Annotated in this window: 54 protein-coding genes (1 of these 54 only partly in view); 23 read left to right on the top strand and 31 right to left on the bottom strand. The window is 67.5% G+C overall.

All coding sequences use genetic code 11. The annotated features are described in order from the left end of the window. Nucleotides 1-402, bottom strand: partial view of a 30S ribosomal protein S2 gene (gene rpsB, locus ETC07_RS04550; protein ID WP_136247328.1) — the 5' portion only. 339 nt of this gene lie to the left of the window's left edge; only the first 402 of its 741 coding nucleotides appear in the window; it begins with the start codon at nt 400-402; the stop codon falls past the left edge of the window. A 283-nt stretch (nt 403-685) separates the two neighbouring features. Here rpsB and map point away from each other — a divergent pair, with 283 nt between their 5' ends. The 7 genes from map to ETC07_RS04515 all read left to right on the top strand — a co-directional run bounded on the left by map (nt 686) and on the right by ETC07_RS04515 (nt 8509). Next, on the top strand, nt 686-1480 hold the full coding sequence (gene map / locus ETC07_RS04545; protein ID WP_136247327.1) for a type I methionyl aminopeptidase: 795 nt from the start codon (nt 686-688) through the stop codon (nt 1478-1480). Between the two features lie 10 nt (nt 1481-1490). Then, nucleotides 1491-4169 (top strand): [protein-PII] uridylyltransferase, encoded by a 2679-nt coding sequence (locus ETC07_RS04540; protein ID WP_136247326.1) that lies wholly within the window; start codon nt 1491-1493, stop codon nt 4167-4169. A gap of 95 nt (nt 4170-4264) precedes the next feature. Further along, nucleotides 4265-5464: a succinyldiaminopimelate transaminase gene (gene dapC / locus ETC07_RS04535; protein ID WP_136247325.1), complete on the top strand. Its 1200-nt coding sequence runs from the start codon at nt 4265-4267 to the stop codon at nt 5462-5464. Nucleotides 5465-5479: 15 nt separating this feature from the next. Continuing rightward, complete coding sequence (locus ETC07_RS04530; protein ID WP_136247324.1) at nt 5480-5818, top strand: arsenate reductase; 339 nt, start codon at nt 5480-5482, stop codon at nt 5816-5818. A gap of 44 nt (nt 5819-5862) precedes the next feature. Continuing rightward, nucleotides 5863-6888, top strand: a complete 1026-nt coding sequence (dapD, locus tag ETC07_RS04525; RefSeq protein ID WP_136247323.1) for a 2,3,4,5-tetrahydropyridine-2,6-dicarboxylate N-succinyltransferase — start codon at nt 5863-5865, stop codon at nt 6886-6888. A gap of 51 nt (nt 6889-6939) precedes the next feature. Then, nucleotides 6940-8115, top strand: a complete 1176-nt coding sequence (gene dapE, locus ETC07_RS04520; protein WP_136247322.1) for a succinyl-diaminopimelate desuccinylase — start codon at nt 6940-6942, stop codon at nt 8113-8115. 7 nt (nt 8116-8122) lie between these two features. Beyond that, on the top strand, nt 8123-8509 hold the full coding sequence (locus ETC07_RS04515) for a hypothetical protein (protein ID WP_136247321.1): 387 nt from the start codon (nt 8123-8125) through the stop codon (nt 8507-8509). Nucleotides 8510-8727: 218 nt separating this feature from the next. Here the strand turns inward: ETC07_RS04515 and ETC07_RS15975 are convergent, their stop codons facing one another. Next, nucleotides 8728-9186, bottom strand: a complete 459-nt coding sequence (locus ETC07_RS15975; RefSeq protein WP_276605498.1) for a cold-shock protein — start codon at nt 9184-9186, stop codon at nt 8728-8730. A 184-nt stretch (nt 9187-9370) separates the two neighbouring features. On the opposite strand from ETC07_RS15975, the gene ETC07_RS04505 reads away from it, so the two are divergent. Continuing rightward, nucleotides 9371-9616 carry a SlyX family protein gene (locus ETC07_RS04505; RefSeq protein WP_136247320.1) on the top strand — a complete coding sequence of 82 codons (246 nt, stop codon included), beginning with the start codon at nt 9371-9373 and terminating at the stop codon, nt 9614-9616. 115 nt (nt 9617-9731) lie between these two features. Here the strand turns inward: ETC07_RS04505 and trxB are convergent, their stop codons facing one another. From trxB to ETC07_RS04490, 3 genes are all read right to left on the bottom strand, one after another. Continuing rightward, nucleotides 9732-10682, bottom strand: coding sequence for a thioredoxin-disulfide reductase (trxB, locus tag ETC07_RS04500; RefSeq protein ID WP_136247319.1), 951 nt, complete (start codon nt 10680-10682; stop codon nt 9732-9734). Between the two features lie 126 nt (nt 10683-10808). Then, complete coding sequence (locus ETC07_RS04495; protein ID WP_136247318.1) at nt 10809-11411, bottom strand: peroxiredoxin; 603 nt, start codon at nt 11409-11411, stop codon at nt 10809-10811. A gap of 145 nt (nt 11412-11556) precedes the next feature. Then, nucleotides 11557-11766, bottom strand: a complete 210-nt coding sequence (locus ETC07_RS04490; RefSeq protein ID WP_136247317.1) for a zinc ribbon domain-containing protein — start codon at nt 11764-11766, stop codon at nt 11557-11559. A gap of 178 nt (nt 11767-11944) precedes the next feature. Between ETC07_RS04490 and acnA the strand changes: the two genes are divergently transcribed. Beyond that, the gene (gene acnA / locus ETC07_RS04485) at nt 11945-14692 is read left to right on the top strand and encodes an aconitate hydratase AcnA (RefSeq protein ID WP_136247316.1); all 2748 of its coding nucleotides are present in this window, start codon (nt 11945-11947) and stop codon (nt 14690-14692) included. Nucleotides 14693-14816: 124 nt separating this feature from the next. Here the strand turns inward: acnA and ETC07_RS04480 are convergent, their stop codons facing one another. The 14 genes from ETC07_RS04480 to radC form a co-directional block, all read right to left on the bottom strand. After that, nucleotides 14817-16496: an NAD-dependent malic enzyme gene (locus ETC07_RS04480; RefSeq protein WP_136247315.1), complete on the bottom strand. Its 1680-nt coding sequence runs from the start codon at nt 16494-16496 to the stop codon at nt 14817-14819. A gap of 130 nt (nt 16497-16626) precedes the next feature. Beyond that, a complete protein-coding gene (trpS, locus tag ETC07_RS04475; RefSeq protein ID WP_136247314.1) occupies nt 16627-17652 on the bottom strand; it encodes a tryptophan--tRNA ligase in 1026 nt (341 codons plus the stop codon). A 218-nt stretch (nt 17653-17870) separates the two neighbouring features. Further along, nucleotides 17871-18986 (bottom strand): alanine dehydrogenase, encoded by a 1116-nt coding sequence (ald, locus tag ETC07_RS04470; RefSeq protein WP_136247313.1) that lies wholly within the window; start codon nt 18984-18986, stop codon nt 17871-17873. Nucleotides 18987-19196: 210 nt separating this feature from the next. Further along, nucleotides 19197-19877 carry a response regulator transcription factor gene (locus tag ETC07_RS04465; RefSeq protein WP_136247312.1) on the bottom strand — a complete coding sequence of 227 codons (681 nt, stop codon included), beginning with the start codon at nt 19875-19877 and terminating at the stop codon, nt 19197-19199. Then, nucleotides 19874-21433 (bottom strand): sensor histidine kinase, encoded by a 1560-nt coding sequence (locus tag ETC07_RS04460; protein WP_136247311.1) that lies wholly within the window; start codon nt 21431-21433, stop codon nt 19874-19876. The genes ETC07_RS04465 and ETC07_RS04460 overlap by 4 nt, the downstream gene beginning before the upstream one ends. After that, nucleotides 21430-23040 carry a hypothetical protein gene (locus tag ETC07_RS04455; RefSeq protein WP_136247310.1) on the bottom strand — a complete coding sequence of 537 codons (1611 nt, stop codon included), beginning with the start codon at nt 23038-23040 and terminating at the stop codon, nt 21430-21432. Before ETC07_RS04455 ends, ETC07_RS04460 begins: the two co-directional genes overlap by 4 nt. Then, nucleotides 23037-24146 carry a P-loop NTPase family protein gene (locus tag ETC07_RS04450; protein ID WP_136247309.1) on the bottom strand — a complete coding sequence of 370 codons (1110 nt, stop codon included), beginning with the start codon at nt 24144-24146 and terminating at the stop codon, nt 23037-23039. Before ETC07_RS04450 ends, ETC07_RS04455 begins: the two co-directional genes overlap by 4 nt. Nucleotides 24147-24375: 229 nt before the next feature. Further along, complete coding sequence (locus ETC07_RS04445; RefSeq protein WP_136247308.1) at nt 24376-24834, bottom strand: acyl-CoA thioesterase; 459 nt, start codon at nt 24832-24834, stop codon at nt 24376-24378. Continuing rightward, on the bottom strand, nt 24824-25159 hold the full coding sequence (locus ETC07_RS04440) for a putative signal transducing protein (protein ID WP_136247307.1): 336 nt from the start codon (nt 25157-25159) through the stop codon (nt 24824-24826). Before ETC07_RS04440 ends, ETC07_RS04445 begins: the two co-directional genes overlap by 11 nt. Nucleotides 25160-25242: 83 nt before the next feature. Continuing rightward, nucleotides 25243-26439, bottom strand: a complete 1197-nt coding sequence (locus tag ETC07_RS04435; protein ID WP_136247306.1) for a class I SAM-dependent rRNA methyltransferase — start codon at nt 26437-26439, stop codon at nt 25243-25245. An 87-nt stretch (nt 26440-26526) separates the two neighbouring features. Continuing rightward, entirely contained in the window at nt 26527-27348 is an 822-nt protein-coding gene (mutM, locus tag ETC07_RS04430; RefSeq protein WP_136247305.1) for a bifunctional DNA-formamidopyrimidine glycosylase/DNA-(apurinic or apyrimidinic site) lyase, read from the bottom strand. Between the two features lie 124 nt (nt 27349-27472). Then, nucleotides 27473-27628 (bottom strand): 50S ribosomal protein L33, encoded by a 156-nt coding sequence (rpmG, locus tag ETC07_RS04425; RefSeq protein ID WP_016856547.1) that lies wholly within the window; start codon nt 27626-27628, stop codon nt 27473-27475. A 24-nt stretch (nt 27629-27652) separates the two neighbouring features. Continuing rightward, nucleotides 27653-27889, bottom strand: coding sequence for a 50S ribosomal protein L28 (gene rpmB, locus ETC07_RS04420; protein WP_136247304.1), 237 nt, complete (start codon nt 27887-27889; stop codon nt 27653-27655). Between the two features lie 242 nt (nt 27890-28131). Next, nucleotides 28132-28806, bottom strand: coding sequence for a RadC family protein (radC, locus tag ETC07_RS04415; RefSeq protein WP_136247303.1), 675 nt, complete (start codon nt 28804-28806; stop codon nt 28132-28134). 116 nt (nt 28807-28922) lie between these two features. Between radC and coaBC the strand changes: the two genes are divergently transcribed. Genes coaBC through slmA form a run of 5 tightly spaced genes read left to right on the top strand, consistent with a single transcriptional unit; the run spans nt 28923 to nt 33681 of the window. Continuing rightward, a complete protein-coding gene (gene coaBC, locus ETC07_RS04410) occupies nt 28923-30134 on the top strand; it encodes a bifunctional phosphopantothenoylcysteine decarboxylase/phosphopantothenate--cysteine ligase CoaBC (protein WP_136247302.1) in 1212 nt (403 codons plus the stop codon). A 37-nt stretch (nt 30135-30171) separates the two neighbouring features. Then, nucleotides 30172-30639: a dUTP diphosphatase gene (gene dut, locus ETC07_RS04405; protein WP_136247301.1), complete on the top strand. Its 468-nt coding sequence runs from the start codon at nt 30172-30174 to the stop codon at nt 30637-30639. A gap of 31 nt (nt 30640-30670) precedes the next feature. Then, complete coding sequence (locus ETC07_RS04400; protein ID WP_136247300.1) at nt 30671-32074, top strand: phosphomannomutase/phosphoglucomutase; 1404 nt, start codon at nt 30671-30673, stop codon at nt 32072-32074. 31 nt (nt 32075-32105) lie between these two features. Further along, a complete protein-coding gene (gene argB / locus ETC07_RS04395; RefSeq protein ID WP_136247299.1) occupies nt 32106-33011 on the top strand; it encodes an acetylglutamate kinase in 906 nt (301 codons plus the stop codon). 58 nt (nt 33012-33069) lie between these two features. Beyond that, nucleotides 33070-33681: a nucleoid occlusion factor SlmA gene (gene slmA, locus ETC07_RS04390; RefSeq protein WP_136247298.1), complete on the top strand. Its 612-nt coding sequence runs from the start codon at nt 33070-33072 to the stop codon at nt 33679-33681. An 89-nt stretch (nt 33682-33770) separates the two neighbouring features. Here slmA and rpoH read toward each other — a convergent pair whose 3' ends face one another. From rpoH to ftsY, 4 genes are all read right to left on the bottom strand, one after another. Beyond that, a complete protein-coding gene (gene rpoH, locus ETC07_RS04385) occupies nt 33771-34637 on the bottom strand; it encodes an RNA polymerase sigma factor RpoH (protein WP_136247297.1) in 867 nt (288 codons plus the stop codon). 121 nt (nt 34638-34758) lie between these two features. Next, complete coding sequence (gene ftsX, locus ETC07_RS04380) at nt 34759-35730, bottom strand: permease-like cell division protein FtsX (RefSeq protein WP_136247296.1); 972 nt, start codon at nt 35728-35730, stop codon at nt 34759-34761. Further along, a complete protein-coding gene (ftsE, locus tag ETC07_RS04375) occupies nt 35727-36395 on the bottom strand; it encodes a cell division ATP-binding protein FtsE (protein ID WP_136247295.1) in 669 nt (222 codons plus the stop codon). The genes ftsX and ftsE overlap by 4 nt, the downstream gene beginning before the upstream one ends. Further along, nucleotides 36392-37903, bottom strand: coding sequence for a signal recognition particle-docking protein FtsY (gene ftsY, locus ETC07_RS04370; protein WP_136247294.1), 1512 nt, complete (start codon nt 37901-37903; stop codon nt 36392-36394). The genes ftsE and ftsY overlap by 4 nt, the downstream gene beginning before the upstream one ends. A gap of 90 nt (nt 37904-37993) precedes the next feature. On the opposite strand from ftsY, the gene rsmD reads away from it, so the two are divergent. Together rsmD and ETC07_RS04360 are read left to right on the top strand one after the other, a co-directional pair. After that, nucleotides 37994-38659, top strand: a complete 666-nt coding sequence (gene rsmD / locus ETC07_RS04365) for a 16S rRNA (guanine(966)-N(2))-methyltransferase RsmD (protein WP_136247293.1) — start codon at nt 37994-37996, stop codon at nt 38657-38659. A gap of 78 nt (nt 38660-38737) precedes the next feature. Continuing rightward, nucleotides 38738-38947, top strand: coding sequence for a cell division protein ZapB (locus ETC07_RS04360; protein WP_136247292.1), 210 nt, complete (start codon nt 38738-38740; stop codon nt 38945-38947). Between the two features lie 24 nt (nt 38948-38971). Here the strand turns inward: ETC07_RS04360 and ETC07_RS04355 are convergent, their stop codons facing one another. From ETC07_RS04355 to prfB, 7 genes are all read right to left on the bottom strand, one after another. Next, on the bottom strand, nt 38972-39430 hold the full coding sequence (locus tag ETC07_RS04355; RefSeq protein ID WP_136247291.1) for a GNAT family N-acetyltransferase: 459 nt from the start codon (nt 39428-39430) through the stop codon (nt 38972-38974). Further along, nucleotides 39423-40250 (bottom strand): hypothetical protein, encoded by an 828-nt coding sequence (locus ETC07_RS04350; protein WP_136247290.1) that lies wholly within the window; start codon nt 40248-40250, stop codon nt 39423-39425. Before ETC07_RS04350 ends, ETC07_RS04355 begins: the two co-directional genes overlap by 8 nt. Further along, complete coding sequence (locus tag ETC07_RS04345) at nt 40247-40558, bottom strand: BolA family protein (RefSeq protein ID WP_136247289.1); 312 nt, start codon at nt 40556-40558, stop codon at nt 40247-40249. Before ETC07_RS04345 ends, ETC07_RS04350 begins: the two co-directional genes overlap by 4 nt. A gap of 28 nt (nt 40559-40586) precedes the next feature. Beyond that, nucleotides 40587-41996, bottom strand: coding sequence for an MFS transporter (locus ETC07_RS04340; protein WP_136247288.1), 1410 nt, complete (start codon nt 41994-41996; stop codon nt 40587-40589). A 73-nt stretch (nt 41997-42069) separates the two neighbouring features. Continuing rightward, entirely contained in the window at nt 42070-42456 is a 387-nt protein-coding gene (locus ETC07_RS04335) for a hypothetical protein (protein WP_136247287.1), read from the bottom strand. A 231-nt stretch (nt 42457-42687) separates the two neighbouring features. Further along, complete coding sequence (gene lysS / locus ETC07_RS04330; RefSeq protein WP_136247286.1) at nt 42688-44223, bottom strand: lysine--tRNA ligase; 1536 nt, start codon at nt 44221-44223, stop codon at nt 42688-42690. A 162-nt stretch (nt 44224-44385) separates the two neighbouring features. Beyond that, nucleotides 44386-45484 (bottom strand): peptide chain release factor 2 gene (prfB, locus tag ETC07_RS04325; protein WP_136247285.1). Its coding sequence is split into 2 segments (ribosomal slippage): nt 44386-45408 and nt 45410-45484, totalling 1098 coding nucleotides; the frame shifts between segments, so codons are not numbered across the junction. A gap of 241 nt (nt 45485-45725) precedes the next feature. Between prfB and ETC07_RS04320 the strand changes: the two genes are divergently transcribed. The 4 genes from ETC07_RS04320 (at nt 45726) to ETC07_RS04305 (ending at nt 50847) form a co-directional block, all read left to right on the top strand. Continuing rightward, nucleotides 45726-47303 (top strand): peptide ABC transporter substrate-binding protein, encoded by a 1578-nt coding sequence (locus tag ETC07_RS04320; protein ID WP_136247284.1) that lies wholly within the window; start codon nt 45726-45728, stop codon nt 47301-47303. Nucleotides 47304-47362: 59 nt separating this feature from the next. Further along, nucleotides 47363-48289: an oligopeptide ABC transporter permease OppB gene (gene oppB, locus ETC07_RS04315; RefSeq protein ID WP_136247283.1), complete on the top strand. Its 927-nt coding sequence runs from the start codon at nt 47363-47365 to the stop codon at nt 48287-48289. Beyond that, on the top strand, nt 48279-49163 hold the full coding sequence (locus ETC07_RS04310; RefSeq protein ID WP_136247282.1) for an ABC transporter permease: 885 nt from the start codon (nt 48279-48281) through the stop codon (nt 49161-49163). The genes oppB and ETC07_RS04310 overlap by 11 nt, the downstream gene beginning before the upstream one ends. Nucleotides 49164-49245: 82 nt before the next feature. Next, on the top strand, nt 49246-50847 hold the full coding sequence (locus ETC07_RS04305; protein ID WP_136247281.1) for an ABC transporter ATP-binding protein: 1602 nt from the start codon (nt 49246-49248) through the stop codon (nt 50845-50847). Between the two features lie 83 nt (nt 50848-50930). On the opposite strand, the gene ETC07_RS04300 is transcribed toward ETC07_RS04305, so the two are convergent. Further along, entirely contained in the window at nt 50931-52283 is a 1353-nt protein-coding gene (locus tag ETC07_RS04300) for an OmpP1/FadL family transporter (RefSeq protein ID WP_136247280.1), read from the bottom strand. Nucleotides 52284-52555: 272 nt separating this feature from the next. On the opposite strand from ETC07_RS04300, the gene ETC07_RS04295 reads away from it, so the two are divergent. The 3 genes from ETC07_RS04295 to ETC07_RS04285 all read left to right on the top strand — a co-directional run bounded on the left by ETC07_RS04295 (nt 52556) and on the right by ETC07_RS04285 (nt 56085). Further along, nucleotides 52556-52993, top strand: coding sequence for a MerR family transcriptional regulator (locus tag ETC07_RS04295; protein WP_136247279.1), 438 nt, complete (start codon nt 52556-52558; stop codon nt 52991-52993). After that, nucleotides 52990-55527, top strand: a complete 2538-nt coding sequence (locus ETC07_RS04290; RefSeq protein WP_136247278.1) for a heavy metal translocating P-type ATPase — start codon at nt 52990-52992, stop codon at nt 55525-55527. The genes ETC07_RS04295 and ETC07_RS04290 overlap by 4 nt, the downstream gene beginning before the upstream one ends. 138 nt (nt 55528-55665) lie before the next feature. Beyond that, nucleotides 55666-56085, top strand: coding sequence for a VOC family protein (locus tag ETC07_RS04285; protein ID WP_136247277.1), 420 nt, complete (start codon nt 55666-55668; stop codon nt 56083-56085). Nucleotides 56086-56343 lie beyond the last annotated feature (258 nt).

The raw sequence follows: 56343 nt of genomic DNA, 5'->3' as shown, positions 1-56343 counted from the left end.
GACTTCCTTCTTGGTCAGCTTCTCGAAGGTACCATCTTCGTGCATGGTTTCGAGTTCGCGCAGACGCTTGATGGAGACGCGGATGGTCTTGAAGTTGGTCAGCATGCCGCCGAGCCAGCGGTGGTTGACGTAGGACTGACCGGCGCGCTTGGCCTCTTCCTTGACGATCTTGCTGGCGCTGCGCTTGGTGCCCACGAACAGGATCTTGTTGTTCGCGGCGGCCATCTTCTCGACCACGCCGATGGCCTCGTTCAGGGCCGGGAGGGTATGCTCGAGGTTGATGATGTGGATCTTGTTACGAGCACCGAAGATGAACTTGCTCATCTTCGGGTTCCAGTAACGGGTCTGGTGACCGAAGTGGGCGCCTGCTTTCAGCAGATCACGCATGTTGACGTGTGCCATGGATGACTCCTGGTAAATCGGGTTAGGCCTCCACGCACCCCATGGATCCGACCGACGGACGCGCCGACGGCACCCGGGACCATGTGCCGGTGCGTGTGTGTTTTCAAGGCATTGCATTGATATATTCGCGCCCTGCTCACACCGAAGGGCCGCGAGCGGCACCGAAGGATCGGCGATTGCAGGAAAGCGCGCAGCTTTATACCATGGATCACTCTCAAGATGAAGTCGCCCGAGGCCCTCGCGCCTCCACCCCCGGCGACACCACCCCTGATTTCGAGATTCCATGAACGTACCCATCAAGACGCCCGACGAGATCGAGAAGATGCGCGAAGCGGGTCGCCAGGCCGCCAGCGTGCTCGAGATGATCGCCCCCTACGTCGAGGCCGGCGTCAGCACCGGCGAGATCGATCGGCGCTGCCACGACTACATCGTCGACCAGCTCGGCTCCACGCCTGCCCCGCTCAACTATCACGGCTTCCCCAAGTCCGTGTGTACCTCGATCAATCACGTGGTCTGCCATGGCATCCCCGACGACGGCAAGAAGCTGAAGAAGGGCGACATCATGAATCTGGATATCACGGTCAAGACCACCGACGGTTATCACGGCGACTCCAGCGTGATGTTCATCGTCGGCGAAAGCATCCAGGGCGGCCGCCTGTGTCGCGTCACTCAGGAATGCCTCTACAAGAGCATCGCCCTGGTCCGCCCCGGCGCGCGTCTCTCCGAGCTGGCACGCGTCATCCAGCAGCACGCCGAGGCCAACGGCTACTCCGTGGTGCGCGACTTCTGCGGCCACGGCATCGGCGCCGGCTTCCACGAGGAGCCGCAGGTGCTGCACTACGACGGCTATGCCCCGGAGGCGGATATCGCCCTCGAGGAAGGCATGTGCTTCACCATCGAGCCGATGATCAACATCGGCGACCGCCGCACCCGAGTGCTGCGCGATGGCTGGACCGCGGTCACCAAGGACAAGGGCCTCACCGCCCAGTGGGAGCACACCCTGCTGGTCACCGCGACCGGCGTGGAAGTGATGACCGCGCGCAGCGACGAAGACCTCTCCTTCCTCGCCGCCCACTGAGTCGGCCGCCATGCTGCTGCACCACTACGCCTTCGCGCCCGACGAGAGCCTGTTCGACGTCGAGGCGTTCCAGACCGAGCTGACCGGCAGCCGGTCACCGATCGCTCCCTTCAAGGCCGCGCTGGCCGAGATCCAGGCTCGCCTGGACACACGCTTCCATGCCGGCGACGACATCCGCGACCTGGTGTATAGCCGCGCCTGGTGCCTGGACCGCCTGCTGGAGCTCGCCTGGCAGCAGCATGACTGGCCCGCGGGCATCGCCCTGCTCGCCGTGGGCGGCTACGGCCGTGGCGAGCTTCACCCCCGCTCGGACATCGACCTGCTGCTGCTGCTCGAGCACGACGACGACGAACCCTTCCGCGAACCGCTGACCGACTTCATCACCCTGCTGTGGGACATCGGCCTGGAGATCGGCCACAGCGTGCGCTCGCTCGGCGACTGCGAGCGCGAGGCCGCCGCCGACGTCACGGTGATCACCAACCTGCTCGAATCACGCACCCTGGCCGGCCCCGAGCGGCTGCGCGAGGCGATGCAGGCGCGCCTGGCCACCGACCGACTGTGGCCGGCGGACCGCTTCTTCGAGGCCAAGTGGCAGGAACAGATCGCCCGCCACTACCGCTTCAACAACTCCGAGTACCACCTGGAGCCCAACATCAAGAGCTCGCCCGGCGGGCTGCGCGACATCCAGATGATCGGCTGGGTCGCCAAGCGACACTTCGCCACCGAGCGCTACGAGGACATGGTCGCCATCGGCTTCATGAACGACGCCGAGCTGCGCATCCTCAGCCAGGGCCAGGCCTTCCTGTGGCAGGTACGCTACGCCCTGCACATGCTCACCGGGCGCGCCGAGGATCGCCTGCTGTTCGACCACCAGGCCACCATCGCCGAGCTGTTCGGTTACCGCGACACCCCCGAGCGCCTCGCCGTCGAACAGTTCATGAAGCGCTATTATCGCCACGTCACCACCCTGGCCGGGCTCAACGACATGCTGCTGCAGCACTTCGACGAGGCCATCCTGCGCGACGACGAGACGCTCGAGACGGTGCCGCTCAACGCCCGCTTCGAGATCACCGGCGGCTACATCCAGGCGCGTACGCGAACGGTGTTCCGCGAGGCGCCCTCGGCGTTGCTCGAACTGTTCCTGCTGATGGCCGAACACCCCGAGATCGAGGGCGTGCGCGCCGACACCATCCGACTGATCCGCGATCACCGCCACCTGATCGACGACCGCTACCGCGAGGACCCGCGCCATCAGCGGCTGTTCATGGCCCTGCTGCGCTCCAGCGGCAACGTCGCCCGCCAGCTGCGACGCATGAACCGCTACGGCGTGCTCGGCAAGTACCTGCCGGTCTTCGGCCAGGCCGTGGGGTTGATGCAGCACGACCTCTTCCACATCTACACCGTGGACGCCCACACCCTGCGCCTGCTCAAGTGCATCCACGGCTTCCGCAAGGCGGATGCCCGCGAGGCCTATCCGGTGGCGGCCACCCTGGTCCCGCAGCTGCCCAAGCTGGAGCTGTTGTGGATCGCCGGGCTGTTCCATGACATCGGCAAGGGCCGCGGCGGTGACCACTCGCTGATCGGCGCCCGGGACGTGGAGGCCTTCGCCGCCCTGCACCGGCTGTCCGGCCGCGACACCCGGCTGGTGGCCTGGCTGGTGGAGCACCACCTGCTGATGTCGATGGTCGCCCAGAAACGCGACATCAGCGATCCCGAGGTGATCAGCGAATTCGCCCGCACGGTGGGCGACGAGACCCGCCTCGATTACCTCTATGTGCTGACCGTCGCCGACATCACCGCCACCAACCCCACGCTGTGGAACGGCTGGCGGGCCTCGCTGCTGCACCAGCTGCATGCCGAGACCAAGCGCGCCCTGCGCCGTGGCCTCGAGAACCCGCTGGAACGCGATGACTCGGTCCGCGAGACCCGCGACGAGGCGCACTCTCTGCTGGCCACGGTGGGCGCCGACATGCCCCGCGTCGACCGGCTGTGGGAATCGCTGGGCGAGGACTATTTCCTGCAGTATGCCCCCAGCGAGATCGCCTGGCAGACCCAGGGCATCCTCGCCCACCACGCCAGCGAGCTGCCGCTGGTGATGCTCAGCGCGCCCACCGACGACATGGCCGAGGGCGGCACCAAGGTGTTCATCCATACCCGCTCGGTGGACGACCTGTTCGCCGCCACCTCGGCGGCCATGGAACAGCTCGGGCTATCGATTCACGACGCCCGCATCGCCACCTCCAGCAACGACTGGACACTCAACACCTTCATCGTCCTCGACGACCTTAACCGCGCGATCCGCGAGCCGGCGCGTCTGCACGAGATCCACCATCATCTGGTCGAGGAGCTCGATGACCCGGACGATTACCCGCAGATCGTCACCCGTCACACGCCGCGCCAGCTCAAGCACTTCCGGGTGCCCACCAAGGTCACCATCGAACAGGACACGGCGGGCGGGCGCACCCTGCTGGAACTCACCGCACCGGACCGCCCTGGCTTGCTGGCACGAGTCGGGCGCATCTTCATGGAGCAAGGCATCGCCCTCTCGGCGGCCAAGATCGCCACCCTCGGCGAACGCGTCGAGGACGTGTTCTTCATCACCGACAAGAGCGGCAATCCCATCACCGACCCCGAGCGCCAGCAATGCCTGCGCGAACGACTGATCGAGATGCTCGACGTCAGTGGCTGAGCGCCTCGTTTGAGCCCCCTGCGGGGGTTCCCTATAATCGGCGTCTTGCCATGTGACATCATAACGACGCCGACCACGGCTGCGACTGGACACTCATGAACCCTGACCTCGATGCCCTCCAGCCCTACCCCTTCGAGAGGCTCGCCGCCCTCAAGGCCGGCGTGACGCCTCCCGAAGGGTTGGTCCATATCCCGCTGACCATCGGCGAGCCGCGCCACCCGCCGTATGCCGGCGCCCTGGAGGCGATCGCGACCCACCTCGACGGCCTGGCCCACTACCCGACCACCATCGGGGCCGCCGAGCTACGCGGCGCCATCGCCGACTGGGCCCGGCGGCGCTTCGCCCTGGCGGGGCTCGACGCCGAGCACCAGGTGCTGCCGGTCAACGGTACCCGGGAGGCGCTCTTCGCCTTCGTCCAGACCGCACTGGACCGCACCCGGCCGGCGCGGGTGGCGGTGCCCAACCCCTTCTACCAGATCTATGAAGGCGCCGCCCTGCTGGCCGGCGGCACGCCGCTGTATCTCGACTGTCGCGCCGAACACGGCTTTCGTCCCGACCTCGACGCGGTGCCGGCCGACACCTGGCGCGACGTGCAGATCGTCTTCACCTGCTCGCCGGGCAATCCCACCGGGGCGGTGACGCCGCTCGCCGAGCTCAAGAAGCTGATCGCACTGGCCGACGAGTTCGACTTCATCGTCGCCGCCGACGAATGCTACTCGGAGCTCTACCTCGACGAGGCCGCCCCGCCCGCGGGGCTGCTGCAGGCCTGCGCCGAGCTCGGCCGTCACGACTATCGGCGCTGCCTGGTGTTCCACTCGCTGTCCAAGCGCTCCAATCTGCCGGGGCTGCGCTCGGGCTTCGTGGCCGGCGACGCCACGCTGATCACGGCCTTCCGTCGCTACCGCACCTATCACGGCTGCACCATGCCACCGCCGCTGCAGCATGCCTCGATCGCCGCCTGGCGGGACGAGGCCCACGTGCGCGCCAACCGCGATGCCTATCGGGAGAAATTCGCCGCGGTGACCGAGATCCTCGCCCCGGTGATGGATTTTCCCGCCCCCGAGGCCAGCTTCTACCTGTGGCCGGCGGTGCCCGGCGGCGACGACGCGGCCTTCGCCCGCTCACTGTTCGCCGAGCAGCACGTCGGCGTGCTACCCGGCAGCTACATGGGTCGGCCCGGCGTCGACGGCACGAACCCCGGCACCGGCCGCATCCGCCTGGCGCTGGTCGACGAGCGAGAGGCCACCACCGAGGCCGCCCGTCGCCTGCGGCGCCATGTCGAACGCCACGCCTGATCAGGAGAGAACACCATGATGACGCTGTTCGGCATCAAGAACTGCGACACCTGCCGCCGCGCGCGCAAGTCCCTGGAAACCCAGGGGCAGCCCTTCCAGTTCCACGACCTGCGCGAAGACGGCCTGTCTGCCGTACTGCTCGAGCACCTTCTCGAACGGGTGCCGGTGCTGACCCTGCTCAACAAGCGCAGCACCACCTGGCGTCAACTGCCCGACGACGACAAGACGGACATCGACGCCAACCAGGCCCGCGCCCTGATGCTGGCCCACCCCACCCTGCTCAAGCGCCCGCTGCTCGACACCGGCGATGACATCCTCGTCGGATACCGCGACGGCGACTACGACGACCTCTAGGCGGGCCACGGCCCGATCCTTCCCCTGATGCGAGATGACACCTCATGCAAAGCTTTGCACTCGGAATCGGCACCCAGAACACCCAGGGCAACTGGCTGGAAATCTACTATCCGGCGCCGCTGCTGAACCCCGACGACGCCCTGATCGAGGCCGCCGCCAGGGTGCTCGACGCCCCCGCCGGCAATGCCGCGATCAGCTTCTTGCCCGAACAATGCAACGAACTCGCCGAGGCCCTGAAGGCCGCCGGTCACGCCGATCAGGCCGAGCTCGCCGAGGCCCTGGCGACCAGCCGGCGCCCGCTGGTGGCGACCTTCATCCGCGAGGACGCCCCGCCGCAGAGCGCCCCCGAGGTCTATCTCAAGCTGCACCTGCTGTCGCATCGTCTAGTCAAGCCCCACGGCACCGACCTGACCGGCATGTTCGGCCTGCTGCGGAACATCGCCTGGTCCAGCGAGGGCCCGATCGACATCGAGGAACTGCCGAGCCGCCGCCTCAAGGCCCGCCTCGAAGGCCGGACCCTGTCGGTGGACTGCGTCGACAAGTTCCCCAAGATGACCGATTACGTGGTGCCGGCCGGCGTGCGCATCGGCGACACCGCCCGGGTGCGCCTGGGCGCCTACCTCGGCGAAGGCGCCACCGTGATGCACGAGGGCTTCGTCAACTTCAACGCCGGCGCCGAGGGCCCGGGCATGATCGAGGGCCGCATCTCCGCCGGCGTGATGGTCGGCAAGGGCTCCGACCTGGGCGGCGGCTGCTCCACCATGGGCACCCTGTCCGGCGGAGGCAACATCGTGATCAAGGTCGGCGAAGGTTGCCTGATCGGCGCCAACGCCGGCATCGGCATCCCGCTCGGCGACCGCTGCACCGTGGAGGCCGGCCTCTACCTCACCGCCGGCGCCAAGGTTGCCGTGCTCGACGATCAGGGCCAGCAAGCCCAGGTCGTGGCGGCCCGCGAACTGGCCGGCCAGGACGACCTGCTACTGCGCCGTAATTCCCAGAACGGCCGCATCGAGTGCTTGACCAACAAGAGCGCCATCGCGCTCAACGACGCCCTGCACGCCCACAACTGAGCCCTGCCCCGGCGCCTTCGGGCGCCGGGGTTCGGCCCGCCGGAATCCCGCATGACCTCGACCCTCTCCGATGCCTCGCTATCCCCGACCCTCGACCTCGCCATGGCGCTGATGCGCCGCCCTTCCGTGACCCCCGACGACCTGGGCTGCCAGGACCTGATGATCGACCGCCTGGAGGCCCTCGGCTTCACCGTCGAGCGCCTGCCGTTCGGCGACGTCGAGAACTTCTGGGCGGTGCGCGGCCACCATGGCCCGGTGCTGGCCTTCGCCGGCCACACCGATGTGGTGCCCAGCGGCCCCGACATACACTGGCAGTATCCGCCCTTCGAGCCGCGCATCGATGATGACGGCATGCTGTGCGGTCGCGGTGCCGCCGACATGAAGGGTAGCCTGGCCGCCATGCTCACCGCCGTGGAGCGCTTCGTGACGGCCCATCCCGATCATTCGGGGCGCCTGGCCTTCCTGATCACCTCCGACGAGGAAGGCCCGGCGGTGGACGGCACTCGCGCCGTGGTCGAGCACCTGCGCGAGGCCCACGAGCGCCTCGACTACTGCATCGTCGGCGAGCCCTCCTCGACCGAACGGCTCGGCGATGTGATCAAGAACGGCCGCCGCGGCTCACTGGGCGGCGTGCTGCACGTCAGGGGCGTGCAGGGCCATGTGGCCTATCCGCACATGGCGCGCAACCCGATCCATGAGGCCGCCCCGGCACTCGACGCCCTGGTACACGAACACTGGGACGGCGGCAGCGATTCCTTCCCGGCAACCAGCTTCCAGATCTCCAACATCCGCTCGGGCACCGGCGCCACCAACGTCATCCCCGGCGAGGTGGAGGTGGTGTTCAACTTCCGCTATTCCACCGCCCTGACCCACGAGACGCTGCGCGAGCGCACCGAGGCGATCCTCGCCGACCATGGCCTGGACTTCCATATCGACTGGACCCTCAACGGCGAGCCCTTCCTGACCGCGGAAGGCGAGCTGGTGGACGCCGCGGTCGACGGCGTCGAGGACGTGATGGGCCACCGCCCCACGCTGTCCACGGCCGGCGGCACCTCCGATGGCCGCTTCATCGCCACCCTGGGCAGCCAGGTCGTCGAACTCGGCCCGCGCAACGACACCATCCACAAGGTCAACGAACGGGTCCGTGCCGACGACCTCGACGACCTCAGCCGCGTCTACGAAGCGATCATGACGCGGCTGTTCGCCGACGGCACATCACGCCCCTGAGGACACCATGGAACGCTATCCCGACATCGAGATCTACCTGGCCCGTATCGAGCCCGAGGCCCTGAACGCCTGGCTCGGCGACGCCATCGACGCCGCGCCCATGGCCTCGGCCGGCAAGCATCGCTGGCGCACCCAAGGCCGCCACGGCGGGGCCGAGATTCCGGTGCTGCTGATCGAAAAGGCCGCCGATGGCTTCGCCAGCCTATGGCTGGACAGCGGCGAATCGCCCTGGCCCACCGACGCCGAGTTCGCCCGCGCCGCCGCGGGGCGGCTCGGCTGCGAGGTGCGCTGCTCACTGGGGGGCTGGCAGCCCGGCGACGCCCCCGACCATTTCCTGCAGGTGCTGCCGGACGGCGGTGAGGCCACCATCGACTGGCCCGACTCGGGGCAGTGACCCGAAACGACAACGCCCCGCGAAGGCGGGGCGTTGTCGTCTAGACAGGAACGGGGAAAACTGTGCCGAGCGAAGATCAGGGCTAAGCCCGTTCCCTACGGGCTATCGCATTTCCCACTTCCGTGTGGGTCACCAGCGGAAGGTCGCCGAGAGAGCGGAGTTTACTTCAGTATCTCGAGACGACCTTCCAACGCCATATGATCGAGCGCAGGCCAGTTTCAGGTGATGACGGTGACGTCGTCGGCCTGCAACCCCCGTTCATTGCGTGACACGTGATACTTCACCTTCTGGCCCTCGGCCAGGGTACGGTGCCCGCGACCGCGAATGGCACGGAAATGGACGAAGACATCCTCGCCACTGTCGCGGGTGATGAAGCCATAACCCTTGTTGACGTTGAACCATTTGACCTCGCCGATCTCCCGACCGTCGTCCTCGACCTCGGCGATGTTGGACAGCTGGGGCGTCAAGGCGTTGATCACCAGGGTGGCCATCAGCAACAACAGCAAGACCGCCAGGGCCGCGGCGACATAGACCACCGTCAGGCCGCCGACCTCGGCGAACAGACCACGCGACAGCTCGCCCCCGGCCAGCTGGACGAACAAGGCGATCAGCAACGGCGCCGGCGCGGCCAGCAGCAGGCTGACGATACTGCAACGAAACACGACCTTTCGATTCATAAACCTCGGATGCTCTCTTGTCGTAGGAAACGGATGTAATGAGATCGGGGCACCAAACGGCCATGCGGCCGCCCCCGACCCGGCAGCCCTCGACCAGCCGAACGCCGCGGCGAAACACGGCGTTCGGACAGGGCCAAGGCGAGCCGCGACATGACGAGCATAGACACGGCATAAGGAGTCTATCATGCACGATACAGACACGCCCTCCGACCAGGCCGCACGGCTCGAGGCCCTGGAGAGCCGACTGGCCTACCAGGAGCACTGGCTGGATACCCTGGACCAGGCGGTGGCCACCCAGGAGAAGCGCCTGATGAAGCTCGAGCGGCTCAACGAGCTGATGCAGCACAAGCTGAGGGAGCAACGCCAGGCATTGCAGGAGGCCGACACGACGGCACCCCGCCCGGACGACGAGGTGCCACCACACTATTGACCGCTGCCAGCTACCAGGCGCCAGGTTGGATCGGCGACGACACCGGGGACCCTGTCACGCCTTCCCCCCCCTGGAGCCTTTCCTCGCCTCCCGAGCCTTGTACCTTGCCGCTGGTTTATAGCTCGTCGAGATAACGCTCGGCATCCAGGGCCGCCATGCAGCCGGTGCCGGCGGAGGTCACCGCCTGGCGATAGACATGGTCCATCACATCGCCGGAGGCGAACACCCCGGGCACGCTGGTCGCGGTGGCATTACCGGCGAGGCCGGACTGCACCTTGATGTAGCCGCCGGCCATGTCCAGCTGGCCCTCGAAGATGCCGGTGTTGGGGCTGTGGCCGATGGCGATGAACACCCCCGGCGCACCGAGCTCTCGGGTGCTGCCGTCCTCGGTGGACTTGAGCCGCGCGCCGGTGACGCCGCTGTTGTCACCCAGCACCTCGTCGAGGGTATGGTTCCACACCAGCTCGACGTTGCCGTTTTCGGCCTTCTCGAACAGCTTGTCCTGGAGGATCTTCTCGGCGCGCAGGCTATCGCGGCGATGCACCAGGGTGACCTTCGAGGCGATGTTGGAGAGATACAGCGCCTCCTCCACGGCGGTGTTGCCGCCGCCGACCACCACAACCTCCTGGTTACGGTAGAAGAAGCCATCGCAGGTGGCGCAGGCCGAGACGCCCTGGCCCATGAACTTCTGCTCGGATTCCAGCCCCAGATAGCGGGCGCTGGCGCCGGTGGCGATGATCAGCGCATCACAGGTGTAGGTGCCGTTGTCGCCCTTCAGGGTATAGGGCTTGCCGCGCAGCTCGACCTCATGGATATGGTCGAACAACACCTCGGTATCGAAGCGCTCGGCGTGACGCTTCATGCGCTCCATCAGCTCGGGGCCCTGCACACCGGCCTCGTCGCCCGGCCAGTTGTCCACGTCGGTGGTGGTCGTCAGCTGGCCGCCTGCCTGAATGCCGGTGATCAGCAGCGGCTTCAAGTTGGCGCGAGCCGCATAGACGGCGGCGGTGTAGCCGGCGGGGCCGGAACCGAGGATGATCAGGCGTTCGTGACGCGCGTCGCTCATGGGGAAACCTCGCAATACTCGAAGGGGCAACAGGCTTGGCGATAGCGACGAGCCGTCGGCATCGCCAAGGCCGCTGTAAAGACACGAAGGGCGGCCCGCAGGCCGCCCCGATGGGAACACGCAGGCTTAGAGGGCGCCGGCGTGGTTGCCCAGGTAGCTGGCGACACCCTCGGCGGTGTCCTTCATGCCTTCCTGGCCTTCATCCCAGCCGGCCGGGCAGACTTCACCGTTCTTCTGGTGGAACTGCAGGGCCTTGACCATGCGCAGCATCTCGTCGACGTTGCGGCCCAGCGGCAGGTTGTTGACCACCTGGTGCTGGACATCGCCGTTCTCGTCGATCAGGAAGGAGCCGCGCATGGCGACGCCGGCTTCCGGGTGCTCGATGCCGTAGGCCTGGGTGATCTCGTGCTTGACGTCGGCCACGATCGGGAAACCGACTTCACCGATGCCGCCCTTCTCCGGCGAGGTCAGGCGCCAGGCGTGGTGAGTGAACTGGGAATCGATGGACACACCGATCACCTCGACACCGAGCTCCTTGAACTGGGCCAGACGGTTGTCGTGGGCGATGATCTCGGACGGGCACACGAAGGTGAAGTCCAGCGGCCAGAAGAACAGCACGCGCAGCTTGCCGTTGCTGTCGGACAGCTTGAAGTTCTCGACGATGTCGCCGTTGCCCAGCACGGCCGCGGCTTCGAAATCCGGGGCTTGACGTCCAACCAGTACGCTCATGCGAATCTCCTTGCAATCGTAGGTGACACTCAGGGTGAGTGGTGCGGGATGCCTACGCTAAATCAGGCATCCTCGCCGTACCACTGAAGCGAGTCAATGGCACGGATAGTCAAAATCGATGGTGGTGCCGGAGAGGCTCGTCGGCTCACAGCACCTCGTCGTCGCGCCCCAAGGCGAGCGACTCGAGCTCGCCGCTGACGAGCGACACCTCGATGCGCAGCTGAATCGGCGCGCAGCATTGCGGGCAGTCCTCCCAGGTCGCGTGGCTCCCCTGCGAGACATCGATCAACAGCTCGAACCCCGCATCGCAGTAAGGGCAGCGCACCGCCTGGCTGTCCAGCGCTTCCTCGTGCATGAATACCTACCTCCCCGGCCTGGGTCGCTGCCAAGATATATGGGGACCACCGCCGTCATTTCAAGGGTCGCGACGCCGTTGCCGGCGCGGTGGTTGAAAAGGCCTTCTATCATGACCATGTAAGTACAGGACAGGACCAGGATGGTTCGATCATTTCTCCCGTGACAGGAGGCCCACCATGAGCACCCCATCCCTACCGGAGACCCTGCAGACCCTCGAGGCCGCCGGCACCACCTACCATTACCATAGCCTGCCCAAGGCGGCCGAGGCGCTGGGCAACATCGACCGCTTGCCGATGACGCTGAAGACCCTGCTGGAGAACCAGCTACGCTTCGCCGACCAGGAAGGCATCGATCGCGAGGACATTCAGGCCCTGGTCGACTGGCAGAAGACCGCCTCGTCCGATCACGAGATCGGCTACCGCCCGGCCCGCGTACTGATGCAGGACTTCACCGGCGTGCCCGGGGTGGTCGACCTGGCCTCCATGCGCGCCGCCGTGAAATCCCTCGGCGAGGACCCCGCACGCATCAATCCGTTGTCACCGGTGGACCTGGTGATCGACCACTCGGTGATGGTCGACCACTTCGGCGACCCCAGCGCCTTCAAGGACAACGTCGCCATCGAGATGGAGCGCAACCGCGAACGCTACGAGTTCCTGCGCTGGGGCCAGCAAGCCTTCGACAACTTCCGCGTGGTACCGCCGGGCACCGGCATCTGCCACCAGGTCAACCTCGAGTACCTGGGCAAGACGGTATGGACCAAGGAACAGGACGGCAAAACCTTCGCCTATCCCGACACCCTGGTCGGCACCGACTCCCACACCACCATGATCAACGGCCTGGGCGTGCTCGGCTGGGGCGTCGGTGGCATCGAGGCCGAGGCGGCCATGCTCGGTCAGCCGGTGTCGATGCTGATTCCCGAGGTGGTGGGCTTCAAGCTCACCGGCAAGCTGCGTGAAGGCATCACCGCCACCGACCTGGTGCTGACGGTGACCCAGATGCTGCGCGAGCGCGGCGTGGTGGGTAAGTTCGTCGAGTTCTACGGCGATGGCCTCAAGGACTTGCCGCTGGCCGACCGCGCCACCATCGCCAACATGGCCCCCGAATACGGCGCCACCTGCGGCTTCTTCCCGGTCGACGACGAGACCCTGACCTACATGCGCCTGACCGGCCGCGACGACGAGCAGGTCGCCCTGGTCGAGGCCTACAGCAAGGCCCAGGGCCTGTGGCGCGAACCCGGCGCCGAGCCGATCTTCAGCGATTCGCTGACCCTCGACATGCACGAGGTCGAGGCCAGCCTGGCCGGGCCCAAGCGGCCCCAGGACCGCGTCACCCTCGCGGACATGCCGAAGGCCTTCGCCAAGGTGATGGAGGACGACGGCAAGGCGACGCTGTCCTCCGAAGAAAAGGGCCGCCTGTTCTCCGAGGGTGGCCAGACCGCGGTCGGCGTCGAGGAGAGCTACGAACACCACGACAGCCAGCAGGTCGACCTCGAGGGCGAGGCCTTCCGCCTCGACCCCGGCGCGGTGGCGATCGCCGCCATCACCTCCTGCACCAACACCTCCAACCCCAGCGTGATGATGGCCGCCGGGTTGCTGGCCCGTAATGCCCGGGCCCGCGGGCTCGGCACCAAGCCCTGGGTCAAGACCTCACTGGCCCCCGGCTCCAAGGTGGTCACCGATTACCTGGCCGCCGGCGGCGTGCAGGACGACCTGAACGCGCTGGGCTTCAACCTGGTCGGCTACGGCTGCACCACCTGCATCGGCAACTCCGGCCCGCTGCCCGAGCCCATCGAGCAGGCGATCACCGACGGCGACCTGACCGTAGCCTCGGTGCTGTCCGGCAACCGTAACTTCGAGGGCCGCGTCCACCCGCTGGTCAAGACCAACTGGCTGGCCTCGCCGCCCCTGGTGGTGGCCTACGCGCTGGCCGGCAACGTGCGCAAGGACCTCGCCCGCGAGCCGCTGGGCAACGACGAGCAAGGCCAGCCGGTCTATCTACAAGACATCTGGCCGTCCCAGGCCGAGATCGCCGAGGCCGTAGAGCAGGTGCGTACCGAGATGTATCGCAAGGAGTACGCCGAGGTGTTCGAGGGCGACGAGGTCTGGCAGGCCATCGACGTCCCCGAGAGCCAGGTCTATCAGTGGAGCGAGGCGTCCACCTACATCCAGCATCCGCCGTTCTTCGAGGGCATGGGGCGCGAGCCCGCCGCCACCGAGGATGTGGAACGCGCCCACGTGCTGGCCATGCTCGGCGACTCGGTGACCACCGACCACATCTCGCCGGCCGGCGCCATCAAGCCCGACAGCCCGGCGGGTCGCTATCTGCAGGACCACGGCGTCAAGCCGGTGGACTTCAACTCCTACGGCTCGCGGCGCGGCAACCACGAGATCATGATGCGCGGCACCTTCGCCAACGTACGCATCAGAAACGAGATGCTCGACGGAGTGGTCGGCGGCGAGACCCGCCATGTGCCCACCGGCCGGCAGATGGCCATCTATGACGCGGCCATGCAATACCAGCAGGAAGGCACCCCGCTGGTGGTCATCGCCGGCAAGGAATACGGCACCGGCTCCTCACGCGACTGGGCCGCCAAGGGTACCCGGCTGCTCGGCGTACGCGCGGTGCTGGCCGAGTCCTTCGAGCGTATCCACCGCTCCAACCTGATCGGCATGGGCGTGGTGCCGCTGCAGTTCCCCGAGGGCGAGACCCGCCAGACCCTGGGCCTGAGCGGCGACGAACGCGTCTCCATCCAGGGCCTCGATGAACTCACCCCGGGCGGCAAGGTCGCGGTGACCATCGAGGGCGACCAGGGCAAGCAGACGCTCGAGGCGCTGTGCCGCATCGATACCGCCAACGAGCTGGAGTACTACCGCCACGGCGGCATCCTGCACTACGTGCTGCGCAAGATGATCGGCTCGGCCTGATCGCCGACCGCTCCCGCGCAGCAAAACGCCCCCGCCGGCTCAGCCGGCGGGGGCGTTCTGATTCATGGCCTGCCATCAGGCCGCGAGCGCTGCGCGCAGGGCGCCGCCAGGAATCGGCGCCGCCTTAGAAGGAGCGACGACGGTAGGCGCGATACTCCGGCGTCCAGAAGTGACGCTCGATGGCATCGCGCAGGGTCTGCTCATCGGACTTGAGCGCCACCCCCTCACGTTGGGCCTCGACACCCACCTCGAAGGCGATCGCCTTGGACAGCTCGCGGATATCGGCGAGCGCCGGCAGCACCGCACCCTGGCCAGTCTTGGCCACCGGCGCCGCATCGGCCAGCGCCCGGGAGGCGGCCATCAGCATGGCATCGGTGATGCGATTGGCGCCGGAAGCGACCACCCCGAGGCCGATGCCCGGGAAGATGTAGGCGTTGTTGCACTGGGCGATCGGGTAGGAGCGGCCCGCGTGCTCCACCGGCGGGAAGGGGCTGCCGGTGGCGACCATCGCCTGGCCGTCGGTCCAGCGGATCACGTCTTCGGGCACCGCCTCGGCGCGGGAGGTCGGGTTGGACAGCGGCATCACCAACGGCGAGGCACAGCCCGCGTGCATGGTGCGGATCACCTCCTCGGTGAAGATGCCTTGCTGACCGCTGACGCCGAGCATCACCGTTGGCTTGACCCGCCGGACCACCTCCAACAGTGCCTGGCCGTCCCACTCGGCGACCAGCGCCGGGGCCTGCGCCAGGCGGCGCTGGAAGTCGCGCAGCCAGTCCTGATTCTCGGTCACCAGCCCCTCGCGGTCGACCATGTAGATGCGCCGACGCGCCTCGCGCTCGGAGAGCCCTTCGGCCTGCATGGCCACCACGATCTGCTCGGCGATGCCGCAGCCGGCCGAACCGGCGCCGACGACCGCCACGCGCTGGTCGCCGACGCCCTCGCCACGCGCCTTGCAGGCGGCCATCAGGGTGCCCACGCAGACCGAAGCGGTGCCTTGGATGTCGTCGTTGAAGCAGCACAGCTCGTCGCGATAACGGTGAAGCAGCGGCAGGGCGTTGGTCTGGGCGAAGTCTTCGAACTGCAGCAGCACGCTCGGCCAGCGGCGCTTCACGGCGGAGATGAACTCGGCCATGAAGGCGTCATACTCCTCCTGGGAGATCCGCGGATGATGCCAGCCCATGTACATGGGATCGTCGAGCAGGGTCTGGTTATTGGTGCCCACGTCGAGCTGGATCGGCAGCGTGTAGGCCGGGCTGATGCCGCCACAGGCGGTATACAGCGACAGCTTGCCGATGGGGATCCCCATGCCGCCGATGCCCTGGTCGCCAAGCCCGAGGATACGCTCGCCGTCGGTGACCACGATCACCTTCACCCGGTCCTTGGTGGCGCTGCGCAGGATGTCGTCTATGCGGCCGCGATCGGTGTAGGAGATGAACAGCCCACGGTGATTGCGGTAGATGTTGGAGAACTCTTCGCAGGCCTGCCCCACCGTCGGGGTATAGATGATCGGCAGCATCTCCTCGAGATGCTCGGAGACCAGACGGAAGTAGAGGGTCTCGTTGTCGTCCTGGATGGCACGCAGGTAGATGTGGCGATCCAGGTCGGTCTGGCACTGGCGATACTGGCGATAGGCCCGCTCGGCCTGCTCCTCGATCGTCTCGACGTTCTGCGGCAACAGGCCGATCAGGTTGAACTCGAAGCGCTCCTCGCGGGTGAAGGCGCTACCCTTGTTGAGCAGGGGCATCTCGAGCAGAGGCGGCCCGGCGTAGGGCACATAGAGGGGACGCTTGGCTTCGCTGGTCATCAAGTTCTCTCTTTCCATGTCGGGGTGCGGGCCGTGGCGCTCTGCGGCGCCTTGGCCGGTACTCTATCACAGCGGCGCCCCCGACCAAGGTCGGAGGCGCCGCCGCCAATCTCAACACCTGAAACCGGGGTTAGACGAAGCGCCCCAGCCCGACCGCCTCGCGCAGGCGATCCATGACGGGAGCGGCCTCGGCGCGGGCTCGCTCGGCCCCCTGGCGCAGCACCTGCTCGATGTGGCCGGGGTCTTCCAGCAACGCCTGGTAACGCTCGCGGGGCTCGCTCAGTTGCGCGTTCAGCTGCTCGAAGAGCCGGTTCTTGGCCTCGCCCCAGCCGATGCCATTCGCATACTCGACACGCATGGCCGCGGCGTCCTCGACGCTGGCGAAGGCCGAGTAGATCTGGAACAGGGTGCAGGTGTCCGGATCCTTGGGCTCGCCGGGCTCCAACGAGTTGGTCTTGATCTTGCGCACCAGCTTGAGCAGCTTCTTCTCGGAGACGAACAGCGGGATGGTGTTCTCGTAGCTCTTGGACATCTTGCGACCGTCCAGGCCGTTGAGCACCTGGACCCGCTCGTCGACGACCGCGTCGGGCTGGGAGAAGTACTGGCCCTTGAAGAGATGATTGAAGCGACCGCCCATGTCACGCGCCATCTCGATATGCTGGACCTGGTCGCGCCCCACCGGCACCTTGTCGGCATTGAACATCAGGATGTCCGCCGCCATCAGCACCGGGTAGCCGAACAGCCCCATGGTGATACCGCGATCCGGGTCCGGGCTGCCGGTTTCCTCGTTCTCCGCCACCGCCGCCTTGTAGGCATGGGCGCGGTTCATCAAGCCCTTCGAGCAGACGCAGGACAGCATCCAGTTCAGCTCGGCGATCTCGGGGATGTCCGACTGGCGATAGAAGATGGCGTTGTCGGTATCGAGCCCCAGTGCCAGCCAGGTGGCGGCGATCTCCAGACGCGACTGCTGGACCCGCTTGGGGTCCTGGCACTTGATCAGGGCATGCAGGTCAGCGAGGAAATAGTAGGACTGGACGCTGGGGTCCTGGCTCGCCGTGATGGCAGGCTTGATGGCCCCGACGTAGTTGCCGAGGTGAGGGGTGCCGGTGGTGGTGATTCCCGTCAACACACGGGTCTTGTCGGACGATGCGCTCATGAAGGCGGAACTCTGCTGACTCTCGAATGCCCGCCATGGTAACGCGGCGCCCCGGCCAAGGCGACCGACTCGAGCGCGAAGGGCGAGAGGCGAGAGGCGAGAGGCGAGAGGCGAGAGGCGAGAGGCGAGAGGCGAGAGGCGAGAGGCGAGAGGAGCAGGATCGACGCCGCGCCGACCCTACCCTATCACTCATCCTAATAAACGACCGGCCACGGGCATCAACCGATCAGCCCGCCGGCCTCCACGTACTCGAGCCCGAAGGCCTCGGCCACGGCCCGGTAGGTCAGCTGGCCATCATGGACGTTGAGCCCCGCGGCGAAGTGGCCATCGTCGGCCAGCGCCTGCTGCCAGCCCTTGTCGGCCAGGGCGACGACGAACGGCAGGGTGGCGTTGGTCAACGCCTGAGTGGAGGTCCGCGCCACCGCTCCCGGCATGTTGGCCACGCAGTAATGCACCACGCCGTCGACCACATAGGTCGGCTCGGCATGGGTCGTCGGCTTGCTGGTCTCGAAGCAGCCACCCTGATCGATGGCCACGTCCACCAACACGCTGCCCGGCTTCATGTCGGCCAGCATGGCACGGGTGATCAGCTTGGGCGCGGCGGCCCCGGGCACCAGCACGGCACCGATGATCAGGTCGGACTCGCGCACCGCCTCGTCCAGGGCGTCGGCGGTGGAGAAGACGGTCTTCATGCGACCCTGATAGCGGTCATCGAGGGTCTCCAGGCGCGGGATGGACTTGTCCAGCACCGTCACCTCGGCGCCCAGCCCCAGCGCCATGCGCGCGGCATTCTCGCCGACCACGCCGCCCCCGATCACGGTCACCTTGGCCGGTGCCACGCCGGGTACGCCGGGCAGCAGCACGCCGGCCCCGCCCTGAGCCTTTTCCAGGCTGTGGGCACCGGCCTGTACCGCCATGCGGCCGGCCACGGTGCTCATCGGCGCCAGCAGCGGCAGCCCGCCCTCGGCGGCGGTGATGGTCTCGTAGGCGACACAGGTCGCGCCGCTGGCCATCAGCCCGCGGGTCAGCGCTTCCTCGGCGGCCAGGTGCAGGTAGGTGAACAACGTCTGCCCACGGGAGAGGCGTGCGACCTCCTCGGGCTGCGGCTCCTTGACCTTGAGGATCAACTCGGCCTCGGCCCAGACCCGAGCCACCTCGGACTCGAGGCGCGCACCGGCGGCCTCGTAATCGGCGTCGCTGAAGCCCGCTCCTTCGCCGGCACTCGCCTGGACGACGACCGCATGGCCGCGCCCGACCAGCTCGCGGGCACCGCTGGGGGTCAGGGCGACACGGTATTCATGGTTCTTGATTTCTTTCGGGACGGCGATCTGCATGACGACTCTCCCATCGTTTCATAGCACAGCATTTTTATCGTCAACTACAGTGAAGCACAGTATTTTTTTGCCAATAAAGCCCTTGAGAAAAAACGGAAAGTTCCATAAACCGCCCGGTAAGCGACAAAAGATTTTTCGGCATCACGGCCAAAAGACAGCAAGACACACCTCCGAGTGAGATCCCCCGAACCCACGAGCCGGCAAAGCGCCTCAGGGGGCCGGAGCGTCGTAGCGGTATCCCGCGCCGCGAACCGTGGTGATGCGCGAGGCATGGTCGCCGAGCTTGCGCCGCACCCGCCCCACATAGACATCGACAGTATTGGTCATCGGATCCTCATTGAGCCCCCAGACCGCGTTGAGAATGCGCTCGCGACTCATCACCCGCCCGGCATTGCCGAGCAGCAGCGCCAGCAGGCCGCGCTCCTTCGAAGACAGCTCTATCACCTCGTCGTCGATCTTCAGGCACAGCGCCTCACGATCGAACTGCACCGGATCCGCCGCTGGTGCGTCGGCGATCGCGTCCGCCCACCCCGCGGCACGGCGATGCAGCGCCTCCATGCGAGCGATCAGTTCATCGAAGGAAAAGGGCTTGCTCAGATAGTCATCGGCGCCCTTGCGCAGCCCCACGACCTTCTCGTCGGTGGCATCCAATGCCGTCAGCATCAGGATCGGCACCTCGTCGCCCCGTCCCCTGATCCGCGTGCACACCTCATGGCCGGAGATGCCCGGCAACATGATGTCGAGCAGCACCACATCGTAGCCCCCCTCCTTCAACAGCGACAGCGCCATTTCACCGTCGGCGGCGCGGGTGGCGGTCCAGCCCTCTCCCTTGAGCCCGCGGCACAGAAAGTCCCCGACTCGATGCTCATCTTCCACTACCAACACATTCACTTCGACGCGGACTCCTCGGCCATCCCTGGCACATCGATATAGACGATCAGCCCACCGCCCGGCCGGTCCTCCAGACCGGCGTCGCCTCCATGGGCACGGGCAATGGCACGCACGATAGGCAGCCCCAGACCGCTGCCCTCCGTGTAGTTTGCGGAGGCATTGGCACTGCGATAGAAGCGCTCGAATACCACCGCCTTGTCGGCCACCGACACTCCCCTGCCATCGTCTTCCACCGAGATCCGCCAGCCGTCGTCGTGACGACCCAGGCGCACCACCACCCGGGGGCCACCGTGGACTCGGGCATTCTGCAGAAGCGCCAGCACCGACTGTCGCAACCGGAGACGATCCACTTCGATGGGCGCGGCGGAGACCTCGGTCTCCAGTGACACCAATACCGATGACAGGCTGATACTATCCTTGAGAAACGCGACCAGCTCGGTTGGCTGCGGGCGCAAGCGTAGTTCGCCACTTTCCTGGCGTGCAATGGTCAGCAGATCATCGATCAGCGCGGTGGTATGGGAGGCCGCTTCCCGGGCGCGACGCAGTGCCTCGCGATAATCGCCCTCATCGGCCTGGCGCGCCCGCAGTATCACGTCGCACTCGCCCTGGATGATGGTCAGGGGTGTACGCAGCTCGTGGCTGACATCGGCCAGCAGCCGGCGCCGATGGCGTTCTGCCCGACGGGCCTCCTCCAGCAGCCGCTCGAGCTCACCGGTTCGATCCGCCACCGCCCTCTCCAGCGCGCTGTTCTGGCGCTCCAGCGCGCGCCGATGGATGCGCACGTCGGCACCCATCTGATTGAGCAAGCGACCGATACGGCCCAGCTCATCGTCGCCGGTGATCGCGATGGTGTGACCGAAGGCCCCCTTGTGCATGCGCTCGACCCCCGCCATCAGACGCTGGCAGCGCCGCGACACCCGACGACGGTAGAACACCATGACCGCCACCGTCAGCGCCACCGCCAACAGCGCGAAACCCAGCGCCAGCCAGCGCGTCTGGCGGGCTCCCCGAGCGATCTCCTCGCGGGCTTCACGGACCTCTTCGATCTCGCCCTCGAGCGCGATGTCCATCAGCTCCCGGAAGCGCTCATCGATGGCTTCATCGAGCAGGGCGTAGAAGCTCAGCCAGCGGCTGACCGGGTCGAACTCCTGCTCCGAGTCGATCAGTTCCGCGTAGCCGTAGATCACCTCGTCCAGCTGGTCCTCGAGCCTGGCCAGCAGCTCCAGCTCCTCGACCTCTTCGTCTCCCACCAGCTCGATCTCGGCGCCGACAATATCGCGGATCTCGCTGATATCCCGGCGTACCAACTCATTCAGCTGGCGCTCTCCCTCGCCACCATCCTGATCGCCGATCAGCAGGGCATCCGCGTATTGCTTGAACAGCCGGTAGCTGTGGGTCGACAGGTTCAGGTGCGCCTCGTAGGAACGGTGCGCCAGGTTCATTCGATCACTCAGCCAGGTGCTGCGCTCGACGCTCCAGTAGGCCAGCACCGCGCCGGTACAGGCCATGGTCAGCAACACCAGGGTATAGGCGGTTACGACACTGATAATTTTCATGACCCAAGTTTACTGTTCCGGCGAACCGAAGGCTGCGTCTTGCGACCCTCATGCTCTGACAGGCGCAGCACCATGCCAACATCGCCGGCCACCGCCTCGGGCAGATCGTGCACCAGGGTGGCCGGACAACGGGCGTTGAGCCGCCTGAACAGTTCAGCGGCATCCTCGAGCGCCGGCCACAGGCGGCTGTCGACCACCACCAGGTCGGGGTGCGACAGCAGTGCCTGGACCAGGGCCACCCGCAGGGACTCCCCAGGCGTCAGGTTGCCTCCACCCTCCTCGACCCGTCCATCCAGACCACCGAGGCGTGTCATGGCGGGGCCCAGGCCGCATTCCCGCGCCACCCGGGTGATGTCATCATCGTCGGGGCGGGCAGCCGCCCCCATGGTCAGCGCGCGGCGCAGACTGCCCCGGAGCACGACGGGACGATCCCCGATATAGGCGATGGCCGGCTGGTTCGGCAGCCCGTCGAAGTGCAGTCGACCCGCCTGCGGCGCGCGCCGCAGCGCCAGAACCGCCAGCACCCGAGATGCCAGATCCGGATCATGGGTGTCCAGGCGTACCCGCTGGCCCGCGCGGATGCGCAGGTGTAGGGTGCGGCCGTCCACCCGTAGGCACTCCAGGTCCAGCGGCACCGGCCGCCCCCGTCGGCGCACTCGCGGCAACGCCTCGGCCCGCCCGAGCAGTGTCCGGCACTTGTCGCGGGCGATGCACCAGGCGCTGTAGCGATCCCAGACCCCCACGCATTCGCGCACCGGCACCACCAGGATCGCCAGCACCGACAGCGCCGCAGCGGCGTCCGCCGCCGTCAGCCCGAAGCGCGCGGTGGCCCACAGCACCATCGCGCCACCCAGCCCCAGGGAGGCGTTGGGCAGCGCGCGCAACAACGACACCCGCCGCACTCGACGCACCGCGTCCTCGGCGCTGCGTCGTCCCTTGCGCTCGAGGCTGGCAAGCTCCCTGGGCAGACGATTCATCAGCGCCAGTTCGCGGGCGATGGGAATACGCTCCATCGCCGCAATGGCCACCCCGGCCCGGCGCCGACGCAGATCACGATGCAGGCGACCGAGCGCCAGCCCCAGACCCGCGGCCAGGGTCACTGCACCGAGAATCGGCAGCATGCCAGCCATCGCCAGGGTGGGATCGATCAGCCACAGACACAGCGCCGCCATGGGAAAGACCACCGCCGCCGACACCAGCCGCGTGATCCCCATGCCGACCCAGCCCCGGGCCGCCGAGAGATCTCCGACGAAGCGCAGCGACAGCCCCCCCAGACGGCGACCAGCACGCTCGACACCGAGGGCGGCGATGGCGCGAAAGACCACGCTGCGCAGCTCCACCGCGTAGCTCTGGCCGATGGCCTCGCCGCGGCCCCTGGCCAGGGCCTGGCAGGCGGCGATGGCCAGCGCCGCGGCCACCAGCACCGCCAGCGACGTCAACGGCAGTTGAGCTGGACTCTCGCCCGTTGCGTGGCGCAGAGCGATGAAGACGTCACGGGTGGCGAAGGCCGTGGCCATCATCAAGCCCGCCTGGATGATCCCCAAGCCCGCCACCAGCGCGATCTGCCGGTCTCTGCCACCCCCCGAGAGTTCGGGAAACTCGCTCATGCGGTGGCACCCGTGGCCAGACGTTCGCTATCCATCGGGCCCTTGAGCACGGACAGACCGACGCGTCTCTTCATGATCGGCGCCACCAGCCTCGATACGGCCTCGGGGTCGCACAACGCCTCGCGCTTGACCACCGGCAGTCCGGTCTCGCCGCTGGCTTCGCGACTGCCGAGGGTCGACAGACTCAGCATGCCTGCCAGGGCGAAGGGCCTCAGGCCATGGCGTTTGAGTACCGCAACGCCACCCACCGCACCCAGGGCATCAGGGGCAGCGAACAGGATGCCGTCCAGGCGCTCGATGATCGCGGAATCCGCCAGGATCGCAGCGGTCTCGTCCTGAAAGACCCCGTCGGCGATCTCCACCACGACCACCTCGGCGCCACGCGACGCCGCTCCACCGACCAGAGCTTCGAAGCCGCGTTCGATGCGCGTCAGCGGGCAGCGGAAGGTCGAGGCCATGCCGGCATCGGTGAAGTCGCTGACCGCAACCGAGGCATCGGCGAAGGCATTGAAATCACCGAAGGCGCCGGTGCCGGTGGCCTTGACTCCCTCCACCGCGAAGCCCGCACGCTTGAGGCCGTGGGCCAGGCTTACCGCCGCCGTGGTCTTGCCGGCGTTCATGGAAGCACCGAACACCCCCAGCACCACGACGTCATCGGGGATACGCGCATCGACGATGGCGTAGCGGTCGATATTGACCACCTCGCCCCACGCGTCGGCGAGAAAGCCCAGCGGACGCAGTTGAGTGGGACGAGCCATCCGGGCGTGGGCCGCCTCCACCTTGCCGGCGATGCCACCACCGGCCAACAGATCCATGCGCTTATCCACCTCGGCGCGCCCCATGAACTGATCCGGCGCGTAGCGATCACCCACGCATACCACCACCAGGTCACCGGGATAGCTCTCGCTGGGACGGCCGCAGGCCAGCTGGAGTCGCTTGTGCTGGCCGACCTGGAGAATCTCGTACAGGATCAGATCACCGGCGCGAGCCGAATGATCAAGACTCACGAGGGCATGAACGTCATCGCGCTTCACACGGCGCGTGGTAAAGGCCCACTTGGCGGCGGCAGGAACGGCGAAGGGAGTCACGAGAGTGACGCAGGTCATGACGGAAATCCTCTGGGATGAAGACACACCCCAGAGGCTACCGGCGACCATTCGGTGCATCCTGTCAGGTCGGTGAGCGCCGCGTTAAGCCCGCATGAACGCAAGCTGACAAGGAGGAGAAAATCGCGTAGCGGATTGGCGACACTGCTCGACCGCCGCCTTTATCCCTTCCCCCTCGAGGCTGGGAGCCTCCGGGGCCCGGAACGGTTCGGCAGTCAGTCCTATGCGATCAGGTTTCTGTGGCCAGGGCTCCGCCGTAGGCCTGGACGAATTCCCGGGGTAGACGGCGAAGGCGGCCACTGGAGAGCGCGATGCAGGCGTAGCGGGTGCGCGCGCGCAGCAGGGTGATGCCATCTCGCGGGCGCATCAGCTGGAAACGGCGAGTCAGGGTAAGGCGCGAATCGCAGGCGATGATCCAGGTGGCCATGGCCAGGCATTCGCCCTCGAACCCCGGCGCCAGATAGTCGAGTTCGTGACGGTGCACGGCCATGGCGCGATCCAGTGCCCGGTAGTCCTCAAGCGTCAGGCCCAGTTGGCCGGAATGCGCCCAACTGGCCTGCTCCACCCAGCGCAGATACTGGGCGTTGTTGACGTGACCATAGTGATCGATGGCCTCTGGCCCGACCAGGATATCGATCAGGAAGGGCTCGGACAGGTCCCAATCGAGCGCGCCAGGCTCAGCGGCCATGCTCGTCCTCCTTGCGTCCACCGCAATTCCAGCAGGTATCGAAGGCACCCTCGAGCTCCTCGCCGCAGGCCGGACAGCGCCAAGCGCTCCCCGGCGCCGGGTCCTCGAGCGCCTGTTGCACCAACGCCTCGGCCTGTTCGCGATTGTGCGCGGCGACCCACACCTGGGGCTCGCACTCCAGCGGCGGCAGCTCCCCGGCGCCACCACCGAGGGTCATGTTGCGCAGCTCGCAGGGAATCCCCGCGGCGTCGAGCAGGTTGCTCACATGGCCCACCAGCAGGGCGTTGCCGTGGGCGAAGATCAAGGTCCAGGGCACCTCGGTCATGGCGTCTTCCTTGAAAAGGGCGGGCGACTTGCCTTGGCACGATGTGACAATTCCACCGCCCGAGGCAAGCCCTTGCGCTGTCTTCAGTCGCGGAAGACGCGCACGCCCAGCGCCTTGAGGTAGGCCGTCTCGGGGATCGCCGGATGCACCGGGTGATCCGGCCCCTGGTGGCCCTGGAACAGCAGCTGGGCGTGGCGATCCTGATGGCGGGCGGCACCACGCACGCTATCCACCAGGCGTTCCGGCGCCAGGTGCATCGAGCAGGACGCCGAGAGCAACAGGCCGTCGCGGCCCAGCAGTCGCATGGCCTCGCGGTTGAGCTTGCCGTAGGCACGCTCGCCGGCGGCGGTGTCCTTACGCTTCTGGATGAAGGCGGGCGGATCCAGGATCACCACGTCGAACTGTTCGCCGTCGGCCTTGAGGGCGGCCATGGCCTCGAAGGCATCGCCCGCCCCCACCGTGACCTGCTCGTGCAGGCCGTTGAGGGCGGCATTGTCGGCGACACGCTCGAGCGCCGGCTGGCTGGAATCCACGCACAGCACCTCGCTGGCGCCATGGGCGGCGGCCTGCACGCCCCAACCACCGACATAGCTGAACAGGTCGAGCACCCGTTTGCCGGCCACCTGCTGGTTGAGCCAGGCACGGTTGACGCGGTGGTCATAGAACCAGCCGGTCTTCTGGCCGTCGAGCACCGGGGCGACGAAGCGCACGCCATTCTCCTCGAGCTCCACCGCCTCCGGCAGTGTGCCCTTGATGACCTCGACCTGGCGCTCGAGGCCTTCCTGACGGCGACCGGAGGTATCGTTGCGCAGTACCACGGCGCTCGGTGCGATCACCTTGTCCAGGGCGTCGAGCAGCGACTCCTGCATCGCCTCCATGCCGGCGGTATTGATCTGCACCACCAGCACGTCGCCGAAGCGATCGATGATCAGCCCCGGCAGCAGGTCGCCCTCGCCATGCACCAGGCGATAGAACGGCTTGTCGAACATGCGCTGACGCAGCGCCAGGGCCTGGTTCAGACGATGCACCAGCAGCGAGCGATCGAGCAGCATGCCCGGATCGCGGGAGACCAGGCGGGCACAGATCAGCGAATGGGCATTGACGTAGGCCACGCCCAGCGCCTTGCCGTTGGCGGCCTCGACCTGGGCCTGCTCACCAGGCGCGAAGGCCTTGAGCGGCGTGGCCTGAGTGTCGATCTCGTTGGAGTACAGCCAGAGATGCCCCGCCTTGAGGCGGCGATCGGCATTCTTCTTCAGGCGCAGTGAGCGTAGGGCAGTCATGTCGGGACTCTCGTCGTGGGCGTCGTGGAGACGTTCAGGGGATGCCACCGGGCCATGCGCCGGGGCATCGAATCGGATCGCGGCGCGTCAGGTCTGACACTCACCGCAGAATACGCTGGCTCGTTGACCCAGGGTCACCAGGCGCAGCTCGGCGCCGCAGCGCCGGCAGGGCTCGCCATCGCGGCCATAGACATTGAGCCGCTGGGCGAAATAGCCCGGCTCGCCGGTGCCGCCGACGAAGTCGCGCAGGGTGGTGCCGCCCTGGGTGATGGCGGCGGCCAGCACCTCGCGAGCCGCGGCCGCCAAGCGCTCGTAGCGTCGCCGGGAAATCCGCCCGGCGGCGCGACGGGGATCGATGCCGGCCAGGAACAGCGCCTCGGCGGCATAGATGTTGCCGACCCCCACCACCACGGTATTGTCCATCAGGAACGGCTTCACGGCCAACCGCCGGCGCCGCGACAGGGTATACAGCCGCTCGCCGTCGAAGGCCTCGGAGAGCGGCTCCGGCCCCAGCTTGGCGAGGCGCGGGTCATGCTCGGCGTCGCCGGCCAGCCAGTCGACGAAGCCGAAGCGCCGCGGATCGTGGTAGCGCAGCACCGCGCCGTCTTCGAGCACCAGGTCGAGATGATCGTGCTTCTTGGGTAACTCGCCGACTCGGGCGATGCGCAGGCTCCCGGACATACCGAGATGCCACAGCAGGGTGCTATCGTCGCCCTCCAGGGGCATCAGCAGGTACTTGGCGCGCCGCGCCAGTGCGCCGATACGCATGCCCACCAGGCGATCGGGCAGGTCCGCCGGCACCGGCACGCGTAGGCGGCGGTGACGCACGACCACCTCGGTGATCTCGCGACCCTCCACGTGCGGGACGATGCCACGCCGGGTGGTCTCGACTTCGGGCAACTCGGGCATGGGGCGATGCGCTCTCGGCGGCGTTCGAGGATCAATACGCAAGAACCCGACCATCGGGCCGGGTTCTTGAGGACAGGCCGAGGCCTGCGGCGGAAGCGATCTCGGGAACCGCGGGGATCCCGATTTACTTGATCTTGGCTTCCTTGTACATCACGTGCTTGCGAACAACCGGATCGAATTTCTTCATCTCCATCTTGTCCGGAGTGTTCCGCTTGTTCTTGTCGGTGGTGTAGAAGTGGCCGGTACCGGCACTGGACACCAGACGAATCTTGTCACGCATGAGTCTTCTCCCTGATGGAAACGCTTAGACGGTTTCGCCACGCTTGCGAATGTCGCCGAGCACCGCTTCGATGCCCTTCTTGTCGATGATGCGCATGCCTTTGGAGGAGAGGCGCAGGCGGACGAAGCGCTTCTCGGACTCCACCCAGAAACGGTGGCTGTGCAGGTTCGGCACGAAACGACGACGCGTCTTGCGCTGGGAGTGTGAAACGTTATTACCAGTCACCGGGCGCTTGCCGGTAACCTGACATACTTTGGACATGAGAGCCTCCAACCGCTTGGCCAGGTAGGGATACCTGATTGTTCAAAACCTGTCGGGCAAAACCGGGACGACCCCGCTGTCATTTGACCCAAGGGAATTCAAAGGCTGCACTTTATACCAGAGTCAACGTTGCCAGACAAGCGACGTGCAGATTGATGCAGCGCCATCGCCGGCCAACTTCACCTCGCGGGGTCCGTTTTGGGCGAGCACGACTGCCACTGCTGTGTTTTGATCGCGGCGGATTATAGCAGCCCTTGCTCGGCGAAGGACACCACTTCGCCGTCTCCGACCACAAAATGATCCAGCACCCGGATCTCGAACAGCGCGAGCGCCTCCTTGAGCCGTGCGGTGATGCGACGATCGGCATCGCTGGGCTCGGCCACACCGGAGGGATGATTGTGGGCGAGGATGAGCGCCCCGGCGCCCAGCTCCAGCGCGCGCTTCACCACCTCGCGGGGGTACACCGAGGCGCTGTCGAGGGTACCCCGGAACAGCGATTCGAAACGGATCACCCGGTGCTGGCTGTCGAGGAACAGCGCCGCGAACTCTTCGTGACCGAGATGGCGTAGCCGCGAGGCGAGATAGGCGCGCACCAGCGACGGCGAGGTCAACGCCTCCTCCCGCGCCAGCCGGCTGGCCAGGTGGCGCCGGGACAGTTCGAGGGTGGCCTGAAGCTGCACGAACTTCGCCTCTCCCAGGCCGCGCTCGGCGCAGAAGCGGGAACGCTCGGCCTCGAGCAGCGGACGCAGGCCGCCGAAGACCGACAACAGGTCGCGGGCCAGGTCCACCGCCGAACGCCCGCGCACCCCCACGCGCAGGAAGATCGCCAGCAGCTCGGCATCGGAAAGCGCCTCGGGCCCCAGCGCCAGCAGCTTCTCCCGGGGGCGTTCGCCCTCCGGCCAGTCACGAATCGACATCACGACCTCCCGCCTGTTTCTCCCGGGCAGTGTAGTCCAGGCTCGCCAGGCGGCGGCTACGCAAGAATGCGGCCGAATGGTAAGGTAGGCGATCAGCCTCATGCGCGGATACGACCATGTCGACAGCCCCCCGACGGCGCGTTCTGCTCGGCATCAGCGCCGGCATCGCCGCCTACAAGAGCGCCCAGCTCGCCCGCCTGCTCAAGCAGTCCGGCTGCGAGGTGCGCGTGGTGATGACCGACGGCGCCCAGGCCTTCATCACGCCCCTGACCCTGCAGGCGCTGACCGGCGAGCCGGTGCGCACCTCGTTGCTCGACCCCGAGGCCGAGGCCGGCATGGGGCACATCGAGCTGGCCCGCTGGGCCGATCTGATCCTGATCGCCCCGGCCACCGCCGACCTGATGGCGCGCCTGGCCCACGGCCACGCCGACGACCTGCTCACTACCCTGTGCCTGGCCAGCGACGCCGAGAAGGCCATGGCGCCAGCCATGAACCAGGCTATGTGGCGCCAGCCGGCCACCGCCCGCAATGCCCACCGGCTGACCGAAGACGGCTGGCGACTGCTAGGCCCGGACAGCGGTGACCAAGCCTGCGGCGACGTGGGGCCCGGGCGCATGCTCGAACCCGAAGCCATCCTGGGCGCGCTGGCCGCCCCCGCCGACCGCCCCGCCGAGGGCGTCCGCGTGGTGATCACCGCCGGCCCGACCCGCGAGCCGCTGGACCCGGTGCGCTACCTCTCCAACCACAGCTCCGGCAAGATGGGCTATGCCCTGGCCGCCGCCGCCACCGCCCTCGGCGCCCGGGTGCAGCTGATCAGTGGCCCCGTGGCGCTGCCCACGCCCGCAGGTGTGGAACGCTTCGACGTGGAGAGCGCCGGGGAGATGCACGAGGCCGCCCAGCGCCTGGCCGGTGGATGCGACCTGTTCATCGGCTGCGCCGCGGTGGCCGACTACCGCGCCGAGGCGCCGGCCGAACACAAGCTCAAGAAGCGGCATGATGAGGACACCCTCACCCTGCGCCTGGTCAAGAACCCCGACATCATCGCCGCCGTCGCCGCGCGCCCCGACCGCCCCTATGTGGTCGGCTTCGCCGCCGAGACCCGTGAGCTTGCGGCCTACGCCCACGACAAGCTCACGCGCAAGCACCTGGACATGGTGGTCGCCAACGACGTCTCCCGAGCCGGGCTCGGCTTCGGTGCCGACGACAACGCCGCCCTGCTGCTATGGCGCGAGGATGAGACCACCGGCCAGGCAGACCTGCCGCCCCAGCCCAAGGCCGATCTCGCCGAGGCCGTGATCCGCCGAGCGTTGGCCCGGCTGGCCGACTGACCTCATCCACTACTTCACAAGCCCTGGAAGACACCCGATGCCGACCATCACCGACCGCCCCCGCCTCGCCGTCAAACTGCTCGACGAGCGGATGCGCGATCATCTGCCCCACTACGCCACCGACGGCTCCGCCGGCATGGACCTGCGCGCCCTGCTCGACGCCCCCCTGGTGCTCGAGCCCGGCGACTGCGAGCTGGTGCGCACCGGCCTGGCGATGCACATCGCCGATCCGAGCCTCGCCGGCATGGTGCTGCCCCGCTCGGGGCTAGGCCACAAGCACGGCATCGTGCTCGGCAACCTGGTCGGGCTGATCGACTCCGACTACCAAGGCGAACTGATGATCTCGGTGTGGAACCGCGGCACCACGACCTTCACCCTCGAGCCCTTCGAGCGCCTGGCGCAGTACGTGCTCGTGCCGGTGGTGCAGGCCGACCTCGAGCTGGTCGACGACTTCGACGAAAGCCTCCGCGGCGACGGCGGCTTCGGCCACTCCGGCCGCCACTGACGCCTGCCGCCCCACGCACCAGGACGACGAGATGACCCAGGACAGCACGCTTCAGGCTCCCGCCTCGATCTTCCGCGCCTACGATATTCGCGGCATCGTCGATGACACCCTCACCGAGAGCGGCGTCGAGGGCATCGGCCGTGCCATCGCCAGCGCCGCCCTGGCGCGCGGCGAAGCCCGGCTGGTGGTGGCCCGTGATGGCCGCCTCTCGGGGTCGCGCATGAAGGACGCCCTGGTCCGCGGCCTGACCGCCGGTGGCTGCGACGTGATCGACATCGGCATGGTGCCCACCCCGGTGCTCTACTTCGCCACCCACCTGCTCGAGGGCACCGCCTCCGGGGTGATGGTCACCGGCAGCCACAACCCGCCGGACTACAATGGCTTCAAGATCGTGCTCGACGGCGAGACGCTGTCCGACGAGGCGATCGGCGACCTGCATCGACGGATCACGCATGGCGACCTCACCGAGGGTCAGGGCGAGGTTCACGAGGCGGACGTGCGCGAGGCCTATCTCGAGTGCATCCTCGGCGACGTGACGCTTTCCCGCCCGCTAAAGGCGGTGGTCGACTGCGGCAACGGCGTGGCCGGCGAGCTGGGGCCGAGGCTGATCGAGCGCCTGGGCGCCGAGACGATCCCGCTGTTCGCCGAGATCGACGGCACCTTCCCCCACCACCACCCGGACCCGGGCAAGCCCGAGAACCTTGAAGACCTGATCCACGCGGTGCGCGAGCACCAGGCCGACATCGGCCTGGCCTTCGACGGCGACGGCGACCGCCTGGGCGTGATCACGCCCCGCGGCGAGCTGATCTACCCCGACCACCTGCTGATGGCCTTCGCCGAGGACATGCTGTCGCGCCACCCGGGCGGCCGCGTGGTCTTCGACGTCAAGTGCACCGGCAACCTGGCAGGCGTCATCGAGGCGGCCGGCGGCACCCCGGAGATGTGGCGCACCGGCCACTCGCCGATCAAGGCACGCATGAAGGCGACCGGCGCCCAACTGGGCGGTGAGATGAGCGGCCATATCTTCTTCCAGGAACGCTGGTACGGCTTCGACGACGGCCTCTACGCCGCGGCCCGGCTACTCGAGACCCTCGCCAAGCAGCCCGCGGACCAGGACGCCGACGCCTTCTTCGCCCGCTATCCTCAAGACATCGCCACCCCGGAGATCAATCTGGGCGTCACCGAGGAGCGCAAGTTCGACCTGGTGGCGCGGCTGGCCCGGGAAGGCGACTTCGGCGAGGATGGCATCAAGACCACCCTCGACGGCATCCGCGTCGATTACCCGGACGGCTGGGGTCTGTGCCGCGCCTCCAACACCACGCCGGCGCTGGTGCTGCGCTTCGAAGGCAAGACCGACGAGGCGCTGGCGCGCATCCGCCGCCGCTTCGCCGAGGCCCTCGCCCGGGTCGCGCCGGACCTCGAACTCACCCCGTGAGCCGCCCCAGGACACAACCAGGAAGACAGCAATGAGCGAACAGACTCGCGACCCCCGCCAGGTGGTGGAGGTACTCTCCGAGGCGCTGCCCTACATCCAGCGCTTCTCCGGCAAGACCGTGGTGGTCAAGTACGGCGGCAACGCCATGACCGAGGACACCCTGATCGACTCCTTCGCCCGCGACATGGTGTTGATGAAGGAAGTCGGCATCAATCCGGTGGTGGTCCACGGCGGCGGCCCGCAGATCGGCGACTTGCTCGACAAGCTCAAGATCGAGTCGCGCTTCGTCAACGGCATGCGGGTGACCGATGCCGAGACCATGGACGTGGTGGAGATGGTACTCGGCGGCCTGGTCAACAAGGGCATCGTCAACCTGATCAACCAGAGCGGCGGCAAGGCCATCGGCCTGACCGGCAAGGACGGCGCCCAGATCCGCGCCCGCCAGCTCCAGGTCGAGCAACAGACGCCGGACATGGCCGCCTCGGAGATCATCGACATCGGCCACGTCGGCGAGGTGGAGCATATCTCCACCGACCTGATCGAGATGCTCGCCGAACGCGACTTCATCCCGGTGATCGCCCCCATCGGGGTCGACGAGGCCGGCCGCAGCTACAACATCAACGCCGACCTGGTGGCCGGCAAGGTCGCCGAGGCACTGGATGCCGAGAAGCTGATGCTGCTGACCAATGTCGCCGGGTTGATGAACGGCGAAGGCGAGGTGCTCACCGGGCTGACCACCGACCAGGTCGACGCGCTGATCGCCGACGGCACCATCCATGGCGGCATGCTGCCGAAGATTCGCTGCGCCCTGGATGCCGTGAAGGACGGCGTCGCCAGCGCCCACATCGTCGATGGCCGAGTGCCCCACGCGACCCTGCTGGAGATCTTCACCAACGCAGGCGTCGGCACGCTGATCACCAACTCCACGCATGGCTGATGCCGGGGCTCCTGCCCCGGATGCCTTGCTTATCTAGAAACCGACAAGAAAAGCACATATGACGCAGGCAACCCCTACCCCCAGCCGCCGGGAGCAGATCCTCCAGGGGCTGGCACTGATGCTGGAGGAAGACAGCGGCAAGCGCATCACCATCGCCGCCCTGGCCCGACAGGTCGGCGTCTCCGAGGCCGCCCTCTACCGCCACTTCCCCAGCAAGGCACGCATGTTCGAAGGGCTCATCGAGTTCATCGAGCAGACGCTGTTCGAACGCATCGGCCGGATCCTCGAGGAAGTCCCCGAGGCGCTGCCACGCTGCGGCCAGATCCTCACCCTGGTGCTGGCCTTCGCCGAGAAGAACCCGGGTCTGTCGCGGCTGCTCGGCGGCGACGCGCTGACCGGCGAGACGGCACGACTGCGGCTACGTATCCACCAGCTGTTCGAGCGTCTCGAGACCCAGCTCAAGCAGGTACTGAGGGAGGCCGAGCTACGCGAGGGGCGTCGCCCCTCGCTGCCGATTCCGGCCGCCGCCAACCTGCTCGCCGCCCAGGTCGAAGGACGCATCGCCCAGTACGTGCGCAGCGACTTCTATCACCGCCCCACCGCACACTGGGACGACCAGTGGCCGGCCCTGTCGGCGGGACTGCTCCGCGAGGCACCCCAGACCGCCTAGCGCCAGGCGCTTGAGGGCACCACAAAAAACCCCGAAGGCCGAGGCCTTCGGGGTTTTCTTGTGACTCAGTGCCCACGGAGACCGGCGCTTCAGGCCGCCAGGGTCTCGCCGAGCTGCTGCTTGATCTTCTTCATGGCGTTCTTCTCGAGCTGGCGAATACGCTCGGCGGACACGCCATAGACGTCGGCCAGCTCGTGCAGGGTGGTCTTGGCATCACCCAGCCAGCGCTGCTGGAGGATATCGCGAGAGCGCTCGTCGAGCCCCGCCAACGCGCTCTTCAGGCGTTGGGTGGCATCGGCCTCCCAGTCGCTATCCTCGAGCTGGGTGGCCGGATCCTGGCTGGCGTCGTCCAGGTAATGGACCGGCGCCTGATAGGCGGTCTCCTCGTCCTCGCCCGGCGCGGCATCGAAGCCGGCGTCGTGGGCGGAGAGGCGTCCTTCCATCTCGCGGACCACCTCGGGCTTGACGTCGAGATCCTTGGCGATCGCCTCGACCTCGTCGGTGTTCAACCACGCCAGGCGCTTCTTGGCGCTGCGCAGGTTGAAGAACAGCTTGCGCTGCGCCTTGGTGGTGGCGATCTTGACGATCCGCCAGTTGCGCAGTACGAACTCGTGAATCTCGGCCTTGATCCAGTGCACGGCGAAGGACACCAGGCGTACGCCCTGGTATGGGTCGAAGCGCTTGACCGCCTTCATCAGGCCGACGTTGCCTTCCTGGATCAGATCGGCCTGAGCCAGGCCATAACCGGAATAGCTGCGCGCGATATGCACCACGAAGCGAAGATGCGACATCACCAAACGGCGCGCCGCCTCGAGGTCACCCTCGTCGTGCAGACGGAAGGCCAGGTCACGCTCCTCGTCGACGGTCAGCATGGGAATGCCGTTGACCGCCTGAATGTAGCCGTTGAGGTCGTGGCCCGGAGAAAGGTGGCCCACCGGCAGAAGACTGGTGCTCATGTGCAAGATGTCTCCGTTGAAGCCCGTGTGTGGAATCCCGTGTGTGGAAACCTGAGTCGTCGCCTTGGATAGCGGTTTATCGATTTGGTTCCGGCAGCATTCCCGATTCGGGGATGCGCCGCTAGCGGGGACGAATCTGTGCCAGATGCCGACTCACGGCGATCCAGGCTCCCAGCCAGCCCAATAGTGTACTACAGCCAAGCAGGGTTGCCGACCCCGCCAACCCCAACCCGGGTAGCGCGAATCCCGCGCCGTAGCTGGCCGCCAGCGCGGCGACCGGCGTGGCCAGCCAGTCGCCGCCGAGGCTCAGCAAAAGCCCGGCCAGCATGCCACCACCCAACCCGTACCAGGCGCCGCTGTAGAGGAAAGGGCGACGCACGAAGGCGTGGGTGGCACCGATCAGCGTCACCACCTCGATCTCCTGGCGGCGATTCTCCACCGCCAGACGGATGGTGTTACCGACCACCAGCAGCACGCCCAGGCCGAACAGCACCGCGAGCCCCAGGCCGGCGCGCCGCCCCAACTCGGCCAGCTGGCCGAGCCGCTCCAACCAGGCCAGGTCCAGCCGCACCTCATCGACCCCGGCCATGTCCTCCAGGCCGCCCGCCAGGCGCTTCACCGCCGACGGCGACGGGTCATCGGGGCGAATCACCACGCTCGCCGGCAGCGGGTTATCCGGCAACCGTGCCAGGGCGTCCTCCAGGCCCAGGGCCTGCTGGAATTCGACCATGCCCTCGGCGGCACTGATCAGGCGCGCATTCGTCACGCCCTCCTGGGCCGCCAGCGCCTCCTCGATGCGCCCCGCCTCGGCGCCACCGACACCCTGCTCCAGATAGACGGTCAGCGTCGCGCTCTCGTCGAGCTGCGTGTCGATCAACCGGGCGCCGTCCAGGGTCAACCACAGCCCCGCGGGCAGGATCAGGGCGATGGCGATCGCCAGCATGGTCAGCAGGCTGCTCAACGGGTGGCGCAACAGTCGGCGGGCACTGTCCAGCGCCATCGCCCGATGGTGGCGCAGCCAGCTACGCCAGCGGCCACCGGATGAGGGACGCTGGGTCTGGGCGCCGCGACGGGCGGGGGCTTCGCGGCTCATGAGACCTCCTCGTCGGCGACCAGGCGCCCCTCATGGAGACGCAGGGTACGGTGGCGCAGGCGGGCGATCAGGGCCAGGTCGTGGCTAGCCACCATCACCGTGGTACCGATGCGATGGAAGTCCTCGAACAGGCTCATGATGTCCGCCGAAAGCTGGGGATCCAGGTTGCCGGTGGGCTCGTCGGCGAGCAACAGCGCCGGCTTGTTGACCACCGCCCGGGCGATGCCCACGCGCTGCTGCTCGCCGCCGGACAGCTCGATGGGCAGCGCCTTCTCGCGATGCAAGAGCCCCACCTTGTCCAGCGCCGCGCGTGCCCGCCGCGCCGCCTCGCGAGGCTCGGCGCCCTGGATCTCCAGCGGCAGCGCCACGTTGTGGTAGATCGAGCGGTCGAACAGCAGCTGGTGGTCCTGGAAGACCACACCGATCTGGCGCCGGTAGAAGGGCACCTGGCTATGGTGCAGGCGATCGATGTCATGGCCGGCCACCAGGATGCGCCCACGGCTGGGACGCTCCAGGCGCATCAGCAGCCGCAGCAGCGAGCTCTTGCCGGCCCCCGAGTGGCCGGTGAGGAACACCATCTCGCCGCGCCGCACACGGAAATCGAGATGGGCGAGCGCATCGAAGCGCCCGCCGTAGCGCTTGCCAACGTGCTCGAAGGCGATCATGACGAAGCGTCGTCGCGGTCGAACAGGGCGTCGACGAACTCCCGGGCGTCGAAGGGACGCAGATCATCCAGGGTCTCGCCGACACCGATGAAGCGGATCGGCGTGCCCAGCTGCTGGGCCAGGGCGAAGATCACCCCACCCTTGGCGGTGCCGTCGAGCTTGGTCAAGGTGATGCCGGAGACCGGCACCACCTCGTTGAAGGTCGATGCCTGGGAGAGTGCGTTCTGGCCGGTTCCGGCGTCGAGCACCAGCATCACCTCGTGGGGCGCCTGCTCGTCGAGCTTGCCCATCACCCGGCGCACCTTCTTGAGCTCCTCCATGAGGTGCGCCTTGTTGTGCAACCGACCGGCGGTGTCGGCGATCAGCACGTCGACGCCCCGCGCGCGCGCGGCGGACAGGGCGTCGAAGACCACCGAGGCGCTGTCGGCCCCGGTATGCTGGGCGATCACCGGCACCTCGTTGCGCTCGCCCCAGACCTTGAGCTGCTCCACGGCCGCGGCGCGGAAGGTGTCGCCGGCGGCCAGCATGACGCTGCGACCTTCGCGCTGGAAGCGTTGCGTCAGCTTGCCGATGGTGGTGGTCTTGCCGACGCCGTTGACGCCGACCACCAGGATCACGAAGGGCCCCTCGCCCTTGGGCGGCAGGGTCAGCGGGGCGGTCACGCCGTCGAGCAGGGTCGCCAGCTCCTCCTGCAGGGCCTGATAGAGCGCCTCGGGATCCTTGAGTTCCTTGCGCGAGACGCGCTCGGTGAGCCGGTCGATGATCTGGGTGGTGGCCTCGATGCCCACATCCGCCATCAGCAGCTGGGTCTCGAGCTCCTCCATCAGATCATCGTCGATCTGCTTGCGCCCCAGGAACAGGCCGGCGAGTCCTTCGGTCAGGTTGGCCCGGGTCTTGCCAAGCCCTTCGCGCATGCGCGCGAACAGGCCCTTCTTCTTGGGCTTGTCGCGCGGCTCGGCCTTGGGCCTTGCGGCGGGCTCGTCGGCCCGCGCAGGCTCGACCTTCGCGGCGCTTTCCGGCTCGACGGGCTCAGGCTCATCGACCACCGTCTCCGGCTCAGCGGCGACGGGCTCGGATTCATCGACCGCCGGCTCCGGCTCCGCGACGACGGGCTCAGATTCATCGACCGCCGGCTCCGGCTCCGCGACGACGGGCTCAGACTCATCGACCACCGGCTCCGACTCAGCGGCGGCGGGCTCAGACTCATCGACCACCGGCTCCGGCTCCGCGGCGGCGGGCTCAGCTTCTTCGACCACCGGCTCCGACTCCGCGGCGACGGGCACCGGATCCTCGTCGACCGGCTCCGCTTCCTCGCCCCCCCCGGAAGCCACCGGCTCGGGGTCACCCGACTCGTCCCCGACGGTGGATTCGTGCTCGGCCTCGACCGGCGTCTCGGTCTCAGGCTCGACCGGTGCGGCATCGGCCGCCTCCTCCTGCTCGGCCTCGGGGGCCTGCTGAGGGTCCTGCTGGGGCTCTTGCTTCTTCTTACGCTTGAAAAAACCGAACATGGGGGGATTCAGCCTCGCGGGTGAACGAATCGCCACATCCTACCATCGCGCACCATGACTGTGGACACGGCGCCCGCTACAATCGGCACCATGAGCCGACGACGCCCCTCTTCCCGATCCTCGACGCCCGCCCGCGACCGCGGCAAGCAGGCGACCTCTCGCCCCGCTGGACAGCTGCGCATCATCGGCGGCGAGCATCGCCGCCGCCGGCTGCCGGTGCTGGACAGCCCGGGGCTGCGCCCCACGCCGGACCGCGTCCGCGAGACGCTGTTCAACTGGCTAGGCCCGGCCACCCCCGGCGCCCGGGTGCTGGACCTGTTCGCCGGCACCGGGGCGCTGGGCCTCGAGGCCCTCTCGCGCGGCGCCGCCGAGGCGCTACTGGTGGAGCGCGACGCACGGGTCGCCCGGACCCTGTCCGACAACCTGGCGACACTGGGCATCGCCTCCGCCGCGGTCGTCATGGCCGACGCGCGAAGCCATCTCGAGGCCGGACCTGGCGAGGCCACCTCCCCCTTCTCGCTGGCCTTCGTGGACCCGCCCTTCCACCAGGGCCTCGCCGCGCCCTGCTGCTGCGCCCTCGAGGCCGGCTGGCTGACGCCGGATGCCTGGATCTACGTGGAGACGGAAACGTCACTCACCCCCGAGGTGCCGAGCGGCTGGCGGCTGCATCGCGAGGTGCGCGCCGGCGACAGCACCGGGCGCCTCTACCGCCGCTCGCAGGCGTTCGCCGAGTCGCCCGACGGCGACGCTTGCTGAGCCCCGTCCACGGCGTTAGTCTGCCGCTGCAGGACGCCAATCACGGGCCCCGCCCGCCGACATCGTCAGGAGAAACGGATGAGCATCGAACTCTTCAACCAGCTCGAACAGAAGGTCACCAGCGCCGTCGAGGCACTGGAATTGATGAAGATGGAAGCCGAGGAGTTACGCGAGGAAAACGCTCGCCTCAAGCAGGAGCGCGAGGAGTGGGAGCGCCGCCTGTCGTCGCTGCTGGGCAAGTTCGATGATGTCGAGACCGGCAGCACCGCCGAGCAGCAGCCCGGCTGACGACCCGTTCGGCCTGGCCGAGGATCAGGCTAGGGGGCAAGACATCAGTAGCGCGTCCTCGCGTTCGGCGCCGGCCAGCGGTGGGTAGTAACCGTGCCGGCGCCCGTCTTCCGCGAACCCCGCACGCCGATACAGGGCGATCGCCGGCACATTACCGACCCTGACCTCCAGCAGCAGCCGCTCGCTCCCCCAGTCGCGGGCCCGCTCGATCACCGCCGCCAGCAGCCTTCCCGCCTGCCCCTCGCCGCGCCGCGATGGCACCACCAGTATGCCTTCGAGTTCGGCATCGAACGGTTGGCGCACCACCACCGCATGGCCGATCAATCCCGCCGACTCTTGCATGCCCAGCACGGCGACATCCTCCGCGGCAAGCGCCGCCTCGAGCCGAGACGACGCCCAGGGGTGTTCCTGAGCGCTCGCCTCCAGCTCGACCAATGCCGCCAGATCCCCGGGGCCGAGCTCGCGATACCACGGCTCACTCACCGCCGGTCGCCTCGCCCTGCCAAGCCTCACGCCAGTCGAGGAGCCGCGGCCAGAGCTCACGCTTGGCCGCGGCGCTCGCCGCCAGGGTCTCGAGCCTCGGCCCCTGCCAGATCGGCAGGTCCAGCGCCGTGGCACGCCCGTCCTCGATCGCCAGCACCCGGCTCAGGGTGGCGTCATCATCGAACAGCAACAGCCGCTCCGGCGCCCAGCCGCGCCGTGCCCGGCCGGCCAGGAAGGCCGCGAGCCCTTGGCGCGCCTCGTCCAGGGGCGCCTGTACGTCCAGCCCCTCGATCTGCGGCCAGTGGAAGGATTCGAAGTCCGGCGACTGCCCCGGCGTGATGCCGGCGGCCCGCAGCAGGTTGACGAGCAGCCGCCGCGACGACGACGCAGGCGCCGCGCCCCCCGACTGCATCACCAGCCAGCGCCCATCCAGGCAGGCCAGCTGCAGGGTGAAGCGTAGCGCCTCCCCTGGGGCATCCGGCGCGGCGTCGCGCCCCGGCTCCGGCGCACTGGTCGCCGGCGCCTCGGCGGGTGCTGCATCGGGCACCAGGCCGCCGAGCAACGCGCGCGCCTTGCGCTCTCCCGACGGCGGCCGCTCACTCGGCGTGGCCGGCGCCGGTGCCGACGCGGGCGCCTCCGATGGCGTTTCCAGCAGCGCCTGAAGGCGCTCGCCGGGCGCCTGACGGGGCGCGGCCTCGGCCGGCGGCCAGTCCCACTCGCAGGCCTCGCTGGGCCGGGCGTTGGGCAGCCGGTAGCGGGCCGTCCAGGCCGCGAGGCCCATGGCCTCCAGGTACTGCAGCCGCTGGGGCTCGGTGGTCACGAGTGCCCGCCACCCCGGCAATCCGGGGAGTCGGGGCGCGCCGCGCCGCGGGCCTGCCACTCCTCGGGGGTATAGGGATGCAGGGCCAGGGCGTGCACGGGACCCGCCAGCTCATCGGCCAGCAAAGCATAGATCTGCTGGTGACGCTTCACCGGCATCATGCCGGCGAAGCGCGGCGACACCACGGTCACCTTGAAGTGGGTCTCGGCATTGGCGGGCACGTTGTGCTTGTGGCTCTCGTTTTCCACCGTCAGGAAGGTGGGCTCGAGGTCCTGAAGCTTGTGCTCAAGGGTCGACTGGATGCTCATCTCGGCGTTCCGCTGGTGAGTGTCGGGTTCATTGTACGCGTTCGGCCGCGGCACGACGACGGGCACGCAGCGCCTCGCCGGCCAGCGAGACGCGCCCCAAGCTGGCCAAAAGCGACAGCCCGGTGGCCAACACCCCGCCCCATAGCGTCATCTGCACCGGCGCCCCGGCGGCCAGGCCGGCCCCGACCAGGGCCACGCCCAGCGACTGCCCCACGGTGCGCGTGGTGCTCATCACGCCGGAGGCATTGGCGCTCTTCTCGGCCGGCACGCTGCCCATCAGTTCACGATTGTTGGGCGGCTGGAAGCAGCCGAAGCCGAGCCCGCACAGCGCCGTGCGCCACAGGCAGTCGGTCACGCTCGCATCGGCATCGAGCAGCGCCAGGCTGGCCAGGCCGCTCAACAGCAACACCAGGCCCGCCGAGCTGAGCAGGCTGGGATTGAAGCGGTCGGCCAGGCGCCCGGCGAGCGGCCCGGCCACCATGATGGTCAGCGGCCAGGGCGTGAACAGCCAGGCGGTCTCCAGCAGCGAGAAGCCCATCTCCTGCTGATAGAGGAAGGACAACGCGACGAAGGCCAGCCCCTGACCGACGAAGGCCAGCCCCTGGGCGGAAACCGCCAGGCTGAAGCGGCGCTCGGCGAACATCGACAGCGCCATCAGCGGATAGGGCGCGCGGCGCTGGCGGGCCAGGAAGGCGGCGCCGGCGATCAGGCTGAGGGCCAGCCAGACGAGGGTCGCGGCGCCCGGCACCCCGCCGTTGCCATCCAGCGCCATGAAGAAGCCGGCCAGCGTGAACATCGCCAACAGCGCGCCCCAGCCATCGAAGCCGCCGCGGCGACCCGGCTCCACGGGCAAGGCCCGCCAGGCCAGGGCGATCGCCCCCAGCGCCGGCAGCACCGGGAACGCGAACAGCCAGGGCCAGCCGGTCACCGAGAGGATCGCCCCGCCCAGCGCCGGCCCCGCGGCATAGCCGACCCCGACCACCAACGAGCTCAACCCCAGGGCGCTGCCCAGCAGCCGCGAGGGGAAGATGGCGCGGTACAGCGAGGGCCCGATCGACAGCGTCGCCGCCGCCCCCACGCCCTGCAGGGCACGAAAGGCCAATAGCGTCTCCAGGCTGCGCGACAACGCACAGCCCAGCGCGGCGATGACGAACAGCGCCAGCCCGCCCAGGTAGATCCGGCGCCGGCCGACGATCTCGCTCAATGCCGCGAACACCAGCAGGAAGGCCGCGCAGGCCACCTGGAAAAGGTTGGTCACCCACACCGCCTCGGCCGACGTCACCCCGAGGTCGGCGGCGATGGAGGGCAGCGCCAGGTTGACCATGGAGTTGTCCATCACCGACATGGTGGTGCCGAGGACCAGCGCCAGCACGGCCAGGCGACGCTCGGAACCCGGCAGGCCATCGTCGCCGGGGCGGTTCGAGAAGAGTCGGCTCATGGGGCATCGTCACTGACGAGAAAACCGGCCAAGGCCGGTTTTCTCGATATGGGCATGCCAGAAGACGGCGGAATCAGTCCTGATCCGTCTCCAGCAGCAGGTTGTCGTCCACTTCGGCGACCTCGAGGGGGGCCTCGTCGTCGAGGTCGACGGCCAGGTAGCTGTATTCGAAGCACAGGAAGCGCTGGAACAGCGCCCAATCGAGGGTCTCGGGCCATTGACGCTCGTCTTCTTCCCAAGCCCGCAGTTCGGTCTCGAGGATCTCGAGGTAGCGCTCACGCACGAAGCCTTCGAGGGCCTCGGGGGTGTCCATCTCCGGGATCAGATAGACGGTACTTTCCCTTTCGACGTCGCCGAGCGAGAGGTCATCGTCACCCTGGGTCGGTTCCAGGTCATTGACCCAGTCGACGAAGTGCTGGGTCGGCCTGATGCTCAGGGCGGAACGGTTGAGCAGTTTCATCGCGGTCTCCTCGACGTCGAAACGCTGCCATTATGGGCGCCAGGGGCGCTCGTTACCAACACTTCCCGACCGATCTGCCTGCCCTGACGCCAAACACGCCTCTTCCAACACGCGGAAGGTCGCGAGCCAGGTTCAGGCTCGGCGCGCGGGGGGTCGCTGGCGGAATGTACGCGTTCGTACATGATCAAAGCGAGCCCCCGAGCAACGCCGCCTGGCCGACGCGCGGCGCCTTCAGTCTCCAGAGGGCCGCATGGCCGGGAACAACAGCACGTCGCGGATCGAGGCGCTATCGGTCAGCAGCATCACCAGCCGATCGATGCCGATGCCCTCCCCGGCGGTCGGCGGCAGGCCAACCTCCAGGGCGCGCACATAGTCGGCATCGAAGTACATGGCCTCGTCGTCGCCGGCGTCCTTCTCGGCCACCTGGGCGGCGAAGCGCTCGGCCTGGTCCTCGGCGTCGTTGAGCTCCGAGAAGCCGTTGGCGATCTCGCGACCGCCGACGAAGAACTCGAAACGCTCGGTGACGAAGGGATCGCTGTCCTTGCGCCGCGCCAGCGGGCTGACTTCGGTCGGATAATCGGTGATGAAGGTCGGCTGCTGGAGGCGATGCTCGACGGTCTTCTCGAATATCTCGATCTGCACCTTGCCGAGCCCCCAGCCGTCCTTGACGTCGATGTCCAGGCGCTCGGCGATCTGCCGCGCGGCCGTTTCATCGGCCAGCGCCTCGGCGTGGATGTCGGGGTTATATTCGAGGATGGCATCGAACACGCTGAGCCGGCGCAGCGGCTGGCCGAAGTCGTATTCGTAGCTCTCCAGCACCTCGCCGTCGGCATCGCGCACCGTATTGGTGACGGTGGTGGTGCCCAACACCCGCTGGGTGACCTCGCGCAGCATGGCCTCGGTATGATCCATCAGGTCCTGGTAATCGGCATAGGCCTGATAGAACTCGATCATGGTGAACTCGGGGTTGTGCCGGGTCGACAGCCCCTCGTTGCGGAAGTTGCGATTGATCTCGAAGACCCGCTCGAAGCCGCCCACCACCAGGCGCTTGAGGTAGAGCTCGGGGGCGACACGCAGGTACATGTCGATGTCCAGCGCGTTGTGGTGGGTGACGAAGGGCCGAGCCGAGGCGCCACCGGGGATCGGCTGGAGCATCGGCGTCTCGACCTCCATGTAACCATGATCCTCGAAGAAGCGGCGCATGGCGCTGATCACCCCGGCGCGGGTCCGGAAGACCTCGCGGGAGTCGGGGTTCATGATCAGGTCCACGTAGCGCTGACGGTAGCGGGCTTCCATGTCGGTCAGGCCGTGGAACTTGTCGGGCAGCGGCCGCAGGCTCTTGGTCAGCAGGCGCGCCTCTTCCATCATCACGTAGAGGTCGCCCTTGCCGGATTTCTGCACCGGGCCGCGACCGGCGACGATGTCGCCGATGTCCCAGCCCTTGATGTCCTCGAGCACGTCCGCCGGCAGGCCCTTCTTGTCGACATAGAGCTGGGTCTGGCCGCTGGCATCCTGGATGACGATGAACGGACCACGCTTGCGCATGATGCGCCCGGCCACGGCGGCGGGCCGCGCCAGCGCCTCGAGCTCGGGCTTGTCCTTGTCGCCCAGCTCGGCATCGAGCTCGGCGGCGGTGCTGTCACGCCGGAAATCGTTGGGGAAGGCACTGCCACCGTCGCGGGTGGCGCGCTCACGACGCTCGGCCAGCTTGCCGCGCCGTTCCGCGATCAGGTGGTTCTCGTCCTGGGAAGTGTCCTGGTTAGCCATGTCGCTACCTGTTAAATCATGGTGTCGAATACAGAGACATCTCACCTAGAGCCGCGCGAGCGTCGCCGAGACAAGGCGCCCCTCGGGCAGAGCGCGGTGTTGACGAGCCGTCAATGCGCATCTCTGACCGAGGGGCAACGCCGTATCGGCGAGCGCAGCAGGCTATAGGCCTTGCTTGAGGCTCGCCTCGATGAATTGGTCCAGATCGCCGTCCAGCACCTTCTCACAGCTGCTGGACTGCACGCCGGTGCGCAGGTCCTTGATGCGCTGGTCGTCCAGCACGTAGGAGCGAATCTGGCTGCCCCAACCGATGTCGGCCTTGGAGTCCTCGGCCGCCTGCTTGGCGGCGTTGCGCTTCTCCATCTCGTGCTCCCACAGCTTCGCCCGGAGCTGTTTCATGGCGAAGTCGCGGTTGGCGTGCTGGCTGCGCTGGCTCTGACAGGCCACCACGATGCCGGTCGGCTCGTGGGTGATGCGCACCGCCGAATCGGTGGTGTTGACGTGCTGGCCGCCGGCGCCGCTGGAACGATAGGTGTCGACGCGCAGATCCGAGGGATTGAGCTCGACCTCGAAGCTGTCGTCCACCTCCGGCGACAGGAACACCGAGGCGAAGGACGTATGGCGACGACCGCCGGAATCGAACGGGCTCTTGCGCACCAGGCGATGCACGCCGGTCTCGGTGCGCAGCCAGCCGAAGGCGTACTCGCCCTGGACGTGCACCGACGCCGACTTGATGCCCGCCACATCGCCGACGGAGAGCTCGCTGATCTCGGCCTTGAAGCCGTGATGCTCGGCCCAGCGCAGGTACATGCGCAGCAGGATATTGGCCCAATCCTGAGCCTCGGTGCCGCCGGACCCCGCCTGGATATCGAGATAGCCGTTGTTCTCGTCCATCTCGCCGGAGAACATGCGCCGGAACTCGAGCTTCTCGAGGCTGGCCTGGAGGGTCGCCAGCTCGCGCTGGACCTCCTCGACGGTGCCCTCGTCTTCCTCCATCTCGGCCAGCTCCAGCAGGTCGGCGCTGTCCGCCAGGCCCTGCTCCAGCTCATCGATGGTGGCGACGATGGTCTCGAGGGTCGCCCGCTCCTTGCCCAGTTTCTGAGCATGGTCCGGATCGCTCCAGACCTCGGGGTCCTCGAGCTCGCGGGTGACTTCCTCTAGCCGATCCTTCTTTTCGGCATAGTCAAAGATACCCCCTCAGGACTTCTGTCCGCTCAGACAGGTCCTTGATGAGGTGGTTGATCGGGTTGGTTTCCAGCATGGGGATCGCCTGAATCCAAGGGAGGTGAGACGCGCGCCGGCGCCAGGCGCCGACGGCGGAGAAAAGACGCCCATTGTAGCGAAACGAGCCGCCAGCGGCCATCCCACGGCAGGCGCCACGGCGGAGGTATCGAATTCGTGGATGATCTCATGCGCAATTTCAAATGGACCCCGGCCCGGCTCTCGGCGAGGGTAAGACTCAGACAAAAAAGCTCCAACAACCACAAACTCCGGAGTGATTCATGCGCAAGACGTCCTTGTTCGCCGGCAGCCTGCTGCTGGCCACCGGCCTGGCCGCCTCCCCGCTGCAGGCCGATACCCTGCGCCTCGCCATCATGGGCGAGCCCGCCTCCCTCGACCCTCACAAGATCAGCGGCACCTGGGAAAACGACGTGGTCGGCGATCTCTTCGAGGGCCTGGTCACCGAAGCCGCCGACGGCGAGCGCATCCCCGGCGTCGCCGAATCCTGGGAGGTCTCCGACGACGGCACGGTCTATACCTTCGCCCTGCGCGAGGATGCCCAGTGGTCCGATGGCACCCCGGTCACCGCCGGTGACTTCGTCTTCGCCTTCCGCCGCATCCTCGACCCGGCCACCGCCGCCAGCTATGCCTACCTGCTGTACCCGGTCGAGAACGCCGAAGCCGTCTACGCCGACGAGGCTGAACCGAGCACGCTGGGCATCGAGGCCGTCGATGAACGCACCCTGCGCATCACCCTGGAGCGCTCCACCCCCTACTTCCTCGATCAGCTGGCCCACTACACCGCCTACCCGCTGCCCAAGCACGTGGTGGAGGAATACGGCGATGACTGGTCCAAGCCCGAGCACATGGTCTCCAACGGCGCCTTCGCCCTGCAGGACTGGCAGTCCCAGACGCGCATCGAGGCCACCCGCAACCCGCACTTCCACGACGCCGAGAACGTCGCGCTGGACGAGGTGGTGTACTTCCCCATCGAGGAGCGCAACACCGCGCTGAACCGCTTCCGCGCCGGCGAGATCGACATCGCCCGGGAATTCCCCACCCAGCAGTACGACTGGCTCAAGGAGAACCTGCCGGAGGCCGTGCAGGTGGCGCCGTATCTCGGCATCTACTACTACGCGCTCAACATCCGCGACGGCCACGCCACCACCGACCCTCGAATCCGCGAGGCGCTGAGCCTGGCGGTGCGCCGCGAGGTGATCACCGACAAGATCCTCGGCACCGGCGAACAGCCCGCCTACAGCTTCGTGCCGCCGGACGTGGCCCACTATGAGGGGCCGGAGTCCGACATCGCCGAGATGAGTCAGGAGGCTCGCCTGGAGCGCGCCAAGATGCTGATCGAAGAGGCCGGCTATGGCCCAGATCAGCCGCTGGAGCTGCAGCTGCGCTACAACACCAGCGAAGACCATCGCAAGGTGGCCATCGCCCTGGCCGCCATGTGGAAACCGCTGGGCGTGGAAGTGGAGCTCTACAACTCCGAGGTCGCGGTCCATTACGCCGACATGCGCCAGGGCGACTTCGACGTGGCCCGCGCCGGCTGGATCGGCGACTACAACGATGCCCAGAACTTCCTGAGCCTGCTGGAGAGCGGGGTCGCCAACAACTACGGCGCCTACAGCAACGCCGAGTTCGACACCCTGATGGACCAGGCCGCCGAAACCCAGGACATGGACACCCGCGCCGAGCTGATGTCCGAAGCGGAGGCCCTGGCCCTGGAAGACAGCGCCGTCCTGCCCCTCTACTACTACGTCTCGCGCAACCTGGTCAGCCCCGACCTGAGCGGTTGGCAGACCAACATCGAGGACATCCACCGCTCGCGCTGGATCGACTTCGAGGACTGAACCTCTCCTTCCTTCACCTAGCGATGGCCCCGGGAGTTCCCGGGGCCTGAGGGTTCCGCATGCTCCGCTATACCCTGAAGCGCCTACTGATGGCGGTTCCGACGCTGCTGATCGTCATCACCCTGTCGTTCTTTTTGATGCATCTGGCCCCGGGCGGTCCCTTCGACGGCGAGCGCCAGCTGCCGGCGGAGATCGAGGCCAACCTGCTGGCCACCTACCATCTGGACGATCCCATCTGGAAGCAGTACCTGATCTACATGGGCAACCTGCTCCAGGGCGATCTCGGCCCGTCGTTCAAATACAAGGACTTCACCGTCACCGAACTGGTCGCCCAGGGCTTCCCGGTGAGCCTGGAGCTCGGGTTCTGGGCCATCGGCCTGGCGCTGCTGATCGGCCTGCCGCTGGGGATCATCGCCGCACTCAAGCGCAACTCCACCGTCGACTACCTGGTGATGGGCACCGCACTGGCCGGGGTGGCGATTCCCAACTTCGTGATCGCCCCGCTGCTGGCGCTGGTGTTCGGCGTCTTCCTGGCCTGGCTGCCGGTGGGCGGCTGGAACGACGGCGCCTGGCCCAACCTGGTGCTGCCGGTGGTGGCGCTGTCGATCCAGCAGATCGCCTACATCGCGCGGATGATGCGCGCCAGCATGATCGAGGTCCTCGGCAGCCACTTCATCCGTACCGCCCGGGCCAAGGGCCTGACGGAGACCGAGGTGATCCGACGCCACGCCATCCGCCCGGCGATGCTGCCGGTAGTCTCCTACCTGGGGCCGGCGATCGCCGGGATCATCACCGGCTCGGTGGTGATTGAGCAGATCTTCGGCATCCCGGGGATCGGCCGCTACTTCGTCCAGGCCGCCCTGAACCGCGACTACACCCTGGTGATGGGCACGGTGGTGTTCTACGGCGCACTGATCGTGCTGCTGAACCTGATCGTCGACCTGATCTATTCCGCCCTCGACCCGCAGATCCGCTATGACGACTGATACCGCTGTCTCGACCCCCGATATCGCCGGCGACAGCCTGGCCCGCGAAGCCTGGCGCCGCCTCAAGCAGAACAAGGCCGCCACCACCAGCCTGGTGCTGCTGGCCCTGGTGACCCTGGCCTGCGTGGCCGGCCCCTGGCTGACGCCCTGGGCGCTGGACGAGGTGGACTGGAACGCCTTCCTCACCCCGCCGAGCCTGGCCGACGGCCACTATGCCGGCACCGACGCCAATGGCCGCGACCTGCTCACCCGGACCCTCCATGGCGGGCGTGTCTCGCTGTCCGTGGCGCTGGTGGCCACCCTGGTCAGCCTGGCGATCGGCGTGCTCTACGGCGCCGTCGCCGGCTACCTGGGCGGGCGCGTCGACAACCTGATGATGCGCTTCGTCGACATCATGTACTCGCTGCCCTTCATGTTCCTGGTGATCCTGCTGATGGTGGTGTTCGGCCGCAACATCCTACTGATCTATGCCGCCATCGGCGCCGTGGAGTGGCTGGACATGTCGCGCATCGTGCGCGGCCAGGTGCTGGCGCTCAAGCGCCGCGAGTTCGTGGAGGCCGCCCATGCCCTCGGCGTCAAGGATCGCAAGATCGTCACCCGCCACCTGATCCCCAACGCCATCGGCCCGGTGATCGTCTACGTCACCCTCACCGTGCCCAAGGTGATCCTGCTGGAGAGCTTCCTGTCGTTCCTGGGGCTCGGCGTCCAGGAGCCGCTGACCAGCTGGGGCGTGCTGATCAGCGAAGGCAAGGACATGATGGAGACCGCCCCCTGGATGCTGCTGGTGCCCTCGGTGTTCCTGGCGCTGACGCTGTTCTGCCTCAACTTCCTGGGCGATGGGCTGAGGGATGCCCTGGACCCGAAAACCCGCTGAGGGACGCGCCGGTTCATCACGCCACTGGCGATATGAACCGGTGCCTTCATGCCACGAACAAGAGCTAAATCAGGAGCGGAAGATGCCAAAGCCACTGCTCGAGATCGATCGCCTGGGGGTCGACTTCGACCTGCCGGGCGGTGCCGTCACCGCCGTCAAGGATGTCAGTTTCCGCATCCACGCGGGCGAAACCCTGGCGCTGGTCGGCGAATCCGGCTCCGGCAAGTCGGTGTCCTCCACCGCCGCCATGGGCCTGCTCCCGGAACTGGCCCGTACCCACGGCGCCATCCGTTTTGAAGGCGAGGACCTGCTCGCCGCCACCCCGAAGCGCCTGCGCCGGCTGCGCGGCAACGACATCGCGATGATCTTCCAGGAGCCGATGACCTCGCTCAATCCGCTGCATCGCATCGGCCGCCAGATCGGCGAGGTACTCGAGCGTCACCGTGGGCTCAAGGGCCGGGCGGCCCGGGCGCGGGTGCGGGAACTGCTCGAACGCGTCGGCATCCCCGAGCCCGAACGGCGCATCGACAGCTATCCCTACGAGCTCTCCGGCGGCCAGCGCCAGCGGGTGATGATCGCCATGGCGTTGGCCTGCGAGCCCAAGCTGCTGATCGCCGACGAGCCGACCACGGCACTCGACGTCACCGTCCAGGCGCAGATCCTGGCCCTGCTCAAGGACCTGCAGCGGCGCGACGGCATGGCGATCCTGTTCATCACCCACGACCTGGGCATCGTGCGCCACTTCGCCGACCGCGTGTGCGTGATGCGCCAGGGCGAGCTGGTGGAGCACGGCGAGACCGCCGCGCTGTTCGCCGCGCCGCGCCACGCCTACACGCGGATGCTGATCGACGCCGAGCCACGCGGGCGCAAGGCGCCGGTGACGGCCGACGCCCCGCTGCTGCTCGAGGCCCGCGACGTTCGCGTGCGCTTCTCGCTCAACAAACGGCTCTTCCGGCCCTCGACCTATTTCGAGGCGGTGCGCGGCATCGATCTGTCGATCCGTCGCGGCCAGACGGTGGGCATCGTCGGAGAGTCAGGCTCCGGCAAGTCGACGCTGGGGCGCGCCCTGCTGCGACTGCTCGACAGCCGAGGCGACATCCGCTTCGACGATACCGCCCTGGACGGCCTGAATGCCTCGGCCATGCGACCCCTGCGCTCGCGGATACAGGTGGTCTTCCAGGATCCCTTCGGCTCGCTGTCGCCGCGCCTGACGGTGGGCGAGATCGTCGGCGAGGGCCTGAAGGTGCACGCCCTGGAGCTCTCCGCCCGGGAGCGCGATGCCCGGGTCCAGGAGGCGCTACGCGAGGTCGCCCTGGACCCGGCGATGCGCCGACGCTACCCCCACGAGTTCTCCGGCGGTCAGCGCCAGCGCATCGCCATCGCCCGGGCGCTGGTGCTCAAGCCCGAGTTCCTGCTGCTCGACGAACCCACCTCGGCGCTGGACCGCTCGGTGCAGGCCACGGTGATCGAGCTGCTGCGTGACCTGCAGGCCCGGCACGGCCTGACCTACCTGTTCATCAGCCACGACCTGGCCGTGGTGCGCGCCCTGGCCGATACCGTGCTGGTGATGAAGCAGGGTGAAGTCGTCGAGCAGGGCGACACCGAGACGCTGTTCGAGACCCCGCGCGAGGCCTACACCCGCGAGCTAATGCGCGCGGCCTTCCTCGAGGAGGCGGCCGCCTGAACCCGCCCGTCATCACCAAGAACCCCGGCCAGTGGCCGGGGTTCGTCGGGTAACGGAGCGCTTGCCGCGCGGCAGCACCACGCTTAGAAGCGGTAGTCCATCGACAGCGCGAAGACATCGGCCGCGACTTCATAGGTCCCCGAGAGGTTGCCACGGCTGGCGTTCTCGTTGGTCGGGGTCGCATCTTGGTCCATGTCGACGTCGTCGCCGAAGATGCGCAGATAGCCGGCGGTGATGCCCAGGTTCTCGGTCGGCCGGTAGGTGGCACCGAGCGACGCCCAGCGACGGTCGGCATCCGGCACCCGCGGGGTGCGATACTCGGCGCTCGGCACCGGCGTCTCGTCGATCCCCAGGCCGCCGCGCAGGGTCCACTGGCGGTTCAGCGCATAGTTGGCACCGACCGAGAAGGCCCAGGTGTCGTCCCAGTTCTCGGTGGTGGTGCTTATGTCCTGCCCCTCCGACTTGACGACGAGTTCATCGAAACTGCTCCACTCGGTCCACTCGGCGTTGGCCATCAACGCGAGCCGGTCGGTCAACTGGTGATGGATGCCAAGGTTGAAGTTGGCCGGGGTGGTCAGCTCCGCCGTGCCACCGGCGTCCTGCAACTGCCCCATGGCCTGAGCCCCGCCCAGCACCGCCTGCCCCGCGGCATTGTCGGAGCTGTAATCGACGTCACCCTCGAGCGTCAGGTCGATCTCGGAACGATAGCTGGCGCCGAGCCGCGTCTGGTCGGTGACCTGGAAGAGTGCACCCAGCGTATAGCCATACCCCCAGTCATCCCCGGTGACCTCGGCCATGCCATCGGCGTTTCCGATCGCCGAGGGTGGCAACTGACCGGCACCAGCACCCGCGGAACCAAGATCAACGGCATTGGATAGCGTGGCATCGGCATATTCGGCACGCAGGCCGACGGCCAGGTTAAGGCGATCGGTGGCCCGATAGTTCAGGGTCGGCTGAATATCGATCGTCTTAAGCTCGGTCTCGACGGCATGATAGCGGCCGATCCAGTCTTCGTCGTACTTGGTGGAGAGGCCATAGGGCGAGTAGATCGCCAGGCCCAGGTCCCAACGCTCGTCAAGCTGGGTCTTGGCGGCGAAACTCGGTACCACGGCCGACTCGCCCCCTTCCCCGGACGCCATAGAAGAATAAGGCGCGCCGAGCACATTCGACGCCTCGGCATCCTGCAGCTCGAAGGTGGCATCGATATAGGACACGCCACCGGCCACCTGGCTGCCATCGATGTTGCCGATGGCGGCCGGGTTGTAAGCCATGAAGCTGGCATCCTCGGCGCCGGCGGCGGTGTTGGAGAAGGCGTTGGCCAGGGTCTTGGCGCTCTGTTCGCGGACCTGGAAGCCCGTGGCGGCGGCCTGGGCGGACACCAGGGCCGCGGAGGCCAGAGCGACGGCGACGGTGAGTTGGCGAGGCATGAGGGGCATGGCACGGCTCCTTGGTATTGCTGTTGTTATGGTGATGCAGCGGTTGACCGTCAGTGTCGTCAGAAGTCCTTGTCGGGATCAAGGACAAACGATCGTTTTAAATCCATATTCTTCTAATACTTTGGTACAACGATCACGTCATTGCCATGGGTAACAAGGAGTTAGCTTTCTCCTCCCGCGATCGTGGCGGGCACCGCCTGGCCGCCTTGACCATGGTGTAACCCAAAGGTTTTACACTGCATGCCTACCCTCCTCTTCCAGGAGACGCCGCCATGAAGGTTAGCGAACTCGCGCACCACGCCGGTGTTACCGCCGAGACCGTGCGCCACTATACCCGCGAGGGGCTGCTGCGCCCCGAGCGCGATCCACACAACGGCTACCAGCTCTACGACGACACCGAGCTGCGTCGGCTGCGCTTCATCCAGCGCGCCCGCACCCTGGGCTTCGGCGTCGCCGAGATCCGCGCGATCCTCGAGCAGGCCGATCGCGGCGACTCGCCCTGCCCCCTGGTCCGTGACCTGTTGGCCCATCGCCTGCCGGAGATCCGCCATCGCATCCATGAGCTCGAGGCCCTGGCCAGCCGCATGGAGGAGGCGCTAGCGGCCTGGGAGGAGCTGCCGGATGGCGTCCCGAACGGCCACAGCCTGTGCCGGCTGATCGAGACCATCCCCGAGACACCGAAGGACGGTTCAGAGGAGGCTTCAACATGAGTGCCCCAATACGCCACGAGCGGCGAGTCCCCGGCATGAGCTGCCAGGGCTGCGTGGCCACGATGCGCCGCGCCATTCAGGCTCAGGACGCCGAGGCCGAGGTCACCGGCACCCCGGGCGAGCAGCGGCTCGAGGCCAACACCCGGCTGAGCGGGCCCGAGCTGGATCAGATCCTGAACGAGGCCGGCTACCCACCGGGCCAGTCGACCGACGACGATGCTATCGGGGTCGCACCCGAGCCCGAAGCGACGCCTGCCCCGGAGCCCGATGATGGCGAGGCGACCATTCAGCGTCTGTCCATTACCGGCATGACCTGCGCCGGTTGCGTGAAGAGCGTGCAGCAGGCGCTGGAACGCGTCCCGGGCGTCGCCTCGGCCGCGGTCAACCTCGGCAACCAGACCGCCCAGGTCCGTGGCAGCGCCGACCAACAGGCGCTGATCGATGCCGTGGACGCGGTCGGCTACGGCGCCGAGCCGATCCTCGACCTACGTGAAGCCGAGCGGGCTCGCGCCGAACGTGATGCCGTGGAGTATCGTCGCCGGATGCGCGGCAGCGTCCTATCGCTCTCGCTGGCGGTACCACTGATGGTCAGCATGTTCGTCTATCATCCCCAGCCGCTCGGCGCCGGGCGCTGGGCCTGGCTGGTGGTGGGGCTGCTGACCCTGGCCGTGATGGCCGGGCCCGGCCGGCACTTCTTCCGCAACGCCTGGAAGAACCTGCGCCATCACCAGGCCAACATGGATACCCTGATCGCCATGGGCACCGGCACCGCCTGGCTCTACTCCATGGCGGTGCTGGCCTTCGCCGAAGTGCTGCCCGAGATGGCCCGCGGCCTCTACTTCGAGGCCTCGGCGATGGTGATCGGCCTGGTGTTGCTGGGCAACGCCCTCGAGCTGAAGGCCAAGGGCCGCACCAGCGACGCCCTGCGCCGCCTGCTCGACCTGCAGAGCCGTACCGCTCGGGTGATCCGCGACGGCCAGGAGCTCGAAGTGGAGGTCGACTCGGTGCGCGAAGGCGACCACCTGCGAGTGCGCCCCGGCGAGCGCCTCCCGGTGGATGGCGAAGTCACCGAGGGCGAAAGCCACCTCGATGAATCCATGCTCACCGGCGAACCTCACCCGATGGCCAAGGCGGCCGGCGATGAGGTCAGCGCCGGTACCGTCAACGGCCAGGGTGGGTTGGTCTATCGTGCGACGCGCGTAGGGGCCGACACCCGGCTCGGCCGCATCACCGAACAGGTGGCCCGCGCCCAGGCCTCGCGGCCGCCCATCGGTCGTCTCGCCGATACCATCTCCGGCATCTTCGTGCCGGCGGTGATGATCATCGCCGTGCTGACGGCGCTGATCTGGTTCAATGTCGGCGCCGAGCCCCGCGTGCTGCACATGCTGGTCACCGCCAGCACGGTGCTGATCATCGCTTGCCCCTGCGCACTGGGCCTGGCCACACCGATCTCCACCATGGTCGGCGTCGGCAAGGCCGCCGAGCACGGCGTACTGGTGAGAAGCGGCGAGGCATTGCAGACCGCCAGCCGGCTGACCACCCTGGTCGTCGACAAGACCGGCACCCTCACCGAGGGCAAGCCGGGGGTCACCGAGGCCGAGGTGCTTGAGGGCGACGAGCAGACGGTGCTAGGCCTGGTCGCGGCTCTGGAACGCGGTTCCGAGCACCCGCTGGCCGCCGCCCTGCTCGCTCACGCCGAGCAGCAGGACGCCGAGCCGGCCGAGATCCGCGACTTCACCAGCGTGACCGGCGGTGGCGTGCGTGCCAACACGACCGATGGACGGACGCTACTGCTCGGCAACGCCCGGCTACTCAAAGAGGCCGGTATCGATCTCACCCGAGGAGAGGCGCGAGTCGAATCGCTGGAAGGCCAGGCCCGCACCGTCGTCCAGCTGGCCATCGACGGCCGGCTCGTCGCCCTGTTCGGCGTCAGCGACCCGCTGCGCGCCGACGCCGAGGCGGCCGTCGCACGCCTACGGGACGAAGGACTGACCCTGGTGATGCTGACCGGCGACAACGAGCACACCGCCCGTGCCATCGCCGACGCGGTGGGCATCGACGAGGTACGCGCCGGGCTGTTGCCCGAGGACAAGCATGCCGAGATCGAACGGCGGCAGGCAAACGGCGAAACGGTGGGCATGGTCGGCGACGGGATCAACGATGCTCCCGCCCTGGCCCGGGCCGATGTCGGCTTCGCCATCGGCCAGGGCACCGATGTCGCCATCGAGAGCGCCGGCATCACCCTGATGCGCGACTCGCTGCACGGCGTGGCCGATGCCATCGCCATCAGCCGTGCCACCTTGGCCAACATCAAGCAGAACCTGGTGGGTGCCTTCGGCTACAACGTGCTCGGCATCCCCCTCGCCGCCGGCGCGCTCTATCCGCTCACCGGCAGCCTGCTATCGCCGGTGATCGCCGGCGCGGCCATGTCGGCCTCGTCGATCACCGTGGTCGGCAACGCCAGTCGCCTGCGCGGGTTCCGCCCTGACCGGGAGGACCGCGCCTCATCCCCCAAGGAGGAGCCGTCCACATGAACTGGATCATCAATCTCGCCGGGCTGGCACTGATCATCCTGATCGCATGGTGGTTCTGGGGTGCCGACTAGGAACGCCCCAGGGCCGCCGGCCCGACGCTGCTAGGCTGATAGCCAGACGACACAGCGAGGACACCACATGCCCGAACTCAATGGCGTATTGGAAACGGCCCTCTACGTGATGGACATGCCCCGGGGACGGGGCTTCTTCGAGGACGTGATGGGGCTCGTGCCCTTCACCGCGGATCATCGCTTCACCGCCTACGATGCCGGCGCCGGATCGGTGCTGCTGCTGTTCCTCGACGGCGAGACACAGGAGACGGTGGTGTTGCCCGACGACATGGGGACCATCCCACCCCACGACGGCGGCGGCCGGGTGCATATGGCCTTCTCCATCGCCGCCCACGACCTGGCGGCCTGGGAGGCCCGGCTACATGACCACGGCGTCGCGATCGAGGGCCGTACCCACTGGCCGCGGGGCGGGGAAAGCCTCTACTTCCGCGACCCCGACGAGCACCTGTTGGAGCTCGCCACACCCGGCGTATGGCCCAGCTATTAATCACGCCCCGGGTGATGCCATCCCCCTGCGCCTTATCCCGCCCCAGCGGACAATAATAAGAAAGCCGAGCCCGGAGGCTCGGCTTTCACGTCGTCGGGTGCGGGGCTCGGGCAGGCCCCTGGGCTCGATTAGTCCGCCCTCATCGAGCGTCCTGACATGAAAAAACCCCGACTCAATGAGTCGGGGTTTTCTCGTAATAAGTGCCTGACGATGACCTACTCTCGCATGGGAACTCCCACACTACCATCGGCGCTGAGC

The sequence above is a fragment of the Halomonas borealis genome, from assembly GCF_004798905.1.
GTDB lineage: Bacteria > Pseudomonadota > Gammaproteobacteria > Pseudomonadales > Halomonadaceae > Halomonas > Halomonas borealis.
Note: the sequence above shows the minus strand (reverse complement) of the source record. Positions and strands in the feature narration are given on the sequence as shown.

What these genes read in the sequence shown, in the direction of transcription:
- ETC07_RS04455 (WP_136247310.1), bottom strand. Translation starts at nt 23,040, where the DNA reads ATGAGCGAGTTTCCCGAACTCTCGGGGGGTGGCAGAGACCGGCAGATC.
- map (WP_136247327.1), top strand. Translation starts at nt 686, where the DNA reads ATGAACGTACCCATCAAGACGCCCGACGAGATCGAGAAGATGCGCGAA.
- ETC07_RS04540 (WP_136247326.1), top strand. Translation starts at nt 1,491, where the DNA reads ATGCTGCTGCACCACTACGCCTTCGCGCCCGACGAGAGCCTGTTCGAC.
- ETC07_RS04530 (WP_136247324.1), top strand. Translation starts at nt 5,480, where the DNA reads ATGATGACGCTGTTCGGCATCAAGAACTGCGACACCTGCCGCCGCGCG.
- ETC07_RS04340 (WP_136247288.1), bottom strand. Translation starts at nt 41,996, where the DNA reads ATGAGCCGACTCTTCTCGAACCGCCCCGGCGACGATGGCCTGCCGGGT.
- ftsE (WP_136247295.1), bottom strand. Translation starts at nt 36,395, where the DNA reads ATGATCGCCTTCGAGCACGTTGGCAAGCGCTACGGCGGGCGCTTCGAT.
- trxB (WP_136247319.1), bottom strand. Translation starts at nt 10,682, where the DNA reads ATGAGCGACGCGCGTCACGAACGCCTGATCATCCTCGGTTCCGGCCCC.
- ETC07_RS04295 (WP_136247279.1), top strand. Translation starts at nt 52,556, where the DNA reads ATGAAGGTTAGCGAACTCGCGCACCACGCCGGTGTTACCGCCGAGACC.
- ETC07_RS04310 (WP_136247282.1), top strand. Translation starts at nt 48,279, where the DNA reads ATGACGACTGATACCGCTGTCTCGACCCCCGATATCGCCGGCGACAGC.
- ETC07_RS04285 (WP_136247277.1), top strand. Translation starts at nt 55,666, where the DNA reads ATGCCCGAACTCAATGGCGTATTGGAAACGGCCCTCTACGTGATGGAC.
- rpmG (WP_016856547.1), bottom strand. Translation starts at nt 27,628, where the DNA reads ATGCGTGACAAGATTCGTCTGGTGTCCAGTGCCGGTACCGGCCACTTC.
- ETC07_RS04435 (WP_136247306.1), bottom strand. Translation starts at nt 26,439, where the DNA reads ATGACTGCCCTACGCTCACTGCGCCTGAAGAAGAATGCCGATCGCCGC.
- oppB (WP_136247283.1), top strand. Translation starts at nt 47,363, where the DNA reads ATGCTCCGCTATACCCTGAAGCGCCTACTGATGGCGGTTCCGACGCTG.
- rpmB (WP_136247304.1), bottom strand. Translation starts at nt 27,889, where the DNA reads ATGTCCAAAGTATGTCAGGTTACCGGCAAGCGCCCGGTGACTGGTAAT.
- dut (WP_136247301.1), top strand. Translation starts at nt 30,172, where the DNA reads ATGCCGACCATCACCGACCGCCCCCGCCTCGCCGTCAAACTGCTCGAC.
- dapC (WP_136247325.1), top strand. Translation starts at nt 4,265, where the DNA reads ATGAACCCTGACCTCGATGCCCTCCAGCCCTACCCCTTCGAGAGGCTC.
- coaBC (WP_136247302.1), top strand. Translation starts at nt 28,923, where the DNA reads ATGTCGACAGCCCCCCGACGGCGCGTTCTGCTCGGCATCAGCGCCGGC.
- ETC07_RS04505 (WP_136247320.1), top strand. Translation starts at nt 9,371, where the DNA reads ATGCACGATACAGACACGCCCTCCGACCAGGCCGCACGGCTCGAGGCC.
- rsmD (WP_136247293.1), top strand. Translation starts at nt 37,994, where the DNA reads ATGAGCCGACGACGCCCCTCTTCCCGATCCTCGACGCCCGCCCGCGAC.
- ETC07_RS04345 (WP_136247289.1), bottom strand. Translation starts at nt 40,558, where the DNA reads ATGAGCATCCAGTCGACCCTTGAGCACAAGCTTCAGGACCTCGAGCCC.
- ETC07_RS04495 (WP_136247318.1), bottom strand. Translation starts at nt 11,411, where the DNA reads ATGAGCGTACTGGTTGGACGTCAAGCCCCGGATTTCGAAGCCGCGGCC.
- ETC07_RS04445 (WP_136247308.1), bottom strand. Translation starts at nt 24,834, where the DNA reads ATGGCCGCTGAGCCTGGCGCGCTCGATTGGGACCTGTCCGAGCCCTTC.
- radC (WP_136247303.1), bottom strand. Translation starts at nt 28,806, where the DNA reads ATGTCGATTCGTGACTGGCCGGAGGGCGAACGCCCCCGGGAGAAGCTG.
- ETC07_RS04305 (WP_136247281.1), top strand. Translation starts at nt 49,246, where the DNA reads ATGCCAAAGCCACTGCTCGAGATCGATCGCCTGGGGGTCGACTTCGAC.
- ETC07_RS04515 (WP_136247321.1), top strand. Translation starts at nt 8,123, where the DNA reads ATGGAACGCTATCCCGACATCGAGATCTACCTGGCCCGTATCGAGCCC.
- ETC07_RS04490 (WP_136247317.1), bottom strand. Translation starts at nt 11,766, where the DNA reads ATGCACGAGGAAGCGCTGGACAGCCAGGCGGTGCGCTGCCCTTACTGC.
- ETC07_RS04300 (WP_136247280.1), bottom strand. Translation starts at nt 52,283, where the DNA reads ATGCCCCTCATGCCTCGCCAACTCACCGTCGCCGTCGCTCTGGCCTCC.
- ETC07_RS15975 (WP_276605498.1), bottom strand. Translation starts at nt 9,186, where the DNA reads ATGAATCGAAAGGTCGTGTTTCGTTGCAGTATCGTCAGCCTGCTGCTG.
- ETC07_RS04290 (WP_136247278.1), top strand. Translation starts at nt 52,990, where the DNA reads ATGAGTGCCCCAATACGCCACGAGCGGCGAGTCCCCGGCATGAGCTGC.
- dapE (WP_136247322.1), top strand. Translation starts at nt 6,940, where the DNA reads ATGACCTCGACCCTCTCCGATGCCTCGCTATCCCCGACCCTCGACCTC.
- ftsX (WP_136247296.1), bottom strand. Translation starts at nt 35,730, where the DNA reads ATGAGCCGCGAAGCCCCCGCCCGTCGCGGCGCCCAGACCCAGCGTCCC.
- ETC07_RS04480 (WP_136247315.1), bottom strand. Translation starts at nt 16,496, where the DNA reads ATGACCAGCGAAGCCAAGCGTCCCCTCTATGTGCCCTACGCCGGGCCG.
- ETC07_RS04440 (WP_136247307.1), bottom strand. Translation starts at nt 25,159, where the DNA reads ATGACCGAGGTGCCCTGGACCTTGATCTTCGCCCACGGCAACGCCCTG.
- acnA (WP_136247316.1), top strand. Translation starts at nt 11,945, where the DNA reads ATGAGCACCCCATCCCTACCGGAGACCCTGCAGACCCTCGAGGCCGCC.
- ftsY (WP_136247294.1), bottom strand. Translation starts at nt 37,903, where the DNA reads ATGTTCGGTTTTTTCAAGCGTAAGAAGAAGCAAGAGCCCCAGCAGGAC.
- mutM (WP_136247305.1), bottom strand. Translation starts at nt 27,348, where the DNA reads ATGCCCGAGTTGCCCGAAGTCGAGACCACCCGGCGTGGCATCGTCCCG.
- ETC07_RS04360 (WP_136247292.1), top strand. Translation starts at nt 38,738, where the DNA reads ATGAGCATCGAACTCTTCAACCAGCTCGAACAGAAGGTCACCAGCGCC.
- lysS (WP_136247286.1), bottom strand. Translation starts at nt 44,223, where the DNA reads ATGGCTAACCAGGACACTTCCCAGGACGAGAACCACCTGATCGCGGAA.
- ald (WP_136247313.1), bottom strand. Translation starts at nt 18,986, where the DNA reads ATGCAGATCGCCGTCCCGAAAGAAATCAAGAACCATGAATACCGTGTC.
- ETC07_RS04450 (WP_136247309.1), bottom strand. Translation starts at nt 24,146, where the DNA reads ATGACCTGCGTCACTCTCGTGACTCCCTTCGCCGTTCCTGCCGCCGCC.
- ETC07_RS04400 (WP_136247300.1), top strand. Translation starts at nt 30,671, where the DNA reads ATGACCCAGGACAGCACGCTTCAGGCTCCCGCCTCGATCTTCCGCGCC.
- slmA (WP_136247298.1), top strand. Translation starts at nt 33,070, where the DNA reads ATGACGCAGGCAACCCCTACCCCCAGCCGCCGGGAGCAGATCCTCCAG.
- rpoH (WP_136247297.1), bottom strand. Translation starts at nt 34,637, where the DNA reads ATGAGCACCAGTCTTCTGCCGGTGGGCCACCTTTCTCCGGGCCACGAC.
- trpS (WP_136247314.1), bottom strand. Translation starts at nt 17,652, where the DNA reads ATGAGCGCATCGTCCGACAAGACCCGTGTGTTGACGGGAATCACCACC.
- ETC07_RS04460 (WP_136247311.1), bottom strand. Translation starts at nt 21,433, where the DNA reads ATGAAAATTATCAGTGTCGTAACCGCCTATACCCTGGTGTTGCTGACC.
- dapD (WP_136247323.1), top strand. Translation starts at nt 5,863, where the DNA reads ATGCAAAGCTTTGCACTCGGAATCGGCACCCAGAACACCCAGGGCAAC.
- ETC07_RS04335 (WP_136247287.1), bottom strand. Translation starts at nt 42,456, where the DNA reads ATGAAACTGCTCAACCGTTCCGCCCTGAGCATCAGGCCGACCCAGCAC.
- argB (WP_136247299.1), top strand. Translation starts at nt 32,106, where the DNA reads ATGAGCGAACAGACTCGCGACCCCCGCCAGGTGGTGGAGGTACTCTCC.
- ETC07_RS04320 (WP_136247284.1), top strand. Translation starts at nt 45,726, where the DNA reads ATGCGCAAGACGTCCTTGTTCGCCGGCAGCCTGCTGCTGGCCACCGGC.